General features: G+C 71.7%; 55 protein-coding genes (1 of these 55 running past the window's edge). 28 read left to right on the top strand and 27 right to left on the bottom strand.

The annotated features are described in order from the left end of the window. The 9 genes from ACIRVH_RS00275 to serS form a co-directional block, all read left to right on the top strand. A protein-coding gene (locus ACIRVH_RS00275) for a type II toxin-antitoxin system RatA family toxin (protein ID WP_403946934.1) crosses the window boundary here: on the top strand, positions 1–43 show its end. The gene continues 443 nt to the left of window position 1, outside the view; the window shows 43 of its 486 coding nt (coding positions 444–486); its start codon lies off the left edge, out of view; it ends in the stop codon at positions 41–43. Between the two features lie 18 nt (positions 44–61). Continuing rightward, the gene (locus ACIRVH_RS00270) at positions 62–595 is read left to right on the top strand and encodes a hypothetical protein (RefSeq protein ID WP_386575742.1); all 534 of its coding nucleotides are present in this window, start codon (positions 62–64) and stop codon (positions 593–595) included. After that, the gene (locus tag ACIRVH_RS00265) at positions 592–1,140 is read left to right on the top strand and encodes a flavin reductase family protein (protein WP_403946932.1); all 549 of its coding nucleotides are present in this window, start codon (positions 592–594) and stop codon (positions 1,138–1,140) included. The genes ACIRVH_RS00270 and ACIRVH_RS00265 overlap by 4 nt, the downstream gene beginning before the upstream one ends. Next, positions 1,137–2,117 (top strand): VlmB-like protein, encoded by a 981-nt coding sequence (locus ACIRVH_RS00260; protein WP_403946931.1) that lies wholly within the window; start codon positions 1,137–1,139, stop codon positions 2,115–2,117. The genes ACIRVH_RS00265 and ACIRVH_RS00260 overlap by 4 nt, the downstream gene beginning before the upstream one ends. Further along, positions 2,114–3,121, top strand: a complete 1,008-nt coding sequence (locus ACIRVH_RS00255; protein ID WP_403946929.1) for a beta-ketoacyl-ACP synthase III — start codon at positions 2,114–2,116, stop codon at positions 3,119–3,121. The genes ACIRVH_RS00260 and ACIRVH_RS00255 overlap by 4 nt, the downstream gene beginning before the upstream one ends. A 67-nt stretch (positions 3,122–3,188) precedes the next feature. Then, the gene (locus ACIRVH_RS00250) at positions 3,189–3,419 is read left to right on the top strand and encodes a phosphopantetheine-binding protein (protein ID WP_020942802.1); all 231 of its coding nucleotides are present in this window, start codon (positions 3,189–3,191) and stop codon (positions 3,417–3,419) included. Further along, positions 3,419–4,639, top strand: coding sequence for a beta-ketoacyl-[acyl-carrier-protein] synthase family protein (locus tag ACIRVH_RS00245; RefSeq protein ID WP_403946927.1), 1,221 nt, complete (start codon positions 3,419–3,421; stop codon positions 4,637–4,639). Before ACIRVH_RS00250 ends, ACIRVH_RS00245 begins: the two co-directional genes overlap by 1 nt. Before the next feature lie 171 nt (positions 4,640–4,810). Further along, entirely contained in the window at positions 4,811–6,292 is a 1,482-nt protein-coding gene (locus ACIRVH_RS00240; RefSeq protein ID WP_403946926.1) for an APC family permease, read from the top strand. Continuing rightward, a complete protein-coding gene (serS, locus tag ACIRVH_RS00235; RefSeq protein ID WP_403946924.1) occupies positions 6,285–7,562 on the top strand; it encodes a serine--tRNA ligase in 1,278 nt (425 codons plus the stop codon). The genes ACIRVH_RS00240 and serS overlap by 8 nt, the downstream gene beginning before the upstream one ends. Before the next feature lie 63 nt (positions 7,563–7,625). Here the strand turns inward: serS and fabI are convergent, their stop codons facing one another. The 6 genes from fabI to ACIRVH_RS00205 form a co-directional block, all read right to left on the bottom strand. Beyond that, a complete protein-coding gene (gene fabI, locus ACIRVH_RS00230; protein WP_403946922.1) occupies positions 7,626–8,393 on the bottom strand; it encodes an enoyl-ACP reductase FabI in 768 nt (255 codons plus the stop codon). Continuing rightward, complete coding sequence (fdxA, locus tag ACIRVH_RS00225; protein WP_403946920.1) at positions 8,390–8,719, bottom strand: ferredoxin; 330 nt, start codon at positions 8,717–8,719, stop codon at positions 8,390–8,392. Before fdxA ends, fabI begins: the two co-directional genes overlap by 4 nt. Before the next feature lie 28 nt (positions 8,720–8,747). Beyond that, a complete protein-coding gene (locus ACIRVH_RS00220; protein ID WP_403946919.1) occupies positions 8,748–10,115 on the bottom strand; it encodes an MFS transporter in 1,368 nt (455 codons plus the stop codon). Positions 10,116–10,268: 153 nt separating this feature from the next. After that, positions 10,269–11,384, bottom strand: coding sequence for a fatty acid desaturase family protein (locus ACIRVH_RS00215; protein WP_403946917.1), 1,116 nt, complete (start codon positions 11,382–11,384; stop codon positions 10,269–10,271). Between the two features lie 328 nt (positions 11,385–11,712). Further along, positions 11,713–11,862 carry a hypothetical protein gene (locus ACIRVH_RS00210; protein ID WP_403946915.1) on the bottom strand — a complete coding sequence of 50 codons (150 nt, stop codon included), beginning with the start codon at positions 11,860–11,862 and terminating at the stop codon, positions 11,713–11,715. A 28-nt stretch (positions 11,863–11,890) separates the two neighbouring features. Continuing rightward, positions 11,891–12,898, bottom strand: coding sequence for a DUF2156 domain-containing protein (locus ACIRVH_RS00205; protein ID WP_403946913.1), 1,008 nt, complete (start codon positions 12,896–12,898; stop codon positions 11,891–11,893). A 410-nt stretch (positions 12,899–13,308) separates the two neighbouring features. On the opposite strand from ACIRVH_RS00205, the gene ACIRVH_RS00200 reads away from it, so the two are divergent. From ACIRVH_RS00200 to ACIRVH_RS00185, 4 genes are all read left to right on the top strand, one after another. Beyond that, complete coding sequence (locus ACIRVH_RS00200; protein ID WP_399726187.1) at positions 13,309–14,094, top strand: BTAD domain-containing putative transcriptional regulator; 786 nt, start codon at positions 13,309–13,311, stop codon at positions 14,092–14,094. A 120-nt stretch (positions 14,095–14,214) separates the two neighbouring features. Beyond that, entirely contained in the window at positions 14,215–14,649 is a 435-nt protein-coding gene (locus ACIRVH_RS00195; RefSeq protein WP_403946911.1) for a hypothetical protein, read from the top strand. Positions 14,650–14,681: 32 nt separating this feature from the next. Next, positions 14,682–16,226: an acyl-CoA carboxylase subunit beta gene (locus tag ACIRVH_RS00190; RefSeq protein WP_403946909.1), complete on the top strand. Its 1,545-nt coding sequence runs from the start codon at positions 14,682–14,684 to the stop codon at positions 16,224–16,226. Positions 16,227–16,237: 11 nt separating this feature from the next. Next, entirely contained in the window at positions 16,238–16,429 is a 192-nt protein-coding gene (locus ACIRVH_RS00185) for an acyl-CoA carboxylase epsilon subunit (RefSeq protein ID WP_097251889.1), read from the top strand. A gap of 69 nt (positions 16,430–16,498) precedes the next feature. Here ACIRVH_RS00185 and ACIRVH_RS00180 read toward each other — a convergent pair whose 3' ends face one another. Next, on the bottom strand, positions 16,499–16,924 hold the full coding sequence (locus tag ACIRVH_RS00180) for a DUF6299 family protein (protein WP_403946907.1): 426 nt from the start codon (positions 16,922–16,924) through the stop codon (positions 16,499–16,501). A 235-nt stretch (positions 16,925–17,159) separates the two neighbouring features. Between ACIRVH_RS00180 and ACIRVH_RS00175 the strand changes: the two genes are divergently transcribed. Continuing rightward, positions 17,160–17,354, top strand: coding sequence for a DUF5999 family protein (locus ACIRVH_RS00175; protein WP_403946905.1), 195 nt, complete (start codon positions 17,160–17,162; stop codon positions 17,352–17,354). Between the two features lie 14 nt (positions 17,355–17,368). Here the strand turns inward: ACIRVH_RS00175 and ACIRVH_RS00170 are convergent, their stop codons facing one another. After that, a complete protein-coding gene (locus tag ACIRVH_RS00170; RefSeq protein WP_403946903.1) occupies positions 17,369–17,767 on the bottom strand; it encodes a RidA family protein in 399 nt (132 codons plus the stop codon). Further along, the gene (locus ACIRVH_RS00165) at positions 17,764–18,900 is read right to left on the bottom strand and encodes an acyl-CoA dehydrogenase family protein (protein WP_403946901.1); all 1,137 of its coding nucleotides are present in this window, start codon (positions 18,898–18,900) and stop codon (positions 17,764–17,766) included. Before ACIRVH_RS00165 ends, ACIRVH_RS00170 begins: the two co-directional genes overlap by 4 nt. A gap of 171 nt (positions 18,901–19,071) precedes the next feature. Here ACIRVH_RS00165 and ACIRVH_RS00160 point away from each other — a divergent pair, with 171 nt between their 5' ends. Continuing rightward, positions 19,072–20,664: an AMP-binding protein gene (locus ACIRVH_RS00160; RefSeq protein WP_403946900.1), complete on the top strand. Its 1,593-nt coding sequence runs from the start codon at positions 19,072–19,074 to the stop codon at positions 20,662–20,664. A 15-nt stretch (positions 20,665–20,679) separates the two neighbouring features. Then, positions 20,680–21,495, top strand: a complete 816-nt coding sequence (locus ACIRVH_RS00155; protein WP_403946898.1) for a PaaX family transcriptional regulator C-terminal domain-containing protein — start codon at positions 20,680–20,682, stop codon at positions 21,493–21,495. Between the two features lie 12 nt (positions 21,496–21,507). Here the strand turns inward: ACIRVH_RS00155 and ACIRVH_RS00150 are convergent, their stop codons facing one another. The 4 genes from ACIRVH_RS00150 to ACIRVH_RS00135 form a co-directional block, all read right to left on the bottom strand. Next, entirely contained in the window at positions 21,508–21,912 is a 405-nt protein-coding gene (locus ACIRVH_RS00150) for a hypothetical protein (RefSeq protein ID WP_403946897.1), read from the bottom strand. A gap of 143 nt (positions 21,913–22,055) precedes the next feature. Then, positions 22,056–22,559, bottom strand: coding sequence for a hypothetical protein (locus tag ACIRVH_RS00145; RefSeq protein WP_403946895.1), 504 nt, complete (start codon positions 22,557–22,559; stop codon positions 22,056–22,058). 49 nt (positions 22,560–22,608) lie between these two features. Beyond that, positions 22,609–24,954, bottom strand: a complete 2,346-nt coding sequence (locus ACIRVH_RS00140) for a bifunctional salicylyl-CoA 5-hydroxylase/oxidoreductase (protein ID WP_403947770.1) — start codon at positions 24,952–24,954, stop codon at positions 22,609–22,611. Positions 24,955–24,974: 20 nt separating this feature from the next. After that, positions 24,975–25,802 carry an enoyl-CoA hydratase family protein gene (locus ACIRVH_RS00135; RefSeq protein ID WP_403946894.1) on the bottom strand — a complete coding sequence of 276 codons (828 nt, stop codon included), beginning with the start codon at positions 25,800–25,802 and terminating at the stop codon, positions 24,975–24,977. 295 nt (positions 25,803–26,097) lie between these two features. On the opposite strand from ACIRVH_RS00135, the gene ACIRVH_RS00130 reads away from it, so the two are divergent. Then, positions 26,098–26,550 carry an ATP-binding protein gene (locus ACIRVH_RS00130; protein ID WP_403946892.1) on the top strand — a complete coding sequence of 151 codons (453 nt, stop codon included), beginning with the start codon at positions 26,098–26,100 and terminating at the stop codon, positions 26,548–26,550. Here the strand turns inward: ACIRVH_RS00130 and ACIRVH_RS00125 are convergent. From ACIRVH_RS00125 to ACIRVH_RS00115, 3 genes are all read right to left on the bottom strand, one after another. Beyond that, positions 26,510–27,955, bottom strand: coding sequence for an amino acid permease (locus ACIRVH_RS00125; RefSeq protein ID WP_403946890.1), 1,446 nt, complete (start codon positions 27,953–27,955; stop codon positions 26,510–26,512). The two genes, ACIRVH_RS00130 and ACIRVH_RS00125, sit on opposite strands and share 41 nt — an antisense overlap. Before the next feature lie 112 nt (positions 27,956–28,067). Then, on the bottom strand, positions 28,068–29,096 hold the full coding sequence (gene argF, locus ACIRVH_RS00120; RefSeq protein ID WP_403946888.1) for an ornithine carbamoyltransferase: 1,029 nt from the start codon (positions 29,094–29,096) through the stop codon (positions 28,068–28,070). A 90-nt stretch (positions 29,097–29,186) separates the two neighbouring features. Continuing rightward, the gene (locus ACIRVH_RS00115) at positions 29,187–30,410 is read right to left on the bottom strand and encodes an arginine deiminase (RefSeq protein WP_403946887.1); all 1,224 of its coding nucleotides are present in this window, start codon (positions 30,408–30,410) and stop codon (positions 29,187–29,189) included. A 131-nt stretch (positions 30,411–30,541) separates the two neighbouring features. Between ACIRVH_RS00115 and ACIRVH_RS00110 the strand changes: the two genes are divergently transcribed. Beyond that, a complete protein-coding gene (locus ACIRVH_RS00110) occupies positions 30,542–31,696 on the top strand; it encodes an SPFH domain-containing protein (RefSeq protein ID WP_403946885.1) in 1,155 nt (384 codons plus the stop codon). Beyond that, positions 31,693–32,583, top strand: coding sequence for a hypothetical protein (locus ACIRVH_RS00105; RefSeq protein ID WP_403946883.1), 891 nt, complete (start codon positions 31,693–31,695; stop codon positions 32,581–32,583). The genes ACIRVH_RS00110 and ACIRVH_RS00105 overlap by 4 nt, the downstream gene beginning before the upstream one ends. A 1-nt stretch (position 32,584) precedes the next feature. On the opposite strand, the gene ACIRVH_RS00100 is transcribed toward ACIRVH_RS00105, so the two are convergent. From ACIRVH_RS00100 to ACIRVH_RS00090, 3 genes are all read right to left on the bottom strand, one after another. Further along, complete coding sequence (locus ACIRVH_RS00100) at positions 32,585–35,164, bottom strand: polynucleotide kinase-phosphatase (protein ID WP_403946881.1); 2,580 nt, start codon at positions 35,162–35,164, stop codon at positions 32,585–32,587. After that, positions 35,161–36,639, bottom strand: coding sequence for a 3' terminal RNA ribose 2'-O-methyltransferase Hen1 (locus ACIRVH_RS00095; protein ID WP_403946879.1), 1,479 nt, complete (start codon positions 36,637–36,639; stop codon positions 35,161–35,163). The genes ACIRVH_RS00100 and ACIRVH_RS00095 overlap by 4 nt, the downstream gene beginning before the upstream one ends. 87 nt (positions 36,640–36,726) lie before the next feature. Next, positions 36,727–37,659, bottom strand: coding sequence for a hypothetical protein (locus ACIRVH_RS00090; RefSeq protein ID WP_403946877.1), 933 nt, complete (start codon positions 37,657–37,659; stop codon positions 36,727–36,729). Between the two features lie 187 nt (positions 37,660–37,846). Here ACIRVH_RS00090 and ACIRVH_RS00085 point away from each other — a divergent pair, with 187 nt between their 5' ends. From ACIRVH_RS00085 to ACIRVH_RS00075, 3 genes are all read left to right on the top strand, one after another. Beyond that, a complete protein-coding gene (locus ACIRVH_RS00085) occupies positions 37,847–38,776 on the top strand; it encodes a D-alanyl-D-alanine carboxypeptidase family protein (protein WP_403946875.1) in 930 nt (309 codons plus the stop codon). A 205-nt stretch (positions 38,777–38,981) separates the two neighbouring features. Next, on the top strand, positions 38,982–39,356 hold the full coding sequence (locus tag ACIRVH_RS00080) for a VOC family protein (RefSeq protein WP_403946873.1): 375 nt from the start codon (positions 38,982–38,984) through the stop codon (positions 39,354–39,356). Positions 39,357–39,409: 53 nt separating this feature from the next. Continuing rightward, complete coding sequence (locus ACIRVH_RS00075) at positions 39,410–39,952, top strand: GNAT family N-acetyltransferase (protein WP_403946871.1); 543 nt, start codon at positions 39,410–39,412, stop codon at positions 39,950–39,952. On the opposite strand, the gene ACIRVH_RS00070 is transcribed toward ACIRVH_RS00075, so the two are convergent. Continuing rightward, the gene (locus ACIRVH_RS00070) at positions 39,949–40,473 is read right to left on the bottom strand and encodes a hypothetical protein (protein WP_403946869.1); all 525 of its coding nucleotides are present in this window, start codon (positions 40,471–40,473) and stop codon (positions 39,949–39,951) included. The two genes, ACIRVH_RS00075 and ACIRVH_RS00070, sit on opposite strands and share 4 nt — an antisense overlap. A gap of 137 nt (positions 40,474–40,610) precedes the next feature. Continuing rightward, positions 40,611–41,534 carry an LLM class F420-dependent oxidoreductase gene (locus ACIRVH_RS00065; protein WP_403946867.1) on the bottom strand — a complete coding sequence of 308 codons (924 nt, stop codon included), beginning with the start codon at positions 41,532–41,534 and terminating at the stop codon, positions 40,611–40,613. Between the two features lie 213 nt (positions 41,535–41,747). On the opposite strand from ACIRVH_RS00065, the gene ACIRVH_RS00060 reads away from it, so the two are divergent. Continuing rightward, a complete protein-coding gene (locus ACIRVH_RS00060; protein WP_403946865.1) occupies positions 41,748–41,906 on the top strand; it encodes a hypothetical protein in 159 nt (52 codons plus the stop codon). A 55-nt stretch (positions 41,907–41,961) separates the two neighbouring features. Here the strand turns inward: ACIRVH_RS00060 and ACIRVH_RS00055 are convergent, their stop codons facing one another. From ACIRVH_RS00055 to ACIRVH_RS00040, 4 genes are all read right to left on the bottom strand, one after another. Next, a complete protein-coding gene (locus ACIRVH_RS00055; RefSeq protein WP_403946863.1) occupies positions 41,962–42,447 on the bottom strand; it encodes a DUF6099 family protein in 486 nt (161 codons plus the stop codon). Positions 42,448–42,648: 201 nt separating this feature from the next. After that, the gene (locus ACIRVH_RS00050) at positions 42,649–42,993 is read right to left on the bottom strand and encodes a nucleotide pyrophosphohydrolase (protein ID WP_403946861.1); all 345 of its coding nucleotides are present in this window, start codon (positions 42,991–42,993) and stop codon (positions 42,649–42,651) included. Then, a complete protein-coding gene (locus ACIRVH_RS00045; RefSeq protein WP_403946859.1) occupies positions 42,990–44,279 on the bottom strand; it encodes an ATP-binding protein in 1,290 nt (429 codons plus the stop codon). Before ACIRVH_RS00045 ends, ACIRVH_RS00050 begins: the two co-directional genes overlap by 4 nt. A 128-nt stretch (positions 44,280–44,407) precedes the next feature. Then, complete coding sequence (locus ACIRVH_RS00040; RefSeq protein WP_145884070.1) at positions 44,408–44,827, bottom strand: cell division protein SepF; 420 nt, start codon at positions 44,825–44,827, stop codon at positions 44,408–44,410. Between the two features lie 196 nt (positions 44,828–45,023). Here ACIRVH_RS00040 and ACIRVH_RS00035 point away from each other — a divergent pair, with 196 nt between their 5' ends. Continuing rightward, positions 45,024–46,796 (top strand): hypothetical protein, encoded by a 1,773-nt coding sequence (locus ACIRVH_RS00035; RefSeq protein WP_403946857.1) that lies wholly within the window; start codon positions 45,024–45,026, stop codon positions 46,794–46,796. On the opposite strand, the gene ACIRVH_RS00030 is transcribed toward ACIRVH_RS00035, so the two are convergent. Further along, positions 46,777–47,292 carry a YceI family protein gene (locus ACIRVH_RS00030; protein WP_403946855.1) on the bottom strand — a complete coding sequence of 172 codons (516 nt, stop codon included), beginning with the start codon at positions 47,290–47,292 and terminating at the stop codon, positions 46,777–46,779. The genes ACIRVH_RS00035 and ACIRVH_RS00030 overlap by 20 nt on opposite strands. 97 nt (positions 47,293–47,389) lie before the next feature. Here ACIRVH_RS00030 and ACIRVH_RS00025 point away from each other — a divergent pair, with 97 nt between their 5' ends. The 4 genes from ACIRVH_RS00025 to meaB all read left to right on the top strand — a co-directional run bounded on the left by ACIRVH_RS00025 (position 47,390) and on the right by meaB (position 52,992). Next, positions 47,390–47,893, top strand: a complete 504-nt coding sequence (locus ACIRVH_RS00025; RefSeq protein ID WP_403946853.1) for a MarR family winged helix-turn-helix transcriptional regulator — start codon at positions 47,390–47,392, stop codon at positions 47,891–47,893. Between the two features lie 109 nt (positions 47,894–48,002). Continuing rightward, positions 48,003–49,808: a methylmalonyl-CoA mutase family protein gene (locus ACIRVH_RS00020; protein WP_403946851.1), complete on the top strand. Its 1,806-nt coding sequence runs from the start codon at positions 48,003–48,005 to the stop codon at positions 49,806–49,808. Then, positions 49,808–51,982 (top strand): methylmalonyl-CoA mutase, encoded by a 2,175-nt coding sequence (gene scpA / locus ACIRVH_RS00015; protein ID WP_403946849.1) that lies wholly within the window; start codon positions 49,808–49,810, stop codon positions 51,980–51,982. Before ACIRVH_RS00020 ends, scpA begins: the two co-directional genes overlap by 1 nt. Before the next feature lie 5 nt (positions 51,983–51,987). Further along, a complete protein-coding gene (gene meaB / locus ACIRVH_RS00010; RefSeq protein ID WP_403946847.1) occupies positions 51,988–52,992 on the top strand; it encodes a methylmalonyl Co-A mutase-associated GTPase MeaB in 1,005 nt (334 codons plus the stop codon). Positions 52,993–53,046: 54 nt separating this feature from the next. Here meaB and ACIRVH_RS00005 read toward each other — a convergent pair whose 3' ends face one another. Continuing rightward, positions 53,047–53,865 (bottom strand): SDR family NAD(P)-dependent oxidoreductase, encoded by an 819-nt coding sequence (locus ACIRVH_RS00005; protein WP_403946845.1) that lies wholly within the window; start codon positions 53,863–53,865, stop codon positions 53,047–53,049. Positions 53,866–54,023 lie beyond the last annotated feature (158 nt).

The raw sequence follows: 54,023 nt of genomic DNA, 5'->3' as shown, positions 1-54,023 counted from the left end.
CGGCATCCAGCTCACCGAGCCCGCCGCGGTCGGCGCCAAGTAGTCCGCCGAGGAGCTGACCATGGACCAGGCGAACCCCTTCGAGACACCACGCACGTACTCGCTGCACCGCGCCGAGTATCTGGTGGGCCTCGCCGTCACGACCGGCCTGATCGTCTACCACTTCGGCGACATCCGCTGGCTGCCGGCGCTCGGACTGTTCCTCTACATCGACCTGATCGGCTACATCCCCGGCGCCATCGCGTTCAAGAAGAGCGGCGGCCGGCCGATCCACAAGGCGTACTACGTCCTCTACAACGTCATGCACAGCCTCATCACGCAGGGCGCGGTGGCCGCGCTGTGGTGCTGGCTGGTCAAGCCCGAGTGGGCGCTGCTGGTGCTGCCGTTCCATCTGTTCGGCGACCGCGGTCTGTTCGGCAACTTCATGAAGTCCTTCGCGCTGCCCTTCGAGCCGGTGCGCCAGGAGGGCTATCTGCGGCTGCTGGACGACCTGGGCCTGCCCCACCCGAAGCCGGTCGGGCACGCCATGGACCCGGTGCCGGTCGGTCACGTCCCGGCGCGGCCGGTCGTGCGGGAGACGGAGGCCGTGCGATGACCACCGCGACCGGCGTACGGCGGACGGTCCGGCAGGACCCGGCCGAGCGCCGCCGGGCCCTGTACCACCTGGCGTCCCCGGTGTCGGTGCTGACCACCGGGCCCGAGGACCGGATGCACGGCACCACCGCGAGCACGGTCACCCTGGTCTCGCGCTCGCCCCTGCTGGTCGGTGTGGCGCTGCGGGCGGGCTCGTCCTTCGCCCGGCTGGCCGCCGCCGAAGGCCGGTTCGCGATCAACGTGCTCGGCGGCGACCAGGCCGACGTGGCCCGGCGGTTCGCCGACAGCGGCCGGCCCGACGGCGACGAGGCCTTCGCGGGCCTTGCCTGGACGGCGGACCGGTACGCGCACGCCCCGCTGATCGCGGGCGCGCTCGCGCACTACGTCTGCCGGTTCCACTCCGCCCACGATGCGGGCGACAGCGAGCTGCTGCTCGGGTACGTCGTCCGCGCCACCTCCGACAACGGGCGGCTCCCCCTGTTCAGTTACGCCGGCGGGCTGTTCGCCGGCTCCCTGCGCCCGGCGAAGGAGGCCGCCGCATCATGACCGCACCTGTAGCACCCGAGGCCGACTGGGAGAAGGCACCCGGTCTGCTGGACGGCGCGAAGGAACTCACCCTCGGCCCCGAGGAGTGCGACCTCGCCTACTGGATCACCTCGGTGGCCCAGGGCACGCTGCGCGACCGCGGGGTGACCGGCCACCACGAGAACGCGATCACCCCGGACTTCCTCAAGGCGCCGGGCCCGTTACGCGAGGCGCTGGTCCTGGAGTTCGGCTTCCGGGCACTGGCGGAGGAGCTGGCCACCCGGCTGCTCGGCCACTACGTCTCCGTCGCGCCCGGCATCCCGCAGATGGAGTTCTACGCCACCCAGCTGATCGACGAGGCCCGGCACGCCCGGGTCTTCCGCCAGCACCTGGTGGAGCTGGGCATCCCGGCGACCACGCTGCTCAAGGACATCGACGAGATGGCCCGGGACTACCGCAAGCGGGTCCTGGACCCGGTGGTGGACTTCACCCTGGACATCGTCCGCGACCAGGCCGACTTCCCGGGCGGGGTCGCCGTGTTCGCCATCATCATCGAGGGCGTGCTCGCCCCGGCGGCCGAGCTGAGCGAGCGCAAGTGGACCCCGCTGTCCCCGGCGACCGGCGAGATCTCGCGCGGTACCGCGATCGACGAGATCCGCCACCTCACCGTGGCCAGCACCATCCTGCGCGACCATGTGATCGAGCACCCGGAGTACAAGCCTCGGCTGCTGGAGATCCTGCGGGCGGGCGTGAAGCTGTGGGACGAGATCCCGGACCGGGAGTTCGTCATCCATCGCGAGGAACTGTTCCAGGAGGGCATGTTCCAGCACGCCGACAAGATCGGGGACTACGAGATCTGGCCGGGGGTCCGGCTGCTCGACACCACCGCCGAACAGCGCTACGACATGGCCGAGCAGTGGACCGACGAGATGGCCGAGGTCCGCATGGACTACATGGGCCTGCCCCTCGGCGTCCTCGCCTCGGAGGCCGGCGCATGAGCACCGGGCGGGCCGCGGTCGTCATCGGCATCGGGTCGTACGTCCCGCCCAACGTGGTGACCAACGACGACCTGGCCGCCCGCCTCGACACCTCCGACGCCTGGATCCGGTCGCGCACCGGGATCGCCGAGCGGAACTTCATCTCCCCGGGCACCTCCACCGGCGATCTGGCGGCGGAGGCCGGCCTGAGGGCACTGAAGTCGGCGGGTGACGAGGAGGTGGGGGCGGTGGTGCTGGCCACCACCACCCCGGACCAGCCCTGCCCGGCCACCGCACCGCAGGTGGCCGCGCGGCTGGGGCTCGGGCAGGTGCCCGCCTTCGACGTGGCGGCCGTCTGCTCCGGGTTCCTGTACGGCCTGGCCTCGGCCGCGGGCCTCATCGCGGCCGGGATCGCGGACCGGGTGCTGATGATCGCGGCGGACGCCTTCACCACGATCATCAACCCCGAGGACCGCACCACCGCGGTGATCTTCGCGGACGGCGCGGGAGCGGTGGTGCTGCGCGCGGGCTCGGCCGGTGAACCCGGTGCGATCGGCCCGCTGGTGCTCGGCAGCGACGGCGGGCTGAGCCATCTGATCGAGGTCCCGGCGGGCGGTTCCCGGCAGCGGTCCACCGGCCGGCCGGCCGCCCCGGAGGACCACTACTTCCAGATGCTCGGCCGGGACACCTACCGGCACGCGGTGGAGCACATGACCGCCGCGTCCACGGAGGCGGCCGAGCGGGCCGGCTGGCGGCTGGACGACGTCGACCGCTTCGCGGCGCACCAGGCCAACGCCCGGATCCTGGAGGCCGTTTCGGACCGGCTCGGCATCCCCGCCGAGCGGCAGCTGAGCAACATCGCGCGGGTCGGCAACACCGGCGCCGCCTCGATTCCGCTGCTGCTCGCCGAGGCCACCGCCGAGGGCCGGCTCGCCGCGGGCCACCGGGTGCTGCTCACCGCGTTCGGCGGGGGCCTGTCCTGGGGTGCCGCCACCGTCATCTGGCCGGAGCTGCACACCACCTGACCGAACGTCAGTCATTCATATCGATTCAGCGGTACGCGGGGTGCGTACACCTTCGAAAGGAACCGACATGCTGGAGCAGCTCAAGGAAATCCTGTCCAACAAGCTCAAGGTGTCGCCCGAGTCGATCACTCCGGAGGCCACCCGGGAGGACATCGAGCTGGACTCGCTGGCCGTGGTGGAGCTGTCGCTGCTGCTGAAGTCCGAGCTGGACCTGGACATCAGCGACGACGATCTCCTGGAGGCCGAGACCGTGGGCGACATGGTCCGGCTCATGGAGGAGCGGAGCGCGAAGGTCTGATGGCCGGGATGGACATCGCCGTCACCGGGCTCGGCCTGGTCACCCCTGGCGGTATCGGGGTCGGGCCGAGCTGGGCGGCGGTCTGCGACGGCAGGCCGGCCGCCGCCCTCGATCCGGTGCTGGCGGACAACCCCGTACAGATCTCCTGCCGGGTACCCGACTTCGACCCCGAGACACTGCTGAGTGCACGGCGGGCCCACCGCCTGGACAGGTTCGTGCAGTTCGCGCTGGTCGCCGCGCACGAGGCGGTGGCCGACGCGGGCCTCGACCCGCAGACCTGGGACGGCGCACGCGTGGGCGTGGTGCTGGGCTGCGCCGACGGCGGTCCGGGCACGGTCGAGGAACAGCACCATGTGCTGCGCGAGCACGGCGCCGACCGGGTGTCGCCGCTCCTGCTGCCCATGCAGCTGCCGAACATGCTGGCCGGTCAGACGGCCATCGAGTTCGGGGCGACCGGACCCAACCTGGTGGTGGCCACCGCCTGCGCCTCGGGCGCGACCGCCATCGGGACCGCCCGGGACCTGCTGGCGCTCGGCCGGTGCGACATCGTGCTGGCGGGCGGCAGCGAGGCCATGATCACCCCACTGGTCATGGCCGGGTTCGCACAGATGGGCGCGCTGTCCAAGCGGCACGACGATCCGGCGGCCGCGTCCCGCCCGTTCGACGTGGACCGCGACGGCTTCGTCGCCGGTGAGGGCGCGGGGATCCTCGTGATGGAGCGTGTCGCGGACGCCCGCGCCCGCGGTGCGCACATCCACGGCCGGATCATCGGGTACGGCGCGACCGCCGACGCGCACCACATGACGTCACCGCATCCCGACGGTGCGGGGATCGAGGCCGCGGTGCGGGCGGCTCTCGCCGATGCGGGTGCCGATCCGGACGACGTGCAGCACGTCAACGCCCATGGGACTTCGACCCCGTTGAACGATCTGTCGGAGGCCCGGATGATCCAGCGGACCCTGCGCGGGGATCCGTTGGTCACCTCCACGAAGGGAGTCACCGGTCATCTGCTGGGTGCCGCCGGCGCGGTCGAGGCCGCGTTCGCTGTGCTCAGCGTGGAGCACGAGTTGATTCCGCCGACTGCCAACCTGGTCATGCCCGATCCCCGGATCGAGGTCAAGTTGGCCCAGACCGCCACCGAGATGCCGATCGACCTGGCACTGAGCAACTCGCTCGGATTCGGTGGGCAGAACACTGCGCTCGCCATCGCACCTGCCTAGTTCTGTTGTTCGGCGGGTGCGGGCCGTCGTGGGCTGGTCGCGCCCGCGCGGCGGAGCCGCATGTCGATACGGCTCCGCGCCCCTTTGGGGCGCTTCAACAGCCGTCCGCCGAGAAGTCTCTGCGGGCGGCTGTTCCCCGTCCCCCTCCTCTTCCCTGCTCTGGAGTTCTCCATGTCCACCAGCGGTTCTCCACCCCAGTCCGGTCGGCTCGGTACCGGACACATCCTCTTCCTGATCGTTGCCGCCGCGGCCCCGCTCTCCGCCATGGTCGGCACCGTTCCGCTCGCGTTCGCCTTCGGTGACGGAGCCGGTGTGCCCTCGGCGTTCCTCTTCGCCGGGGTCACCCTGCTGTGCTTCTCGGTCGGCTACGCGGTGAGCGCCCGTCGCACCGGAGGCTCCGGTGGCTTCTACGCCTCCGTGGCCGACGGGCTCGGCCGACCGCCCGCGGTCGCCGCGGGCTATGTCGCCCTGCTCTCCTACAACTGCGCGACCATCGGCCTCGCCGGCGCGCTCGGCTACTTCACCCACCTGGTCTTCGCCGCCCACGGGACGGCGGTGTCCTGGGAGTGGTGCGCGGCCGTCGGGCTGGTGCTGACGGCCTTGCTCGGCTACCGGGAGATCGCGCTCAGCGCCCGGGTGCTGGCCCTGCTGATGCTCGGCGAGATCGGCGTGCTGGCCGCCCTGGACGTGGCGATCCTGGCCCGGCACGGACTGCACGCGCTGCCCACCGCCTCGTTCTCCCCGCACGTCGCGACCGGGCACGGCGTCGGTGTCTCGCTGATGTTCGCGTTCGTCTCCTTCATCGGGTTCGAGTCGGCCGCCCTGTACGGCAAGGAGGCGAAGGACCCGCGGCGCAGCGTGCCCCGGGCCACCTACGCGGCCGTCGTCCTGATCGCCGGTTTCTACGCCCTCACCAGCTGGCTGGCGGTCGGCGCGGTCGGCAGTGACAAGGTGCGCGAGGTCGCGGGCAAGCAGATGGGCGACCTGTTCTTCGTCCTCGGCGACGACTTCCTCGGCAAGGCGGGCAGCACCGGGCTCCAGGTCCTGCTCTGCACCAGCCTGTTCGCGGCGACGCTGGCCCTGCACAGCGCCGCCAACCGCTACGCCCAGGTGCTCGCCGAGGACGGTCTGCTGCCGCGCGGCCTGGCTGCCGAGCACCCGCGGCACCGCTCCCCGCACCGGGCCAGCCTCGCGCAGAGTGCGCTGACCACGCTGGTCGTGGCCGGGTTCGCCGTCGCCGGTCTCGACCCGTACGCCGACCTGACCACCAGCATGCTCGGCCTCGGCACCCTGGGCATCGTCGCCCTGCAGGCACTGGCCGCACTCTCCGTGCTCGGGCTGCGGCTGCGGGGCGGCGGCGGGAACTGGTGGCGGGAACTGCTCGCCCCGCTGCTCGGCTTCGCCGGCCTCGCCGCCTCGGTGTGGCTGGTGGTCGGCAACTTCGACATGCTCACCGGCTCCCCGTCCAAGGTCATCGCCGCGCTGCCCTGGCTGCTGCCGCTGGTCGCCCTGGGCGGCCTCCTGTACGCGGCCCGCCTGCGCTCGGCCCACCCGATCCGCTACCGACTCCTCGGCACCCGGCACACCGCGACCGCCGTTCCGGAGCAGTCCCCCGCAGCCTCCCCCGCCCTGTCTGGAGACCGCCATGCATGATCCCCACGAGCTGATCGAGGCCGGTCCGGACGCCGTACGGCGCCTGGCCCGCCGCCGCTACGCGCTCGATCTGGACGCCCTGAGCACCGCGTTGCACGCCCGCTCGGCCACACAGGCCGAGGTGACCCGGCTGCGCACGGAGCTGAACCGCACCGCCAAGGCCCGCCGCTCCGGCCCGCCCACCGAGGCGGAGAAGGAGGCCGCCCGGGCGCTGCGCGCCGAGGTGCAGCAGGCGGAGGGCGCCGCCCGCACGGCCGCCGGCGAGCTGACTGAGCTGCTGCTGGGCGTCCCCAACCTCCCGCTGGACACGGTCCCGGACGGCGACTCGGAGAAGGAGGCCGTGGAGATACGGCACGGTGGTCCGGCCCCGCGTCCCTCGGCCGGCGCCCGGCACCACGCGGAGATCGGCGAGGCCCTCGGCATCCTCGACTCCCCCGCGGCCGCGGGGCTCTCCGGCGCCCGGTTCAGCGTCTCGCACGGCGCCGGAGCCCGGCTCGAGAGGGCCCTCGGCGACTTCTTCCTCGACCTGCACACGCGCGAGCACGGCTACACCGAGCAGTCGGTGCCGTTCCTGGTCAGCCGCGACACGATGACCGGCACCGGGCAGCTGCCCAAGTTCGAGGAGGACCTGTTCCGCACCCAGGTCGGCGACCGCGAACTGTTCCTGATCCCGACCGCCGAGGTCCCGCTGACCAACCTGGTGGCCGGACAGCTCCTGGACGCCCGGACGCTGCCGTACGCGTTCACCGCCCGCACCCCCTGCTTCCGTGCCGAGGCGGGGGCGTACGGCCGTGACACGCGGGGCGTCCTGCGGCTGCACCAGTTCGAGAAGGTGGAACTGGTGCGCGTCTGCGCCCCGGAGGAGGCCCAGGAGCAACTGGAGCTGATGGTCTCCCAGGCCGAGGAGTGCCTGCGCCGCCTCGAACTCTCCTTCCGTACGGTCCTGTTGCCCGCGGGCGACATCGGCTTCTCGGCCCGGATGACGTACGACATCGAGGTCTGGCTGCCGGGCGGCGGCTCCTACCGGGAGATCTCCTCGGTCTCCGACTGCGACACCTTCCAGGCCCGCCGCGCCGACATCCGGGTCAAGCGCGCCGACGGCCGCAAGACCCCGGCGGCCACCCTGAACGGCTCGGCCCTCCCGATCGGCCGCACGGTCGCCGCGCTGCTGGAGCAGGGCGTCCAGGAGGACGGGTCGGTGGTCCTGCCCGAGGCGCTGGTCCCGTACACCGGCTTCCGGCGCATCCTGCCGGGCGGTGGGACCGAGTAACCGCACAGGAAAGGGGCGGGAGTTGAGGATCCAACCTCAACTCCCGCCCCTTTCCTGTGCGGTTCACGCGCCCATCATGTGCACCCCGCCGTCCACGTGGACGACCTCGCCCGTGGTGCGCGGGAAGAAGTCCGACAGCAGGGCCACGACCGCGCGGGCGGCCGGATCCGGGTCGGCGAGGTCCCAGCCGGCCGGGGCCCGCTCGGTCTCCCAGACGTCGGCCAGCTGCGAGAAGCCGGGGATGGACTTGGCGGCCATGGAGCGCAGCGGGCCGGCCGCGACGAGGTTGCTGCGGATGCCGCGGGGGCCGAGGTCGCGGGCGAGGTAGCGGCTGGTGGACTCCAGGGCGGCCTTGGCCACGCCCATCCAGTCGTAGTGGGGCCAGGCGACCGTCGCGTCGAAGGTGAGGCCCACGACCGAGCCGCCGCGCCGTTCCAGGAGCGGCAGGCAGGCCGTGGTGAGGGACTTCAGGGAGTACGCCGACACGTGCACGGCCGTCGACACGTCGTCCCAGGTGCCGTTCAGGAAGGAGAAGGCGCCCTGGGGGCCGTAGGCGATGGAGTGGACGACGCCGTCCAGGGAGTCGACGTGCTCGCCGATGCGGTCGGCGAGGGTGTCCAGGTGGCCCTGGTCGGTGACGTCCAGCTCGATGACGGGGGCGGGCTTGGGCAGACGGGAGGCGAAGCGCTCGATCAGGGTCAGCCGGCCGAAGCCGGTCAGCAGGACCTCCGCGCCCTCCTCCTGGGCGATCCGGGCCACATGGAAGGCGATGGAGGAGTCCGTGACCACCCCGGTCACCAGGATCCGCTTGCCGGCGAGGATGCCGCTCATGCCACCGACACCCCCTTCGGCAGGGCGCTGACCAGCGGCGAGTCATGCTCCTGGGGGCCGACGGCGCTGCCGCCGCCGGGTTCGCCGAGGCCCTCGAAGAAGGCGGCGTTGGAGGCCGCGTGGTCGTCGCCCCACTCCTCGGGCAGGTCGTCCTCGAAGTAGATGGCGTCGACCGGGCACACCGGTTCGCAGGCGCCGCAGTCCACGCATTCGTCCGGATGGATGTACAGGGCGCGCTGCCCCTCGTAGATGCAGTCCACAGGGCATTCGTCGATGCAGGAGCGGTCCTTGACGTCGACGCAGGGCAGTCCGATGACGTAGGCCATGCTCAACTCCTTCTGAAGAACGATGAGTTCACCGGACAGGGCGGCCGGTGGTGCGCTCGCCGAGGGTCAGGACGGTGCCGGCGAGCACGGCCATGGCGGCGGCGATGACGCCGAACAGGGCGCCCGGGCCGTGCGCCTCCAGGACCGGCAGCAGCGCGAACGGCAGTGCGGCGGCGCTGAGTTTGGACAGCGAGTAGGCGGCTCCGGAGGCGGTGGCCCGGATCGCGGTGGGGTACTGCTCGGACAGGTACACGTGCGAGACGCTGGAGAAGACGTTGCTGCACAGGGTGTAGGCGAAGCCGCAGGCGACGATCAGCTCGGCCGAGTCGGCGTAGGCGAAGCCGAGTCCGGCCAGGACCATCGCGGCCGCCGACAGCGCGATCAGGGTGCGCCGCTCGACGCGGTCCACGACGGGCAGGGCGAGCGCGGAGCCCACCGGGTAGCCGAGGAAGGACAGCGCGGTGAAGCCGAGGCCGGCGACGACGCCGTAGCCCTTGGCGGCGACGATCTGCGGGGCGAGCGTACCGAAGCCGTAGTAGCCGACGACCGACAGCACACAGAACAGCCAGAGGACGAGGGTGCGGCGGAGCATGCCGGAACGGAAGACGTCCCGCAGCCGGGAGTGGTCCACGGCCTCCTCGGGCTCCGGCCCGGGCGGCTCCAGCGGCAGTCCACGGCCCGCCGCCTCCGCCTCCATCCGGGCCACCAGCCGCTCGGCCTCCGCGGTCCGGCCGGTCGCGGCCAGCCAGCGCGGGGACTCGATCAGCTGCCGGCGCAGCACCCACACCACGGCAGAGCCCAGCGCGCCGAGCACGAACAGCCAGCGCCAGCCGGCCACGCCCAGCGGGGTCAGCGGCACCAGCCACAGCGCGGCGAAGCCCACCGCGGGCACTCCGCAGAAGGCGAGCGTGTAGGCCCCGGCGATGAACCGGCCGCGCTTCTTCGCGGGCAGAACGTCGGCCAGGTAGCAGTCGGACAGGGCCTGTTCGGCGCCGATGCCGATCCCCGCGAGGAAGCGGGTGACGATCAGCCAGGTGGCGTTCGGGGAGAAGGCGCCGAGCAGCGAGAACACCGAGTAGATGGCGAGGTTCACGAGGAAGGCCCGGCGCCGGCCGAACCGGTCGGCGATCCGGCCGAGCGTCAGCGAACCGATGAACTGGCCGACGAACACGGAGGCCAGGACGAGTTTGAGCGAGGTGGCGCCGAAGCCGAAGCCGCCCTGCAGCACCTTGCCGATGGTGCCCGACAGGTTGTTCTCGAAGGTGTCGAAGAACAGGCCGACGCCGATGACCGCGGTGAGTCTGCGGTGCAGGGGAGTGATCGGCATACGGTCCAGGCGGACCCCGATCGGGGCGGGAGCGGTGACACCGCCCGCCGCCGCGGTGGTCTGGGACATGGGGCTGGCTCCTTTGCGGACTCCTTGCGAACGCCCCCGTCGCTCCTGGGAAGGAACCGCCCGGGCCACCGGCGGGCCCGGGCGTGCGGCCCGGGGGCCGGAATGTGGGGGGTGTGGGGGAAGTGGCGGTGTGAACAAGGGAGGTGGGGGATGTCAGGCCGCTTCTTCCATGGCCCGGCGCCGGAGCTGCTCCTCCACGTCGCCGCGCCGCACGGGCGCGCTGACCTCGTGCAGATAGGAGGCGACCTCGCGGTACGAGGCCCAGAACCCGACCTCGTGGTACGGCACCCCGCGCTCGGCGCAGTACTCCATGGTCAGCTCCCGGGCGCGGCCGAGGTTCTTCTGCGGCATGGCCGGGAACAGGTGGTGCTCGACCTGGTAGTTGAGGCCGCCGTAGAGGAAGTCGACCAGGCGGTTGGGGCGGATGTTGCGGGAGGTGAGGACCTGGCGCTCCAGCCAGTCCAGGGTCTCCTCCTCGCCGTCGCGGACGTCCATGCCCTTGTGGTTCGGGGCGAAGATCATCCCGAAGTAGACGCCGAGGGCGGCGTGCTGGACGACGATGAAGGCGACCGCGAGACCCGGGGACAGCATGGTGAAGACGAGGCCGAGGTAGACGGCGGCGCGCAGCAGGATCAGGAAGGTCTCCAGGGCGGGCCGCTTGGTCTTGCCCTGGACGATCGAGAGGACCGCGGTCTTCAGCATCTTGAAGCCCTCGAGCACCAGCAGCACGAAGAACAGCACGCTCTGGTAGCGCACGACGAACTTCTGGGTGCCCGTGCGGCTCGGGTACTGCTTGATGTCGAAGATGGCGGTGCGCCGCCCGATGTCCGGGTCCATGTCCAGGTGGTTGGGGTTGCTGTGGTGCCGGTTGTGGTGGTTGACCCACCAGCCGTAGCTCACCCCGTTGACCAGGTTGGCGTGGACGTAGCCGACCGCGGAGGCGGCCTTCTTGCTGCGGAACATCGCCTTGTGGCCGGCGTCGTGCCACATGAACGCCGACTGGCCGCCGCACAGGCCCATCCACAGGGCCGTGAGCAGCTGCCACCAGGAGTCACCCAGCTCGAAGAAGGCGGCGAACCCGATCAGCAGCAGGGTGGTGTTGAGGGCCAGCTTGCCCACGTAGTACCGGGGGTCGAGGTCGAGGAGGCCCTCGGCCTTGACCCGTTTGAGCAGCTCGGCGAAGGTCGCCGAGGCGCCGGTGCGCTGCCCGGCGCCGGCGCCTCCACCGGTGGCGAGTGCCCCGGCTTCTTGTGTGTGCGGACGCTGCATGCGTAGCTCTCCTTGGGAGAAGTGCCCGGATCGGGCGGCGGCGCCGCTGCCCCGCGGACCTGCGGGCGCCGCGAGTCGACAAGGCTCCCGCGTGCGGTCACCGTCGCGGGTCAGGTCCTTCGTCGGACTCCCGTCGTCCGCCCGGAGGGCGCGTCGCACGACAGGCGGGAGTCCGACGACAGGGCCTGAGGCCCGCCCGGCGGACCGAGGAGACGGGAGCACAGTGCGGTGCTCCCGGGCCCGGACCGCCGGGCGAACGTGTGTCCAGCGTTCCGTGGAGCGCTGATGTGGCACTGATGTCCCTCTGATCGGACGTGCCGTGCCGGGTTCAGGCAGCCGCCCCGGTGCTCAGCCGCTCGTCCAGGGCGCGGACGACCGCGTCGGCGGCCTCGGCGACCGCCTGGTCGTCGGGGGCCCCGATGACGGCCATCAGCTGCTCGACCATGGCGTGCTGGAGTTCCTCGGTGGACTGGCTCATGTCGTCGTCTCCTTCGGGTGAGGGTGGGTCAGAAGGCGTTGCAGGCACGGAAGATGTGCGCGAAGCCGGGCAGCGAGGCCTGCGGCCCGTCGAAGGCGACGTACTCGGGAATCAGCACGTCGGGGGCCCACTTCTGCTTGTACGAGAGCTGCGTCTGCGCCGGGTACAGCGCCGCGCCCTCGGCCCACAGGGCGTGCATCAGCCACTGGAAAGCGGGGCTGTGGCCGTCGAGTTCGTGGCCCGCGTCCAGGCCGGTGAACGGCGTGAACCCGAAGTGCAGCCACTCGACGCCCTCGGCCCGGAACACCTCGATGGCGTGCGCGTTGATGGCCTCCATCAGGCCCGGGGAGCCCTCGGGGACGCGGCGGCTGAGGTCGTGCATCCAGCCGGCCCGGCTGCCGTAGACCGGCGAGTACGAGATGTAGGCGACCGGGGCGCCGTCGATGGTGCCGGTGAAGAGCCGCCGGTGCGCCTGGGCCGTGCCGCCGATCTGGCCGACGAGGAACTCCAGTTGCTGGGCGCCGCCCTTGGAGCCGAGCCAGGCCCGGTCGATGGCGGCGATGGCGTCCTGCACGCCGGCCGCGTCGACCTCCTGGATCTGCAGGCCGTTGCGGTGGGCGCGGGAGATCTTGTTGCGCAGCTGCATGAACTTGGTGCCGCGCAGGGTGAACTCGGGGAGGCTCACCGCCCAGGAGGCGCCGACCTGGTTCACGGTGAAGCCGAGCGCGGCGTAGCGCTCGGCGTCGGCGCGCTGGAGCTGGACGCCGACGAGGCTGAGGCCCTCGTCGCGGACGTACTTGCGGAAGGCCTCCAGGAGGGTGCCGTAGTCCTGCTCGGCGGCGAAGGGGCCGCCGAACTGCACGGCGTGGCGGCCGGTGCGGCGGTAGACGACGACACCGTCCGCGTCCGGGACGGTGAAGACACTGTTTCCGCTGTTGAGCGTCAGGAACGAACTCGGGTTCTCGCTTGCCGTGTGGGCGCGTATCGCCTCGAGAATCGGGTTGTCCGTGCTGGTTTCGGTGGTGGTCGCGGTCATTCCCGTACCCCTTTCGGGAGCGTTTTCCATCGAAGGGAGTACAGCACCGAGAGGACGTCCCGGAAAAGGGCCACAAGGAATTCATTGCCGGCGTCAGAAGCGTGTCAGCATTCCGTCAGCGAGTGGTGCCACTGTGGTTCCAGACCGGAATTCAGTACGCGGTGACCACGAATTCACCAGTCGCCGCACGGAACGAACTTTTCCCACCCGGTGCTGCGCCGATGGCGGCTCGGCACCGGTCCCCAAGGACCGCCGGCCGCCCCCCGTCCCGGCGGAGCAACCGCCCCGGCGGGCCGTCCAGGAAGCAGACGCCCGCCGGGGCGCGGCGCGTTCGGTCACCCTGTCTTTCACCGCAGCACGACCCCGTAAAGAAACACCTTCGCCAGGAATTTTCACCCAGGGGGGAAGACATGCTGAGGTTCTCCATTCTCGGGGCACTGCAGATACTCACCGCATTCGGCCCGGCGGACATCTCCGGCGATCTGCAGCGCACCCTCGTGCAGACGCTGCTGGTCAGCGAGGGCCAGCCGGTGTCCGGGGAGAGCCTGGCCGAGGAGATGTGGGGGGACGCCGTCCCCGACAACCAGGCCAACGCGCTCCAGGCCCATGTCAGCCGGTTACGCCGCAGGCTTCGTGATCTGGAGCCGGACCGGCCGGCCTCCCGGGTGACCATGCACCCGTCCGGCTACCGGCTCGGCATCGGGGAGGGCGAGCTGGACGCGGCCGAGTTCATCAGGGCGGTGCGGCTGGCCGAGTCCGCGGCGCCGGACGACGCCGCCCGCACCGCGCGGCTGCTGGGGGACGCGCTCGGGATGTGGCGCGGCCCCGTCTTCGGCGGGTTCGCCGGCGGGACACTGTGCCAGCTGGCCGGCGCCCGCTACGAGGAGTACCGGATGCGGGCCATGGAACTGCGCTTCGACGCCGAGCTGCGGCTGGGCCGGCACGCCGCCGTACTCGCGGAGCTGACCGAGGCGCACACCAACCACCCCTTGCGGGAACGCTTCTGCGAGCAGCTGATGATCGCCCTCTACGGCTCGGGACGGCAGGCCGACGCCCTCGACGTCTTCCGCCGGATGCGCCGCCACCTCGACGACGAACTCGGCATCCAGCCCTCCCCCGCCCTGCGCCGGGTGGAGAGCGCGATCCTCTCCCACGACCCCGCGCTGACCGGCGACCTGCGCCTGCAACCGGCCTGAGGATCGGCCGGTTCGAGGGAGGCGAGCCAGACCGCGTAAGCAGTCCGTCAGCCACCGGTCAGTCCGCCTTGGCACGCTCGACGGGCAAGTGGAATCAGACCCCCTACCTTCGGAGGCCCCATGACCACGAGCCAGACCCCGGCACACGCGGCGACGCATACGCCGACCCGTGTCGCCGCGGCGCGCCCGTTACGGACCTTCCTCGCGCTGGACGCGGCCGTGACCGCCGCCAACGGCCTGATCTATCTGCTCGCCGCCGGCCCGGTGGGCGATCTGCTCGACCTCGACGCCGGGTTCCTGCGGGGCATCGGCGTGTTCCTCACGCTGTACGGCGGCCTCGTGGCACTGCTGGCGAGCCGTCCGGTGCCGAGCACGGCCGCCACCAAGGCGGTCATCGAGGCCAACGCGCTGTGGGCGGTCGCGTCCGTCGCCACCGCGGTGTTCGGCTGGTTCGGCCCGAACACCGTCGGCACGGTGTGGACCGTGCTGCAGGCAGCGGTCGTGGGGGCGTTCGCCGTGCTCCAGTCGAGCGGGCTGCGCCGGCTCGCTAACTGACGTTCCGTCACTTCAGGGAAGCAGGGGGAGACATGAGGTCCCACGTCGAGGAACTGGCCGGCATACGCGAGAGCGTCCTCGCCGGTCCCGGTGAGAAGGCGACCGCCGCCCAGAAGGCCAAGGGCAAGCTCACCGTGCGCGAACGGATCGGCCTGCTCCTCGACGAGGGCTCCTTCCAGGAGGTCGAACCGCTGCGCCGGCACCGGGCGACCGGGTTCGGCCTGGAGGCGAAGAAGCCGTACACCGACGGTGTCGTCACCGGCTGGGGCACGGTCGAGGGCCGGACCGTCTTCGTCTACGCCCATGACTTCCGGATCTTCGGCGGTGCGCTGGGCGAGGCCCACGCCGCCAAGATCCACAAGATCATGGACATGGCCATCTCGGCGGGCGCGCCCCTGGTCTCCCTGAACGACGGCGCGGGCGCCCGCATCCAGGAGGGCGTCACCGCCCTCGCGGGCTACGGCGGCATCTTCCGGCGCAACACGGCGGCGTCCGGTGTCATCCCGCAGATCAGCGTGATGCTCGGCCCGTGCGCCGGAGGTGCCGCCTACAGCCCCGCGCTCACCGACTTCGTGTTCATGGTCCGCGAGACGTCCCAGATGTTCATCACGGGGCCGGACGTGGTCAAGGCGGTCACCGGCGAGGAGATCACCCAGAACGGCCTCGGCGGCGCCGACGTCCACGCGGAGACCAGCGGGGTGTGCCACTTCGCGTACGACGACGAGGAGACCTGCCTGGAGGAGGTCCGCTATCTGCTGTCCCTCCTCCCCCGCAACAACCGCGAGAACCCGCCCGCCGTGCCCTGCGACGACCCGGCCGACCGCCGCTGCGACTCGCTGGCCGACCTGGTGCCGGTCGACGGCAACCGGCCGTACGACATGGCCGAGGTCATCGAGGAGATCGTCGACGACGGCGAGTACCTGGAGGTCCACCAGCGCTGGGCGCGGAACATCATCTGCGCCCTGGCCCGGCTGGACGGCCAGGTCGTCGGGATCGTCGCCAACCAGCCGCAGAGCCTGGCCGGCGTCCTGGACATCGAGGCGTCCGAGAAGGCGGCCCGCTTCGTGCAGCTGTGCGACGCGTTCAGCATCCCGATCGTCACGCTGCTCGACGTGCCCGGCTTCCTGCCGGGCGTCGGCCAGGAGCACGGCGGCATCATCCGCCACGGCGCGAAGCTGCTCTACGCCTACTGCGACGCGACCGTGCCCCGTATCTCCCTGATCCTGCGCAAGGCCTACGGCGGCGCCTACATCGTCATGGACTCCCAGTCGATCGGCGCCGACCTCACCTACGCCTGGCCCACCAACGAGATCGCCGTGATGGGCGCGGAGGGCGCCGCGAACGTCATCTTCCGCCGCCGGATCGCCGAGGCCGACGACCCCGAGGCCAAGCGTGCCGAGCTGGTCAAGGAGTACAAGGCCGAGCTGATGCACCCGTACTACGCGGCCGAGCGCGGCCTGGTGGACGACGTGATCGACCCGGCCGACACCCGCCACGTCCTCATCGGCGCGCTGGCGATGCTGCGCACCAAGCACGCCGAGCGCCCCGCCCGCAAGCACGGCAACCCCCCTCAGTGACGGAGGTCCCCATGTCCGTATCCCCCACAGCCCCCATCCGCGTCGAGAAGGGCGAGGCCACGGAGGAGGAGCTGGCCGCCCTCGCGGTGCTGCTGCTCAGCCGCACCGCCCTGGCCGGGTCCGGCGCCGAGCCCTCGTCCCCGGGCACCACGTCCTGGCGCCCGCACGCCTTCCACGCCCCCCACAGCTGGCAGCGCTCCTGACGACCGCCGCCCCACGCCGAGCGGCCCGGCACACACCAGGTGCGTGTGCCGGGCCGCTCGGCGTGGGCGTCACTCCTGGACGAGGGTGACGTCCTGCTCCTGGACCGCGTGGAAGACGGGCAGCGGTGCGATGCCCGAGGGCCGCAGCTCCATGACGGTGGCCTCCACATGGGCCGCGCCGGGGACGAGCGAGCCGGCCGAGACCTTGCCGGAGTTCTGCCAGGAATGCTCGGCGCCGTCGCACAAGGCGCCGCTGCCGCCGATGCCGTGCTTGAGCCGGGAGTCGCCCTGGCTGACCGAGGAGCTGACGAAGACCGGTCCGGTGTTGCCGGTGCAGCGATAGGTGCCGGAGAGAGTGACGGTGCCGTCGGCGGCGATCCGCCCGGTGGGGGCGACGGTGACACTCTCGCCCGCGTCGGCGGTGGCCGGGCCGACGGCGGCGCACAGCAGCGCGGCCGCACCGAAGGCGGCGGCCAGGGCGGGGCGTACGGGCATGGGGGTACCTCCCGGTTCCGTGGGGTGGGGGCTTCCACTGGTACCGGGCGGCCGTGCCGCCGGGCGTGATCGTCACCCCATCGGTGGCGCGTCATGGAACCGTCCGTGAGTTGTCCGCATGTTGTCACGCTTCACGGCGGCCGGTTCCGGTGCGTTCACGGCGGGAGCATGGTCTGTGCATGGCGGGTGACGGCCGAACCGGCCCGCCCCCTCACATCCGCTGTGGAGGTGCGCCATGTGCTCCTGTGAAACCTCGTGCGCCGCGTCCGGCACCGGCACCCCGCACACCGTGTCCGCCCACCCGGAACAGGGCTGGGCCCTGCTCTGCGACGGCTCGATCCGCTTCGACGACAGCGGGGAGCTGCTCCCGGACGGCAGCGTGGTCCCGCCTCGCCGGGTCCCCACCGACCGGCTCGCCGTGGCGGCCTGATCCGGAAGACACCCCTAGGGCAGCACCGCGAACCCGTCCAGCTCCACCAGCGCCTGCTCGTCCCACAGCCGTACGACCTCCACGACCGCCATCGCCGGATAGTCCCGCCCCGCCAACTGCTGCCAGATGCGGCCCAGTTGGCGGGCGTGGATGCGGTAGTCGGCGACGTCGGTGGCGTAGACGGTGACGCGGGCGAGGTCGGCGGGGGTGCCGCCGGCCGCGCCGAGGGCGGCGAGGAGGTTGGTGAGCGCCTTCTCGAACTGCTCGGGGAGGGTGGCTCCGGTGACCTTGCCGTCGGTGTCGAGGGCGGTCTGGCCGGCCAGGAACACCACGCGGGAGCCGGCGGCGACGACGGCGTGGGAGAAGCCCGTGGGCGGGGACAGCTCGGGCGGGTTGATGCGCTCGGTCGTCACGGACGGTCCTCCCGGGTGGCGGTGGCGTACAACTCCTTGGCGATGATTCCCCGTTGGACCTCGCTCGCGCCCTCGTAGATCCGCGGGGCGCGCACCTCGCGGTAGAGGTGTTCGAGCAGATGGCCCCGCTCCAGCGCCCGGGCCCCGTGCAGTTGGACGGCCGCGTCGACGACGTACTGCGCGGTCTCGGTGGCCAGCAGCTTCGCCATCGCGGCCCGCTTGGGCACGTCCGGGGCGGTCTCGTCGTACGCCGTCGCGGCCGCGTACACCATCAGCCGGGCGGCGTCCGTGCGCAGGGCCATCTCGGCGACCCGGTGGGCGACGGACTGAAGGTCCATCAGCTTGCCGCCGAAGGCGTCCCGTCGGGCGGTGTGGGCGAGCGTCGCGTCGAGGGCCGCCTGGGCCATGCCGACGGCGAAGGCGCCGACGCTCGGCCGGAACAGGTTGAGCGTGCCCATCGCGACCCGGAAACCGCGGTCGACCTCCCCGAGCACGTCGTCCTCGGTCACCGGGACGGCGTCGAAGTCGAGGCTGCCGATGGGGTGCGGGGAGAGCATCTCCAGGGCGGAGCCGGTGAGGCCGGGCCGGTCGGCGGGGACGAGGAAGGCGGTCACGCCACGGGCGCCGGCGTCGGGGGTGGTCCGCGCGAAGACCGTGTAGAAGTCGGCCTCGGGGGCGTTGGAGATCCAGCACTTCTGCCCGGTCAGCCGCCAGCCTCCCGCCCCGTCCGGATCGGCCCGCAGCGCCAGCGCCGCCGCGTCCGACCCCGCTCCCGGCTCGCTGAGCGCGAACGCGGCCACCGCGGTGCCCTCGGTCACGCGGGGCAGCCAGCGCTCCCGCTGGGCGGGGGTGCCGTGGGCGTGGACGGGGTGGGCGCCCAGGCCCTGCAGGGCGAGGGCGGTCTCGGCCTCCGTGCAGGCGTAGGCCAGGGACTCCCGCATCAGGCAGAGGTCGAGGGCGCCGGAGGCGAAGAGCCGGGCCAGCAGGCCCAGCCGGCCGAGTTCCGCTACCAGTGGCCGATCAACCCGGCCCGGCTCGGCCTTCTCGGCGAGCGGGCGCAACCGTTCGGCGGCCAGGGTGCGCAGCTCGGCACACCAGGCGACCTGTTCCGGTCCGAGTGAGAATGCAGGCATCGCCGGTCCCCTCTCCCGTGCAGCCACCCGACCGTATCGCGCTCCATTGACTGTCGTCACCAACACGATACGCTCCTTGTGCTGGGGCCTGTCTGACGATTCCCGCACGGCAGGCGGGAATCGTCAGACAGGCCCCATGGCCACCACGAGCCCACCAGGCAAGGGGGCGCCATGCATCTCTCGGCCCACGTCGACACCTTCGCCCGCGACCACCTCCCGCCGCCGGACGAGTGGCCCGACCTGTGTTTCGAGCTGCCGGAGCTGAGCTACCCCGAACGGCTGAACTGCGCCGTCGAGCTGCTCGAACACGCCGACCCCGCCCGCCCGGTCTTCCACACCCCGGACGGCCCCAGCTGGACCTACGGCGACCTGCGTGCCCGCGTCGACCGCATCGCCCACGTCCTCACCGGCGAGCTCGGCGTCGTACCCGGCAACCGGGTCCTGCTGCGCGGCCCCACCACCCCCTGGCTGGCCGCCTGCTGGCTGGCCGTGCTGAAGGCGGGCGCGGTCGCGGTCACCGTGCTGGCCCAGCAGCGCGCGCACGAGCTGGCCACGGTGTGCGAGATCGCCCAGGTCCGGCACGCGCTGTGCGACATCCGGGCCCTGGACGACCTGGCGAAGGCCGAGATACCGGACCTGCGCATCACCGCGTACGGCGGTGACGCGGACGACGACCTGCTGCACCGCTCGGCGCCCGGCACCCCCTACCCTGCGGTCGACACCGCATCCGACGACGTGGCCCTGATCGCGTTCACCTCAGGCACGACGGGTCGCCCGAAAGGGTGCATGCACTTCCACCGGGATGTGCTGGCCATAGCCGACACCTTCTCCCGACATGTGCTGCGCCCCCACGCGGACGACGTCTTCACCGGCAGTCCCCCGCTCGGCTTCACCTTCGGCCTGGGCGGACTGGTGATCTTCCCGATGCGGGCCGGCGCCAGCTCCCTGCTCCTCGAACAGGCCGGCCCCCGCCAGCTGCTGCCCGCGATCGCCGAGCACCGGGTCTCGGTCCTGTTCACCGCGCCGACCGCCTACCGGGCGATGCTCGACCACCTGGCCGGGTACGACACCTCGTCCCTGCGGCGCTGCGTGTCGGCCGGCGAGAACCTGCCCGCGGCCACCTGGCAGGCCTGGCAGGAGCGCACCGGGCTGCGCATCATCAACGGCATCGGCGCCACCGAACTCCTGCACATCTTCATCTCCGCGGCCGACGAGCGGGTCAGACCCGGCACCACGGGCGTCCCGGTGCCGGGCTGGCAGGCGCGTGTCCAGGACGCCGACGGGGACCCGGTGCCCGACGGCGAGCCGGGCCTGCTCGCGGTCCGCGGCCCGGTCGGCTGCCGCTACCTCTCCGACCCACGGCAGCGGGAGTACGTACGCGGCGGCTGGAACATCACCGGCGACACCTACGTCCGCGAGAGCGACGGATACTTCCGCTACGTGGCCCGCGCCGACGACATGATCATCTCCGCGGGGTACAACATCGCCGGACCGGAGGTGGAGGACGCGTTGCTGCGCCACCCGGACGTGGTCGAGACGGCGGTCGTCGGGCGACCCGACGAGGCGCGCGGCCAGGTCGTGGTCGCCTACACGGTGCTGCGGGACGGAGCGCGGCCGGACCCCGAGTCCCTGCGCACCTTCCTCAAGTCCGAGCTGGCGCCCTACAAGTGCCCGCGCGAGTTCGTCTTCCTCGACGCGCTGCCCCGCACGGCCACCGGCAAGCTGCAGCGGTTCCGGCTGCGCACCGGAGGTGACCAACAGTGATGCCGACGACTTAAAATGATCAACGTGTCAGAGCAGCACGCCCCCAGGTCCCTCATCGTCACGCTCTACGGCGCGTACGGCCGCTTCATGCGCGGCCCCCTGCCCGTCGCCGAGCTGATCCGGCTCCTGGCCGCGGTCGGGGTGGACGCCCCCTCCGTGCGCTCCTCGGTGTCCCGGCTCAAACGCCGCGGCCTGCTGGTGCCGGCCCGCACGGAGGCCGGCGCGGCCGGGTACGGGCTGTCCCCGGAGGCGCGCCAGTTGCTGGAGGACGGCGACCGCCGCATCTACGCGACGGTGCCCCCCGAGGACGAGGGCTGGGTCCTGGCGGTCTTCTCCGTCCCCGAGTCCGAGCGGCAGAAGCGGCATGTCCTGCGCTCCCGGCTGGCCGGCCTGGGCTTCGGCACGGCGGCCCCCGGGGTGTGGATCGCCCCCGCCCGCCTGTACGAGGAGACGCGGCACACCCTGCGCCGGCTCCACCTCGACGCGTACGTCGACTTCTTCCGCGGCGAGCACCTCGGCTTCGCCCCCACCCCCGAGGCCGTCACCCGCTGGTGGGACCTCGCGGCGATCGCCAAGGAACACGAGCGCTTCCTGGACGCCCACGGCCCCGCCCTGCGCGCCTGGGAGCACCGCACGGACACCCCGCCCGAGGAGGCCTACCGCGACTACCTCCTGGCCCTCGACTCCTGGCGCCACCTCCCCTACACCGACCCCGGCCTCCCCACCCACCTCCTCCCCACCGACTGGCCGGGCGTCCGCTCGGCGGAGGTGTTCCGGGGGTTGCACGAGCGGCTGCGGGACGCCGGGGCGGAGTTCGCGGGGGTGGGGTGAGCGGCCGATGGCTCAGAAGCGACGCAGCCGCATCGCGATGCCGTGCCCGACCGCGAGGTAGATCACCGCGGGCAGACCGTAGTTGAGCAGGACCCGGAGGCTCTCCGTGTCCATGGTGAAGATGTCCTGCGACCACCAGGCCAGCGAATCGGCCACGTCCTCGATGAACCCCACGAAGACGTTCGCGTGATTGGCCTCCAGCAGGTACAGCAGGATCCACAGCCCCAAAAACGCCGCCGCGACGTCGGCGATCGTGTGGATGACCAGCGCGGCACGCCGGGTGCCCGAACCGTCCGGACGGCGCTGTCGAGCGGGCGCGACGGGCTGCACCGCGGGTCCCGGGTACGGGGGGCCCGGGTCCGGAGAGGGGCCGTAGCCGTATCCGGGTGGCTCAGGCAACGGCCTGGTGTCAGTCATCTCAGTCTCGATCCCTGTGATTCTTCCGAATGACTCGAAAGAACCTAGGCAGCCGCCGATAACAGGTCGATTCAGGAACCGTGCGAATTACGTGGAAGGCGTGTGACCTTCCGGCCGAGATCCGCTGATGACGCCCGGGACGGTCACACGACGCAGGAGCAGTACATCAGCGCACTCGCCGCCCTGGCCCGACGGGCCATTCCGACGAACATACGGACGCTCTCCTCCGCGTCCAGGTAGTCGGCGAAGCGGATCTCCTCGATGTCGAACCACTGGAGCGCGAGCAGGGACACGGCGTCCTCGACGACCCCGGCGAGCGTGTCCCGCCATCCGTCGGGTAGCTCCTGGAGGATGAGACCGCTGTCCCAGGGGGACTCCGTGCCGGGCGGCGCCTGCCGGCCGTAAGGCCACTCCACCGGGTCGGGCCAGACCAGTTCCGGGTCCACGACGCTGTCGAACGGTATGCCGGCGGCGAAGGAGACCAACTTGCCCAGCACGACATTCGGGTCCAGGCCCTTCACCTCCAGCCGGTCCGCGCACATCGCGTCCAGCGACCCTCCGCGCAGCCAGTCCCCGTCCGGGCCGATCGCCCAGTCGACCGCCGTGGCCCGGTCGGCCGCCCAGAAGTAGTCGTACACCACGCTCATGGTCTCTCCGTCGTCTCGCCGTCTCGCACGCGAGTACAGCAGACAGGCCTCAGCGGCTGAGCGTCAGGCGGGGTTTCGGGACATCGGTCCGGCCGGTCTGGGGGCGGCGGCTGCCCGCCCGGTAGGGCGCGGGCCAGGCGACGCCGGGGCCCTCGTAGCCCTGCTCGGCGGCCGCGTGCAGGGTCCAGTGCGGGTCGTACAGGTGCGGCCGGGCCAGCGCGCACAGGTCCGTGCGCCCGGCCAGGATCAGGGAGTTCACGTCGTCCCAGGAGGAGATCGCGCCGACCGCGATCACCGGGACGCCGGCCTCGTGCCGGATGCGGTCGGCGAACGGCGTCTGGTACGACCGCCCGTACTCCGGGCGCTCCTCGGCCACCACCTGTCCCGTCGACACGTCGATCGCGTCGGCGCCGTGCGCGGCGAAGGCCCGGGCGATCTCGACCGCGTCGTCGGCGGTGGTGCCGCCCTCGGCCCAGTCCGTGGCCGAGATGCGCACGGTCAGGGGCTTCTCTTCCGGCCACACCGCGCGTACGGCGTCGAACACCTCCAGCGGGAACCTCAGCCGCTTCTCCAGCGGGCCGCCGTAGGCGTCGGTGCGCCGGTTGGTGAGCGGGGAGAGGAAGCCGGAGAGCAGGTAGCCGTGGGCACAGTGCAGTTCGAGCAGGTCGAAGCCGGCGCGGGCGGCCCGCCAGGCGGAGGCGGCGAACTGCTCGCGGATGTCGGTGAGCTGGGCCCGGGAGAGCTCGCGCGGGGTCTGGCTGCCCGGCTTGTACGGCAGCGGGGAGGCGGCCGTCAGCGGCCAGTTGCCGTCGGGCAGCGGCTCGTCCATGCCCTCCCACATCAGCTTCGTCGAGCCCTTGCGGCCGGAGTGCCCGAGCTGCACCCCGATCGCCGTACCCGGTGCCTGGGCGTGCACGAAGTCGGTGATCCGCTTCCATGCCTCGGCCTGGCGGCCGGTGTAGAGGCCGGTGCAGCCGGGGGTGATCCGGCCCTCCTCGCTGACGCACACCATCTCGGTCATCACCAGGCCGGCCCCGCCGAGGGCACGGGCGCCGAGGTGGACCAGGTGGAAGTCGCCGGGGACGCCGTCGACCGCGGAGTACATGTCCATCGGGGACACGACGACCCGGTTGCGCAGGGTCAGGCCGCGCAGCCGGAACGGGGTGAACATCGGGGGTGTGCCGGACGGGCACCCGAATTCGCGCTCGACGTCCTCGGTGAAGCGGGCGTCGCGCAGCCGCAGGTTGTCGTGGGTGACGCGGCGGCTGCGGGTGAGGAGGTTGAAGGCGAACTGGCGGGGCGGCTGGTCGAGGTGGCGCCGCACATTCTCGAACCACTCCAGGCTCGCCCGGGCGGCCCGCTGGGTGGAGGCGACGACGGGCTTGCGCTCCTCCTCGTAGGCCGCGAGCGCCCGTGGCACGTCGGGCTGTTCCTCCAGGCAGGCCGCCAGGGCCAGCGCGTCCTCCACGGCGAGCTTGGTGCCGGAGCCGATGGAGAAATGGGCGGTGTGGGCCGCGTCCCCGAGGAGGACGACGTTGCCGTGCGACCAGCGCTCGTTGACCACGGTGCGGAAGGTGGTCCAGGCGGAGTTGTTGGAGCGCAGCGGCCTGCCGCCGAGCGCGTCGGCGAAGATCTTGGCGCAGCGCTCGATGGACTCCTGCGGGGTGGCCTCGTCGAATCCCGCCGCCCGCCAGACCTCCTCGCGCATCTCGACGATCACGGTGGAGGCGCCGGCCGCATATGGATAGCCGTGCAGCTGCATCACGCCGTGCTCGGTCTCGGCGATCTCGAAGCGGAAGGCGTCGAAGGGGAAGTCCGCGGCGAGCCAGATGTAGCGGCAGCGGTGTTCGGTCACCTGGGGACGGAACACATGGGCGTAGGTCTGGCGGGTGCTGCTGTGGACTCCGTCGGCTGCGACGAGGAGGTCGTGGGTCGCCGAGAGGTGGTCGGGGCCGGGGGCCTCGGTGCGGAAGCGGATGTCCACGCCGAGGGTGCGGCAGCGGTCGTGCAGGATTTCGAGGAGGTGTTTCCTGCCCAGTGCCGCGAAGCCGTGTCCTCCGGAGGTTTGGCGGGTGGCTCGGTGGACGATGTCGATGTCGTCCCAGCGGGTGAAATCGCGTTGCAGGGCTTCGTAGACCTCGGGGTCGGCGTGTTCGATGCCGCCCAGGGTTTCGTCGGAGAGGACTACTCCGAAGCCGAAGGTTTCGTCCGGGGCATTGCGTTCCCAGACGGTGATTTCTCGGGTTGGGTCGAGTCGTTTCAGGAGCGCTGCCGCGTACAGGCCGCCGGGCCCTCCGCCAATGATCGCGATGCGTTGGGGGTGGCTAGTCGTCGTGGGCGGCTGCGGGTTGTCTGTGGCTGGTCGCGCAGTTCCCCGCGCCCCTTGGGTCGGCATACTCACGTCGGCTTCCATCGTTACCGTCCCTGCCACTTCGGCGGGCGCTTCTCCGTGAATGCCGCGTGGAATTCCGCGTAGTCCTCGCCGTTCATCAGGAGGGCCTGGGTCGAGGCGTCCAGTTCGATCGATGCCGCCAAGGGCATGTCCAGTTCGGACGTCAGGAGGGCCTTCGTCTGGGCGTACGCCAGGGCGGGGCCGTCGGCCAGGCGGCGGGCCAGGGTGAGGGCCGCCTCGTCCGCGGCGCCCTCCTCGGTCAGTTCGCTGATCAGGCCGATGCGCTCCGCCTCGGGGGCGCGAACGGGCTCGCCCAGCATGAGGAGGCGGGTCGCGTGGCCGAGGCCGACGACTCGGGGCAGCAGGTAGGCCGCGCCCATGTCGCCGCCGGAGAGGCCGACGCGGGTGAAGAGGAAGGCGAAGCGGGCCGAGGGGTCCGCGATGCGGAAGTCGGAGGCGAGGGCCAGGACCGCGCCGGCGCCCGCGGCCACGCCGTGCAGGGCGGCGATCACCGGGAACGGGCATTCGCGGATCGCCCGTACCACCTGCCCGGTCATCCGGTTGAAGTCGAGCAGCTGGGCGGTGTCCATGGAAAGGGTGGCGCCGATGATCTCGTCCACGTCGCCGCCGGAGCAGAAGCCACGCCCCTCGCCGGCCAGGACGAGGGCGCGGACCGACCGCTCCCGGCTCAGCTCGGCGAGCAGATCACGCAGGTCGGCGTAGGCGCCGAAGGTGAGGGCGTTGAGCTTGTCGGGGCGGGCGAGGGTGACGGTGGCGACCCCGTCGGCGAGCTGGACCCGCAGGTGCTCCCAGTCGGAGGTGCGGGCGGCGGAGCCGGTGAAAGGACTCATGACGTGCGGCCTCCTAGGGGGGCGGTGCCTCACGCGGCGCTACCCGACGAAGTTAACACGTGTTTGTGACTGTCGTCACGAGGGCGCGACAGCACGGCCTCGGGATGGCCGGGTCCCGTCACGCGCGTCACCGATCGTCCACAGCGTCGTAACAGTGGGCGCAGCCGGGCGAGGCAGGGCGTTCAGCCGGGTAAGCCGCCGGTACCGGGGCCGAAGGTCCCGAGCGGTGCCCGACGACGGTCTCTGTGGCCGGGCCCGTACCATTCCTACGGTTGAAAGCAGGACAGCCTGCTCCATGAACGGACTCGCCTTGTACGAACGCCCCACCGAACCGGCCTCCTGGCGCATCGCGCTGCCGCACACCGCGGCGGCGGTGCCCGTGGCGCGTGCCCTGGTCCGTACGGCCCTTGCCGAGGTGGAGCACGCAGCCGATCCCGACACCGCCGAGCTGCTCACGGCCGAACTGGTCGCCAACGCGGTGGAGCACACCGACGGGCGTGGCCCGATCGAGCTGGTCGTCGAGCTGCTGCCGACCGGCTGCCAGGTCGAGGTGCACGACCCGGACCCGGCACCGCCCGGCCATCTCACCCGGCCGGTGATCGAGGAGCCCGACCCCTGGCAGGAGGGAGGGCGCGGTCTGCTGCTGATCCGCGCGCTCAGTTCGTCCTGCGGTCACCGCCCGACCCCGTCGGGCAAGGCGGTGTGGTTCAGACTGCCTGTAGTTCCGGGTCAGCGGCGTCCGGCGTGACCTCGGCGGCCGGCCGGGCCAGCGTGGAGTGCCGGCGCCCGTAGGCGACGTAGACGAGCAGTCCGACCACGAGGAACACCGCGAACTGGATCCAGGTCTGCCAGCCGGTCTCGTACATCAGGTACAGGCAGAAGCCGACGCCGAGCAGCGGGCCGACGGGGTAGAGCGGCACCCGGAAGCTGCGGGCGAGGCCCGGCTCGCGGCGGCGCAGGGCGATCACGGCGATGTTGACGACGGCCATGACGGCGAGCGTGCCGATGGTGCACAGGTTCATCACGGCGTCGAGCGAGGCGAAGGCCGCCGGGACCGCGAAGACGACCCCGACGATCAGGGTGCCGGCCACCGGGGTGGAGGTGCGCGGCGACACCTTCTCGAAGACGCGCGGGATCAGGCCGTCCCGGGACATCGACATCAGGATGCGGGTCTGGCCGTACATCACGGCGAGGACGACGGAGGCGATGGCGACGACCGCGCCGAAGGCGACGACACCGCCGCCGACGGTGGAGCCGGTGACCTCGTTGACCACGTAGGACAGGGCGGCGGGGCGGCCGGCGACCTGGTCGCCGCCGATGGCGCCGATCGCGGCGAGCGCGACCGCGCAGTAGAGGAGGGTGACCAGACCCATGCAGACCAGGATCGCGATCGGGATGTCCCGGCGGGGGTTCTTCGCCTCCTCGCCGGCCGTGGTGATCGCGTCGAAGCCGATGTAGGAGAAGAAGGCGGCGGTGGTGCCCGCGCCGATGCCGCCGAGGCCGGACGGGGAGAACGGGGTGAGGTTGCCGTCCTTGAAGGCGCTGTAGCCGATGGCGCAGAAGGCCAGGAGGATGACGAGCTTCACGGCCGCCATGGCGGCGGTGGCCCAGGCGCTCTCGCGCACCCCGCGGACCAGGAGCATGGAGGCCATCGCGATGACGATCACGGCGGGGAGGTTCACGATGCCGCCGTCGCCCGGACCGGCCGAGAGGGCGGCGGGCAGCTGCCGGCCGGTGAGGCTGTGCAGCAGTTCGTTGACGTACTGGCTCCAGCCGACGGCGACCGCCGAGATGGAGATGCCGTACTCCAGCAGCAGGCACCAGCCGACCAGGAAGGCGGTGGACTCGCCGAGGCCCGCGTAGGCGAAGGAGTACGAGGAGCCGGAGACCGGGATGGCGCCGCCCAGCTCGGCGAAGGAGAGGGCCGTGAAGACGCAGGTGATCGCGGCGAGGACGAAGGAGACGACCACGGCGGGGCCGGCCTGGGCGACGGAGTCGGAGAGTCCGACGAAGATGCCGGTGCCGACGATGGCACCGACGCCGAAGCAGATGAGCTGGAAGAGGCCCATCGTGCGCTTGAGGCCGTGGCCTTCACGGTCGGCGCCGGATTCGGCCATGAGCGCGCCAGGGGACTTGATGCGGGGAGCGGGCATGCGGGTGGTGCTCGTTTCTGGTGGTGCGGGCGCGATCACAGATCGATCGCTGCGGCGGCCGTGGCAGGGGTGGCGCCGGGCCGCCGGTCAGGATAAGGCCTGGTGAGGTGGGTCAGGCAAACGTGTGTGACGCGCCCGCCAGGGTGGCCACGAGGACCGCCTTGATCGTGTGCATCCGGTTCTCCGCCTCGTCGAAGACGACGGAGTGCTCGGACTCGAACACCTCGTCGGTGACCTCCAGCTCGGTCAGTCCGTGCCGTTCGTGGATCTCCAGGCCGACAGCGGTGCCGAGGTCGTGGAAGGCCGGCAGGCAGTGCAGGAACTTCACCTGGTCGTTGCCGGTGGCGCGGAGCACGTCCATGGTGACGGCGTACGGGCCGAGCAGCGCGATGCGCTCGTCCCAGACCTCCTTGGGCTCGCCCATCGACACCCAGACGTCGGTGGCGATGAAGTCGGTGCCGCGTACGCCGTCCTTCACGTCGTCGGTGAGGGTGATCCGGGCGCCGGAGGCGGCGGCGAGCTGCCGGGCCACCTGGATGATCGTCTCGTCCGGCCACAGCAGCTTGGGGGCGACGATACGGACGTCCATGCCGAGCAGGGCGCCGGTGACCAGGTAGGAGTTGCCCATGTTGTACCGTGCGTCGCCGAGGTAGGCGAAGGCGATCTCGGCCGGCGGCTTGTCGCTGTGCTCGGTCATGGTGAGCACGTCGGCGAGCATCTGGGTGGGGTGCCACTCGTCGGTGAGCCCGTTGTAGACGGGGACCCCGGCGTAGGTGGCCAGCTCCTCGAGCACGCCCTGGCCGTGTCCGCGGTACTCGATGGCGTCGAACATCCGGCCGAGGACGCGGGCGGTGTCCTTCACGGACTCCTTGTGCCCGATCTGCGAGCCGGACGGGTCGAGGTAGGTGGTGTGGGCGCCCTGGTCGGCGGCGGCGACCTCGAACGCGCAGCGGGTGCGCGTCGAGGTCTTCTCGAAGATCAGTGCGATGTTCTTGCCGCGCAGGTACTGCGTCTCGGCCCCCGCCTTCTTGGCGGCTTTCAGCTCGGCGGCCAGCTCGACCAGACCACGGAACTCCTCCTCGGTGAAGTCCAGCTCCTTGAGGAAGTGGCGGCCGGCGAGGGCGGTCGGGACTGTCGCCATGGGGGCGCTCCAGGGATACGGGTGGACGGACTTTGAAATTCTATACGACAGTTAGCATTTATATACAGCCCGCTTCGTCACACCGACTCGTCACACCGCCTCGCGCTCGACGGGACAGCTCATACAGCGCGGACCACCCCTGCCCCGCCCCAGCTCGCTGCCCGGGATCTCGATCACCTCGATGCCCTGCTTGCGCAGATGGGTGTTGGTGGTGACGTTGCGCTCGTAGGCGACGACGACACCGGGCTCGACCGCGAGCACGTTGCAGCCGTCGTCCCACTGCTCGCGCTCGGCCGCATGCACGTCCTGGGTGGCGGTCAGCACGCGGATCTCGCTGAGCCCGAGGGCGGCGGCGATCGCACGGTGCATGTGCTCCGGCGGGTGGTCCGTGACCTTGAGCTCCTTGTCGGCGGCGCCCGGCTCGATGGTGTACGAGCGGAGCATGCCGAGGCCCGCGTACTGGGTGAAGACATCGCCGTCGACCATGGTCATCACGGTGTCGAGGTGCATCAGGGCACGCTTCTTGGGCATGTCGAGCGCGACGATCGTCTGCGCGGACCCCGCGGCGAACAGCTTGTGCGCGAGCATCTCGACGGCCTGCGGGGTGGTGCGCTCGCTCATGCCGATGAGGACCGCGCCGTTGCCGATGACCAGGACGTCGCCGCCCTCGATGGTGGACGGGTAGTCGGCCTGCCCCTCGGACCAGATGTGGAAAAGCTCGTCACGGAAGAGCGGATGGTGCCGGTAGATCGCCTCGAAGTGCACGGTCTCGCGCTGCCGCGCCGGCCAGCGCATGGCGTTGATGGAGACACCGTCGTAGATCCAGGCCGATGTGTCACGGGTGAAGAGGTGGTTGGGCAGGGGTCTGAGCAGGAAGTCGTCGAGGTCCATGACGTGGAACCGCACGGAGGTCGGCTCCTCGTGCGCCGCCAGGAACTCCCGCTTGGTCATCCCGCCGACGAGAGCCTCGGTCAGCTCACGCGCGGGCAGGGTCTCGAAGGCGGCCCGGAGGTGGTCGGTGGCCAGCGGGCCGTACTCCTTCTCGTCGAAGACCCGGTCCAGGACGAGCGCCCGCGCGGCCGGCACCTCCAGCACCTCCGCGAGCAGGTCGCCGAAGAGATGGACGGCGACCCCGCGGTCGCGCAGGACGTCGGCGAACCCGTCGTGCTCGGCGCGCGCCCGGCGCACCCACAGCACGTCGTCGAACAGCAGGGCGTCCTTGTTACTGGGGGTGAGCCTTTTGAGCTCCAGGTCGGGCCGGTGCAGAATCACGCGGCGCAAGCGCCCGGCCTCGGAGTCGACGTGGTATGCCATGCCCCCATCCTGGCCATTGCTGTCCGTCTTCACGCCCTTCTTGGCCGTTTCCGCCCCTTCCTGTTTTCGTCCCCTTGACGAGAAGCGGACTGAACGATTATCGTCGCCATGACGAAAAGCGAGGGGGACTCATGGCCGACATCACCCGGCGCCTGGGCTGGCGCCATCTGCGCGGCGCGCCCACGGCGCACATTCGGCACCACCGCTCCGGCACGCTGGTCCACGACGGTCCCGGGCTCAGCTTCTGGTTCCGCCCACTGACCGCCGCCCTGTCCGAGGTGCCGGTGGACGACCGGGAACTGGCGATGACCTTCCACGCCCGCACCTCCGACTTCCAGGACGTGGCGGTGCAGGCGACGGTCACCTACCGGATCGCCGACCCGGCCGTCGCCGCCGCCCGCCTGGACTTCTCGATCGACTCCGACACCGGCGCCTGGCGCGGCACCCCGCTGGAACAGCTGGGCACCCTGCTCACCGAGACGGCCCAGCAGCACGCGCTGGACGTCCTCGCCCGTACGCCGCTCGCGGCGGCGCTGGTCGACGGCGTCGCGGCGGTGCGCGAGCAGGTTGCAGCGGGCCTCGGCGCCGAGCCGCGGCTGCCCGCCACCGGCATCGAGGTCGTGGCCGTACGCGTGATGGCGCTGCGGCCGGAACCGGAGGTGGAGCGGGCGCTGCGCACCCCGGCCCGGGAACAGATCCAGCAGGAGGCCGACCGGGCGACCTACGAGCGGCGGGCCGTCGCGGTCGAGCGGGAGCGGACCATCGCCGAGAACGAACTGGCCAGCCGGATCGAACTCGCCCGCCGCGAGGAGCAGTTGGTCGAGCAGCGGGGCACCAACGCGCGCCGCGAGGCCGAGGAGCAGGCGGCCGCGGACGCGGTGCGCGCCCAGGCGGAGGCGGCGCGCTCGGTGAAGCTGGCCGAGGCGGAGGCCGCGCGGTCGGTCAAGCTCGCGGAGGCCGAGGCGACCCGGACCGTGAAGCTCACCGAGGCGGAGGCGGCACGGACCCTGCGGCTCGCCGAGGCCGAGGCCGTGCGGGCCGAGCGGGTCGCCCGCGCGGAGGCCGAGGGCGCACGCGAGGTCGGCGAGGCGCGGGCGCAGGCCCAGGCGGCCTGGCTGCGGGTGCACGCGGAGGCCGGGATCGACGGGACGGCGACCCTGCAGGCGCTCACCGCGACCCGGCTGGCCGAGAACCTGCCGCGCATCGACAGCGTGACGGTGTCCCCGGACGTGCTGACCGGACTGCTCGCGAAGCTGGGCGGCGGCCCGCCCGAGGCGGCGCGGTGAGCCTCGCGCCGCGCGCCGTGCTGGTCCATCGCACCACGGAGTACGAGGAGTTGGTGGCCCGGCACGGCACGCACGGCCAGGCCGCCTTCTTCCTCGCCTCCCGGAGCCGGGACATCGAGGAGGTCGCCGAACGCCACCGCCGGGCCCGCGGCGCCCTGGCCGAGGTGACCTCGGCCGTGCCGCTGACCTGGCGTCAGGCACAGGTGGAGCGGGCCGACCTGGACCGGTTCCTGTTCGCGCCGGAGGACGTGGTCGTGGTGGTCGGCCAGGACGGGCTGGTGGCCAACGTCGCCAAGTACCTGACGGGCCAGCCGGTGATCGGCATCGACACCGACCCGGGCCGCAACCCCGGGGTGCTGGTACGGCACCGCCCACAGGACGCGGCGAAGCTCCTGTCGGCGGCGGCGACCACGGTGGACGAACTCACCATGGTCGAGGCCGTCGCCGACGACACCCAGCGGCTGGTGGCGCTCAACGAGATCTACCTCGGCACAGCGGGCCACCAGACCGCCCGCTACCGCCTGGGCCTCGACGACGACGGGGGTGCCGTCGAGGCCCAGGCCTCCTCCGGTGTGCTGGTCGGGACCGGCACCGGCGCGACCGGCTGGCTGCGCTCGGTGTGGCAGGAGCGGAGCAGCCGGCTCCCGCTCCCCTCCCCCACCGAGGACCGGCTGGTGTGGTTCGTCCGGGAGGCCTGGCCGTCACCCGCCACCGGTACGACCCTGGTGGCGGGCGAGCTGGCGGCCTCGGCGTCCCTGACGGTCACCGTGGAGTCCGACCGGCTCATCGCCTTCGGCGACGGCATCGAGACCGACGCGCTCCAGCTCACCTGGGGGCAGACGGTCCGGGTCGGGGTGTGCGCGCAGCGGCTGCGGCTGGCCGGCTAGTTCACAGGCGCGGGTCGACCGGCTCGGACTCCAGGGCCAGCACCCCGAACACCGCCTCGTGCACCCGCCACAGCGGCTCCCCGTCCGCGAGCCGGTCCAGGGCCTCCAGGCCCAGGGCGTACTCACGGATCGCCAGCGAGCGCTTGTGGTTCAGGAACCGCTGCCGCAGCTTGGCGAGGTTGTCCGGCCGGGTGTACTCGGGACCGTAGATGATCCGCAGGTACTCACGGCCCCGGCACTTGATGCCGGGCTGGACCAGCCGCCCCTCCGGGCTGCGGACCACCGCGCCGACCGGCTTCACGACCATGCCCTCGCCGCCCCGGCCGGTCATCTCCAGCCACCAGTCGACGCCGGCGCGGACCGATTCGGGGTCGCCCGTGTCGACGTACAGCCGCCGGGTGGTCTGCAGCAGTCCGGTGCCGTCGTGCTCCACCAGCCGGTCGATCAGGGCCAGCTGCTCGTCGTGCGGCAGCGCGGCCAGGCTGCGCCCACGGACGGCCAGGATCTGGAAGGGGGCCAGGCGGACCCCGTCCAGGCCGTCGGTCGTCCAGCAGTAACGGCGGTAGGCGTCGGTGAACGCGGCCGCGGCCGCGGCGCGGTCACGCTGCCGGTCCAGCAGCCCGCCGACGTCGGTGCCACGGTCCGCGGCGGCCTCCAGTGCGGCGAGCGCACCCGGGAACACCGCTCCGGAGGCGGCGCCCACGGCCGCGTACTGGCTGCGCAGCAGACCCGAGGCCTTCAGCGACCACGGCATCAGCTCGGCGTCCAGCAGGAGCCAGTCGGTGTCCAGCTCATCCCACAGGCCCGCGTCCCCGACCGCCGAGCGCAGCCGACCGAGGATCTCCTCGGTCACCTGCTCGTCGTCGAAGAACGGCCGCCCGGTACGCGTGTACAGGGACCCCGTGGGGCCTCCCCCACTCTCGGCTTCGCTCGAGCGGGAGGTACCCCCACCCCCGAACCGCTCCCGTGCCGCGTCCGCGTCCCGGCAGACCAGGGCCACCGCCCGCGAGCCCATGTGCTTCTCCTCGCACACGACCCGCGTGACCCCGTCGGCCGCGTACTGCGCGAAGGCCTCCACCGGGTGCTCCAGGTAGCCGTCAACCTGCGAGGTCGCCGTCGGTGCCATCGTCGGCGGCAGGTACGGCAGCAGGCGCGGGTCGACCGCGAAGCGGCTCATGACCTCCAGGGCCGCGGCCGCGTTCTCCTCGCGGATCGCGACCCGGCCCGCGTGCCGGGTCTCCACGGCCCTGCGGCCGTGCACGTCCGCCAGGTCCAGCGGCCGCCCGTCGTGCCCGCCGGGCGCCTCGCTGCGCAGCGGCTTCGTCGGCTCGTACCAGACCCGCTCCGCCGGTACGTCCACCAGCTCGCGCTCCGGCCAGCGCAGCGCGGTCAGCTTGCCGCCGAAGACGGCGCCGGTGTCCAGGCAGATGGTGTTGTTCAGCCAGGTGGCCTCCGGGACCGGGGTGTGCCCGTAGACCACGGCCGCGCGGCCCCGGTAGTCCTCCGCCCACGGGTAGCGCACGGGCAGCCCGAACTCGTCGGTCTCGCCGGTGGTGTCGCCGTACAGGGCGTGCGAGCGCACCCGGCCGGAGGTGCGGCCGTGGTACTTCTCGGGCAGGCCCGCGTGGCAGACGACCAGCTTGCCGCCGTCGAGGACGTAGTGGCTGACCAGCCCCTCCAGGAAGCGGCGCACCTCGGCCTTGAACTCCTCGCTCTCGCCCTCCATCTGCGCGATGGTCTCGGCGAGCCCGTGGGTGTGCTGGACCTTGCGGCCCTTGAGGTAACGGCCGTACTTGTTCTCGTGGTTGCCGGGCACGCACAGCGCGTTCCCGGACCCGACCATCGACATCACCCGGCGCAGCACGCCGGGGCTGTCCGGGCCGCGGTCGACCAGGTCGCCGACGAAGACGGCGGTACGGCCGTCCGGGTGCACGCCGTCGGCATAGCCCAACCGGGCCAGCAGGGACTCCAGTTCGGAAGCGCAGCCGTGGATGTCGCCGATGATGTCGAAGGGGCCGGTGAGGTGGGTCAGGTCGTTGAAGCGCTTCTCGGTGACGACGGTGGCGCCGTCGATCTCCTCGACCCCGCGCAGGACGTGCACCTTGCGGAAGCCTTCGCGCTCCAGGTGCCGGAGGGAGCGGCGGAGTTCGCGGATGTGCCGCTGGATGACCCGGCGCGGCATTTCGGCGCGGTCGGTGCGGGCCGCGTTGCGCTCCGCGCACACCTCTTCGGGCACGTCCAGCACGATGGCGATGGGCAGCACGTCGTACTTCTTGGCCAGCTCGACGAGCTGGCGCCTGCTGTCCTGCTGCACGCTGGTGGCGTCGACGACGGTACGGCGGCCGGCGGCCAGCCGCTTGCCCGCGATGTAGTGCAGGACGTCGAAGGCGTCGCTGCTCGCGCTCTGGTCGTTCTCGTCGTCGGCGACGAGACCGCGGCAGAAGTCGGAGGAGATCACCTCGGTGGGCTTGAAGTGCCTTCGGGCGAAGGTGGACTTGCCCGAGCCGGAGGCGCCGACGAGGACGACGAGGGAGAGGTCGGTGACGGGAAGGACCCGTCCCTTGTTCTGCGTCTCGGTCATGCTGCCTTCGCCTCCTTCGGAGTGTCGTTACGGATCTCGTCGCGGTGGAACACGGCCATCTGGGTGGGCGGCCCCACCTCGGGGTCGTCCGGCCCGACGGGCTGGAACCCGACCTCGTAGCCGTGCCGTTCGGCCACGGCGGCCGCCCAGGTGCGGAACTGCTCGCGGGTCCACTCGAAGCGGTGGTCGCCGTGCCGGACGTGTCCGGCGGGCAGGGTCTCCCAGCGGACGTTGTACTCGACGTTCGGGGTGGTCACGAGGACCGTGCGCGGGCGCGCGTGTCCGAACACGGCGTACTCCAGGGCGGGCAGCCGGGGCAGGTCGAGGTGCTCGATCACCTCGCTGAGCACGGCGGCGTCGTAGCCCTTGAGCCGCTTGTCGGTGTAGGCGAGCGAGCCCTGGAAGAGCTTGACGCGGGCCGCCTGCCGCTCCCCCATCCGGTCGAGCTTCAGCCGCCGCGAGGCGATGGTGAGGGCCCGCACGGACACGTCGACGCCGACGACCTCGCTGAACCGCACGTCCTTGAGCAGTTCCTGCACCAACTGGCCCTGCCCGCAGCCCAGGTCGAGCACTCGGGCGGCGCCGGACGCGTGCAGGGCGGCGAGGATCGCCTCCCGCCGCTGCACGGCGAGCGGGGTCGGCTTCTCCTCGGCCTCCGACTCCTCCTCCACGGCGTTGTCGATCGACTCGACCTCGCTGTCGTCGGCCTCGGCCAGGCGCACCAGCTCCAGCCGCTCCATCGCCTGCCGGGTCAGCGACCAGCGACGGGACAGGTACCTGCTGGTGATCAGCTTCTGCTCCGGGTGCGTGGGCAGCCAGCCCTCGCCGGCCCGCAGCAGCTTGTCGACCTCGTCGGAGGAGACCCAGTAGTGCTTGGCGTCGTCGAGGACGGGCAGCAGCACGTACAGGTGGCGCAGTGCCTCGGCCAGGGTCAGCTTCTCCGACTCCAGGACGAGGCGGACGTAGCGCGAATCGCCCCACTCCGGGAACTCGGTGTCGAGGGCGACGGGCTCGGCCGTCACCGCCCAGCCGAGCGGTTCGAAGAGCCGTCGTACGAGCTCGGGGCCGCCGCGGGCGGGCAGTGCGGGCACCTCGATGCGCAGGGGCAGGGGATCGGCGGCCCGCTCCGGGCGGGCGTTGCAGACGCCCCGAAGGGCGCTCGAGAACACGCCGCTGAGCGCGACCGCGAGCAGCGAGGAGGCCGCGTAGGGGCGGTCGTTGACGTACTGCGCGAGTGCCGCGTCGGGTGCTCCGCCACGGCCCTTGCCCTTGCCCCGCCGGACCAGCGCGACCGTGTCGACCTCGAGCAACAGCGCGGCCGTGCAGCGCTCGGCGTCCGCCTCGGGGTAGAAGACGTGCGCGGTGCCGTAGGAGGTCGAGAACTTCTGCGCCTTGTCGGGGTGCTTGTGCAGCAGGAACCCGAGGTCGGTGGCGGGGAGGGCGGCGGTGCCGCTCGTGGATATCGTCAGGAACACGCGTCCGAGTCTCCCGCGTACGGCGCGCGCTGACCATCGGTTTTAGAGCGGCGCCGCCGCCCGCCGGTGCCGTCGGCGGGCGCCGTCCTACGCCTTCTCGACGATCGTCCGGGCGTTCCCGACCGCTCGCTCGTTCGCCGCGCGCATGGCCTCCAGAACCTTCTCGTGCTCGCCGATGACCTTCTTCTGGACGCGGGACTCGAGGGAGTGCACGGTGTCGATGTAGTCGGTGTCGAGCTTGCACCGGGCGTCCGCGGACGCCGTCTTCTTCTCCTTGCCCGACGGCTTCTCGGTCCGGTACCAGGCCGTGTCGACCGATGCCTCGTCCGGGTCGGGGTAGTGGAAGCCCTTCTCCTTCATGCAGCCCGACCACGCGCGGTCGGCCTTCTTCCAGGCCGGGTCCTTCCGCGCCTTCTTGTGGGACTCGTACCAGAGTTCGAGGGGCAGAGAGAAGTAGCCGGTGAGCTTCAGGCCTCCCACCTTCGTCGTCTTGGGCGCCGGGCCGTAGATCCGCCGCGTCGCCTGCCCCAGACACCCGCCCTCGGGGACGGGGTTCCCGTGGGCACGGTGACTGTCGCCGGAGTCGAACGTGCCGGTGAGGGCGACGTACTGGTCGGCCGGCCACTCCTGGGGCTGGGACGACTCCTCCGGGTCCTGAGAGCGGTTGTGGTAGCCGTGCTCGGCGGCCAGGTCGGGGTCGTCGACCCCGTAGGGGCTGTCGTCACCGGCCGTGCTGCGGCTCGCCAGGGTTCCCTGCCGGACCGGGTACGTCGACTCCACGGCCTTGGTGTTGAGCGCCGCGAAGCCGGAGAAGCCGAGCCGGACCATGCACTTCTTCGCGAGGATCCACTGCGCCTTGCCGATGACCTTTCCCCCGTCGGACGACGGGTCCGGCAGGTAGGCGTGCAGCGGGAACGCCTCCATGGTGTTGAGGCGGTGGGCGTCGCCGACGGGGTCGTCGTGGCCGGCGAATTGACAGGCCGACAGGGCCAGTAGGCCGGTGGCTGCGAGAGGGAGCACTTTACGCACCCGGTCATCCGATCAGGCCCGGATCATGAGCGCCGTGACGGAGCCCACAGTTCCGGCACAGGGAGTCCACACCGTGACCACATCGCACCACTTCCTGTGATCTTCGCCATGGCCCGCCGGGGGGCGACCTGGTGAAGTGAGTGTCCGTCAACTGACCACTGACAGAACGGGGATGGCCATGACCATCAACTCAGGCGCACCCATGCGCAGACGGACCGCGATCGCGGCGGCGGCCGCCGTCGTGCTCTCCACGGGGGTACTCGCGGCCGCTCCCGCCCAGGCCGCTCCGTCGGCTCCGCCGGCGCCCACCGTGTCGGCCCAGGGGGCGTACGCGATGAACGCGGCCACCGGGAAGACGCTGTTCGGGAAGGCGGCGGACACCGAGCTGCGGACCGGCTCCACGACGAAGATCATGACGGCGCTCGTGGTGCTGTCGCAGCGGAACGTGGACCTCGGCCGCAAGGTGAAGATCAAGAAGGAGTACACGGACTACGTCATCGACCCGAAGACCGGCGCCCCGCGGTACTCCAGCGCCAAGCTGATCCTGGGCGACTCGATGAGCGTGGGGGACCTGCTGTACGGGCTCATGCTGCCGTCCGGGTGCGACGCGGCGTACGCGCTCGCGGACACCTACGGGTCGGGCTCGACGACGGCCCAGCGGACCACGTCGTTCATCGCCAAGATGAACAGCAAGGCGCGTGAACTGGGCCTGACGCACACCCACTTCGACTCCTTCGACGGGGTGTCCAACGGCAAGAACCACGCGTCCCCCCGTGACCTGGCCAAGCTGGCCGGGGTCGCGTTGCAGAACAAGACGTTCAAGAAGGTCGTCGGCACCAAGGTGTACGACGACATGAAGTCGTACCGTCCCGGTGGCGGAACGCACGCGATGGCGCCGTGGGAGAACACGAACAAGCTCCTGGACACCTACCGGGGCGCGATCGGTGTGAAGACCGGCTCCGGCCCCGAGGCGAAGTTCTGCCTCGTCTTCGCGGCGACCCGCAACGGCAAGACGGTCGTGGGCACCGTGCTCGCGGACACGTCGGTGGACGAGCGGCTCAACGACGCGAAGAAGATCCTCGACTACGGCTTCGCGCAGCGCGGCTGAGTGAGGGACGGTGGGGGCCGGGCAGACAACGGTCCGCCCGGCCCCCGCCGGCACCCAGGCCCTCTCGGACGAGGTCCGAGCAGGCCAGGTGGGTGCCGCAGGCCCGACAGCGGAACAGGTGCGCGCATGCCCGCCGCCGCGGCGGGTACGACCCCTCCCGTACGGGGGCGTCGCGGAAGCGGCCGAAGAGCGAGGGGTGTCGGAAGTGATTCGAAAGCTGCAGGCGGTCGCGCTGGACTGCGCCGATCCGGTACGGCTCGCGGAGTTCTACGCGGAGCTGCTGGGCGGGCGGGTGGTCGCGGATCCGGAGGATCCCGACTGGGTCGAGGTGCACGGGTTCGAGGGGACGCCGCTGGCCTGCCAGCGGGTGGACGGCTACCGAGCGCCCGAATGGCCCGGCCAGGAGCGGCCGCAGCAGCTCCATCTGGACTTCGACGTGGACGACCTCGACGGCGAGGAGAAGCGGGCGCTCGCCCTCGGCGCGACCGTGCTGCAGCGAACGGACCAGCTCCGCCCGGAGGCCAACTGGCGGATCTACGCGGACCCGGCCGGCCATCCGTTCTGCCTCTGCCTCCACTGAGCCGGCCTTCTATTCGTTTGCCGCTGGCCGGGCCGGTCGGATAGGAAGCTTCTATGCTGAGGGGCAACAAGGTCGGGCTGCGGGCCCGGCACGAGGACGACATACCGGTCCTGCTGGTCGAGCTCTACAACGACGTGGTCAACGCCTCCCGGGCCGAAGGCGGGCCGTGGCGACCGATCACGCCCGGCACGAAGGATCCGCGGCTCGTGGTGGACGACAAGGAGCAGGGGCACGTCCCGTTCTCCGTGGTGGAGCTGGACGGCGGCACGCTGGTCGGCACCGCGACGCTGTGGGGCATCGACAACCACAACCGGTCCGCGCACGTCGGGTTGGGGCTGCTGCCGTCCTGCCGAGGCAAGGGCTACGGCACCGACGTGGTCGCGGTGCTGTGCCACTACGGTTTCGTCGTGCGCGGCCTGCAGCGGCTGCAGATCGAGACGCTGTCGGACAACGCCGCGATGCTGCGCTCCGCCGAGCGCAACGGGTTCGTCCGCGAGGGCGTGCTGCGCTCCTCGGCCTGGGTGATGGGCGAGTTCCTGGACCAGGTGCTGCTCGGGCTCCTTGCCCAGGACTGGAAACCGGACTCGAAGGGCTAGGGCTCGTCCGGCTTCCGGGAGCGGACCGGAGTGCCGGACAGGCCCTGGGCCGCCGCCCGGCGTTCGGCGGCGTACCCGTTCGCCACGACCAGCGCGATCGAGGACAGGGCCAGCACCGCGACCGCCGTGTTGATCCAGAAGTAGGCGGGGCTGCTCGGGTAGGTGCCGCCGTCGTCCAGGACGCAGTCGAAGCGCAGCGGCAGATAGGAGGCCGTCTGCCCGACGAGGTGGGCGGCCCGGTGGTCGTCGCGGCACTCCTGGGCCGGCGTGGAGTCCGCGCCGGACGAGGACTCGTGCACGGCGAGCCCGACCGCCCCGGCCCCGAGCACATAGAGGATCACCGCGCCCCAACCCGCCATCCACGCGGACCAGCGCAGCAGATCCCGCCGCCAGTCCGGGCGCCGGCCGGGCGCCGCCACGGAGATGAGTTTGACGGCGACCACGATCACCCAGACCGGAACCGCGAGGACGGCGGGGATGCTCAGCAGAGAGAAGAAGGAGCCCAGCCCGGATTCACCCATCGGACGAGATCATCAGGGCGGCACCGATCCGGCTGTGACGGAGGCCATAGTTCCCGTCACAGGGTCGTCACAGGACACAGGTCACAGGTCACCCGGCCCCTCCGGCCTCGGGCCGAGAGGGGCCGGTACGGGGCGTGTTACGACAGCTGCGACTGGACCTGACCGGAGATCAGCTCCAGGTGGTCGAGGTCGGCCAGGTCGAGGACCTGGAGGTAGATCCGCCGGGAGCCGATCTCGGCGTAACGGCCGATCTTGTCGACCACCTCGGCGGGCGACCCGGCCAGACCGTTGGCCTTCAGCTCGTCCACCTCGCGGCCGATCGCCGCGGCCCGCCGGGCGACCTCCTGCTCGTCCCTGCCGACGCACACCACGAGCGCGTTGGAGTACGTCAGGTCGTCCGCCCTGCGGCCCGTCTCCTCGGCGGCGGCGCGCACCCGGCCGAACTGCCGCTCGCTGTCCTCGACGGAGGCGAAGGGGATGTTGAACTCGTCGGCGTACCGGGCCGCGAGGCGCGGGGTACGGGTCGCGCCGTGCCCGCCGATGAGCACCGGGATCTTCTCCTGGGCCGGCTTGGGCAGCGCGGGCGAGTCGGTGAGGTCGTAGTACCTGCCGTGGAAGTCGAAGGTCGCGCCGAGCTTGGTCGCCCACAGCCCGGTGACGATCTCCAGCTGCTCCTCCAGTCGCGCGAACTTGTCCTTCGGGAACGGGATGCCGTACGCCTTGTGCTCCTCCTCGAACCAGCCCGCGCCCAGGCCGAGTTCCACGCGGCCGCCGGACATCTGGTCGACCTGGGCCACCTGGACGGCGAGTACGCCGGGCAGCCGGAAGGTGGCGGCCGTCATCAGGGTGCCGAGGCGGATGCGCTTGGTCTCGCGGGCCAGGCCGGCCAGGGTGATCCAGGCGTCCGTGGGGCCGGGCAGGCCGTCCACGTTGCCCATTCGCACGTAGTGGTCACTGCGGAAAAACGCGTCGAATCCGAGGTCTTCGGTGGCCTTGGCCACGGTGCGCAAGGTGTCGTACGTCGCCCCCTGCTGGGGCTCGGTGAAGATTCGAAGGTCCATACATCCATCCTGCACGCCACCAGCCCCGTCAACCTCACTGGTACCGCCGGGCGCGGCCGTCCCCGGTCGAGTGAAAATCGTCCCATGTGCGCGCGGCGTGAGGCCTGGGCCAGTGACCGGCCCCGGTGGTGATCGTTGGCCCGTCGGTGCCGGACCGTCCGGCACCCGCGCCGGACGGTCCTCGGCGTCGCGTGTCGGGCCGAGGAGGCCGTCATGTCAGAAGAGCCCATTCCCTCTCGGAGTGGCTCCGCCGGTCAGCCGAAGGGACTGCTGGAGCAGATGGAGGAGCTGATGGCGGCGTTGAACGCGGATCTGTCGGCCCTGGACGCGGATCTGCAGCGGACGTCGGCCACAGAGGGCGAGCCGGCCTGACGCACCGCGCTGGGGGCCGCCGCCCCCGGACCGACCGCTTCGCCTGCCGTTCGTCTCACACACCGGACGGGCTGTCCTTCGCCTCCTCCGGTAACACCTCCTCCCGCGCCGCCAGTTTGCGCAGCATCTCCAGGACCCGATCCCGGGACTCGTCCGCGGCGTCGATGGCCTCCATGCACTGCCAGTAGGTCGCCTCGTCGGCCGCGGAACTGGCCATGCCGACCAGTGCGATGCCGACCTCGCCGAGCAGCCCGCCGAGGAAGAGAAGGGTCTGCCGGGCGTCGTCCAGCTCGGTGAGCTGGGCGGCGCGCAGGTCGCCCGGGTCGAGTTCGGGAGGGTCAAGCACACCGCAGCCCCGGCCCGCCAGCTCGGTCAGACCCAGCGCCTCGCCTCGCAGCTCCGGGGGGCCGGACACCGCGAGGCGACTGCCGATCGCCTGGGCCAGGGCCTGCGCCTGCCACACCTCGGCCATGATCTCGGGTATGTCGGCGCCTCCCGCCAGAGCCCGCCTGCTCGTCACAATGAGCCGCACCGCATCCATGCGCTGCCCCCGTCCCACTTGTCGTGCGTCCTCGCACGTCCGCTTGAACTCCCTTATCCACTACCCAGCGTGAAACCCCCTAGGGCGAAAAGCCAGAGGTCGTCCGAATTCTGTGGACAACAATTCGGATTCGGCAGGAGATTTGACTGCGCAGAGTGATAACGGAGCCCTGCAGTCCGGGAGTCGGGGCCGCCGTCGACGTCAGAGGGTGTCGTCCCTACCGGGGGCCGGAAAGCGCCCTTCGTTGCGGTCGATCTTGGCCGCCAGGGCGGCCAGCGGGTCGATGCCGAGCACCTCGCAGAGCTGGAGGAGATAGGCGAGCACGTCGGCGACCTCGTCCGTGACCCGGTGCGCGGTGTCGGGGTCGTCCATCACACGGGCCGACTCCTCCGGGGTCAACCACTGGAAGATCTCGACCAGTTCGGACGCCTCCACGCTGAGGGCGGCCACGAGGTTCTTGGGGGTGTGGTAGGGCTGCCAGTTGCGCGCGGCGGCGAACTCGGCGAGCCTGCGCTGCAGTCCGGCCAGGTCAGGGTGTTCCGTCACGGGTGCAGGTGTACCACTGTGACGCCCTCGGTCCCGGCCGCCCACGAGGCGTCGCTCACCGCGCCGACGCAGCGGATGTGGCCGCGCTCGCCCATCCGGGCCGCCGTCCCCAGCAGTGCGCGGCGCTGGCCGGGGTCGAGGCCGCGGTCGAAGCCGTCGACGAGCACGGTGAGGGTCCGCAGGGCGTCGGGCACCTCGCCCGGTGTGTCCATGTCCAGGACGCCGGGTCCGGTCAGCAGTACCAGCGCCAGCGCGACATAGCGCAGTTCGCCGTCGCCGAGCCGGGCCAGTTCGGTGCGGAAGCCGTCGCCGCGGTCGAGCAGCGCCCGGACCGTGCCGTCGGCGAGCGGCTCGGCGACCAGATCGGCCACCGGCCCGGCGCAGCCCGCGCGCAGCGCCTCGACCAGCGCGGAGTGCCGGCGGCCGCACTCGGACCGGGTGCGCCACAGGACGTCGGCGAGGTTGTCGCAGCCGGGCATGAGCCGTCCCGTGCCGGTCGGCACCGGGGTGCGCATGCACGCGGGGCGCGGGTCGCAGGCGAAGACGGAGCGCAGGGCGACGACCATCTGCTCGGCGGCGGCCAGCACATGCCGCTGCCCGTCCGTCTTGCCGGCCACCCGCAGCGGAAGCAGGGCGGTGCCGAGGCGGTCGTCGGGCAGCGGGGCACGGGTCACCGGGGCGGAGCCGGCGGTGTGCCAGGCGGCCTGCACGGTCCGGCGGCCGGGGTCGCGCAGGGCCGTCTCCAGCAGGACCACGCCCCGCGCCGTCAGCCGCTCGCCCACGATCCGCAGCTCCGGCTCGGCCTGTACGGCGACGTCGAGCCGGACCGGGCCCTCGGCACCGTCGGCCGTGCACCCGATCCGGAACCCCCGCCGCCCCTCGACATCGGGTCGCGCCCGCTCCGGCACACAGGCGACCGGATCCGGGAACACCTCGGCGAGCCGGACCCCTCCCCCGAGCCGCGCCAGCGCCTCGTACGCCCCGAACGCGGTCGACTTCCCCGCACCACTGGGCCCGGCGAACAGGGTGACGGCGTCCAGCGGAAACACGGCCCGCCGATGCCCGGCGAAGGCGGACAGCCGCAACTCGGTGATCCGGGCACGTACGTCGACGGCAGCGGGTCCGGCGGAAGCCGGGTCCACCGGGACGGACTCCGGACCACGGGCCGACTGTGCCGGCACGACAGGCTCGGGGGACGCCGAGAGGTCGGGGGCTGCGGAGGACCCGGACGACTCGGAGGACCCGGACGACTCGGCGGACGCGGCGGACGCGGAAGGCACGGCCATATCCGGACGGTAGGCCTCCACTGCCACGGCGAACCGTTTCACCGACGGCACCTTCCTACGATCGGGGGACCGCCCGACGGGAAACCGGCCGGACGGCTCGCCGAGCGCCCGCCCGAAGCCCCCGCGCCTCAGCCCCCGGACATCCCCGCCCCCTCCATCAACCCGCTGACCTCCGTGCCCGGCGGGGTGAGGAGGAACACGTTGCGGTCGACCCGGTGCATTCCGCTGCCGAGGCCGAAGACGACGCCAGTGCTGAAGTCGAGGACGCGCTTGGCGACCTCACCCTCCGCGTTGGAGAGGTCGAGCAGCACCGGCACCCCGGCCATCAGTGTCTCGGCGACCTCGCGGGCGTCCGCGAAGACGTTGACCCGCAGGACGACGAAACGGCGTCGCGTCTCGGTCTCCGCGTCGGGCAGCGAGCGGTGGTTCACCGCCGACGGCCAGGCGTCCCTGCCACGCAGCGGCACGACCTGGGCGAGCCCTTCCCACTGTTCATCGGTGACGTCGTAACGGCTCACCGGCTCCCCCCGACCTGACTCGCACTCCATGCCTGCACCAGCCAATTCTTACGCCAAGTCACCCGTTCAGCCCAACAACGACACGAAGCGCGACAGGTCCGTCCGCCTCTTCTCCCGCCCGGCACGAGGCACATGTACGAATACGCCCTGTTTCTTACCGCCCTCACACCGGACTCTTCACCTGCCACGACGCCCCGCTCACCGGCTGCCACTAGCGTCCCGTGCCGTGCACTTGGCAGAAACACAGCAGGTGACACCCGGCCGGCGGACGCAGTCGGCGGTGTCCGCCGCTCCGGGGGGTCGCACGGAAGACCTCGACAGCCCCGCGCAGTGGCATCGCGTCCTGACACTGCTCGCCGACGCGAGCCTCTTCATCGGCACCCGCTCGGTCTGGAACCAGGCGGCCAGCCACCGGCTGGCCCTCGCGGCGGTCATCTCCGTCTGCTACGCCTCGATCCTGATCAGCGGCGTGCTCACGCTGACGGTCCGCCGGGCGCGCTCGCTGGCCCGGCTGGACCTGGTGGTGCTGCTGACCGCGATCACGCTCACCCTGTGCACCTGGGCGCTGAACCACGCCGGCGGCGACGAGGCGGTCCTCACCACCCAGGCCGCGCGGGAGATGGTGGCCGGACACCCGATCTACGGGCAGGCGTGGCCCTGGCTGTTCCACACCAAGGGCGTCGCGCTGACGGCGACGATAGACGGCGGTTACGACTTCACGTACGGCTATCCCCCGCTCACCCCGCTGCTGACCGCGCCCCTGCTGTGGCTGGGCCACGGCGGCGCTCCGGCGACGGTGATGGCGACACTCGCGCTGATCGCGGCCGCGGTGGTGCTGTGGCGGATGCTGCCGATGCCGTGGCGCTCGACGGCGACGATGCTCTGTCTGGGCTTCAGTTTCCTGCCGACGTACGCCCGCCAGGGCTACCCGGCGATCGTCGCCCTGGCCCTGCTGGTGCCGGTGGTGGTGCGCTGGCCGCGGATCGGCGCCGGCGGAAGGCTCGGCGCGGCGGGGATCGCGCGGGCCGTCTGTCTCGGGGCCGCGTGCGCGGCGCAACAACTGCCCTGGTTCGTGACACCGTTCCTGCTGGCCGGCATCTACGCCGTACGCCGGGGGGAACTGGGCGGGCGCGCGGCCCGGCTGATCGTGCTGCGGATCCTGGGGGTCGCCGCGACGACCTGGCTGCTCATCAACACGTACTTCATCGTGCACGAGCCGGGCCCCTGGCTCGGCGGGATCGCCCTGCCGCTGACGCAGGGCGCGGTGCTGCACGGCCAGGGCCTGGTGGACATCTCCCTGTACTTCACGCACGGCAGCGACCGGCTCGACTGGTACGGCCACGCGAGCGTGCTGCTGGCCGCCGCCCTGCTGGCGTTGTTCGTGCTGTTCGTGCGGCGGCTGGGTCCGGCGGCGACCGTGCTGCCCTGGTGCGCCTTCTACCTGGCGACGCGCTCCCAGGACGGCTACTACCTGATGATGACCCCGCTGTGGCTCGCGGCGGCGATCACCGTGCCGCTGTCGGACTTCGCCCGGGCCTGGCAGCCGCGCCCCCGGTGGCTGACGGGTCCGCGCCGCCGCCCGGCGCTGGTGAGCGCGGTGGTCCTGCTGGTGCTGCCCGCGTTGGTGAGCGCGACCCTCGCGGTGACGGGCCGGCCGCCGCTGCGGATGGCCATCGCGTCGACGCGGCAGGCCACGGGGCAGTCACTGGCCGCACTGACCCTGCGGGTGACCAACACCGGGAGCGGCCCGCTCACCCCGCACTACATGCTGACGACCGGCCAGGGCATGAGCAGGTACTGGTCCCTGGTGCGCGGCCCGGCCACGATCCCGGGGCACGCCACGGCGACCGTCGAACTGCGGGCGCCCTCCGGCCGGTTCCCGCTGCCGGACAAGAAGAGCGCCCACATCCGGCTGCGCGCCTTCACCGGGAACCCGCAGACGCTCTCCACCCGGGACCTACGGCCGGCCGAGCTGGGCGTCAGGCCGCGGCGCGGCTGAACCTGAGAGCGGCCGTCACCGTGGTCAGGCCGCGCATCATGCCGAGCTGGTTCCAGGTCACGCCGAACTGCTCGCGGTCCACGGTGAACTCGGTCTCCAGGGTGAGCGCCTCGGCCGTCGCCGAGGTCAGGCGTGCGGTGAGGTCCAGCGGCCTGCTGATGCCCCGCACGGTCAGCTGACCCGTCACCCGGACACTGTCGCCGTCGAGGCGGTCCGCGCCGCGGACCGCGAGGGTGATCTCCGGGTGGTTACCGGCGTCCAGGAGGTCGGCCGAGCGCAGGTGCTCGTCCCGCTTGGCGTTCTTGGTGTCCAGGGAGGCCACGTCCAGCGTCACGGTGCCGGTGGCCGAGCCGTCGGGACGGACCTCGCCCCGGCCGGTGACGGCGGCGAAGGTGCCCTTGACGTTGACCAGGCCCCAGAAGGTCTTGTGCCGCAGTCCCACGGTGGACGCGGTCGGGTCGAGCTGCCAGGTGCCTGTTTCCACGGCGACGGTCATGGCCGTCCTCCCTTGTCGTTGACATATGGTCGTTCAAATTTGGATGACCTCACGCTAGCCTAATATCCAAATTTGAACAACAGGTAGACTCGAGGACATGGCCGCCCCCGACGAACACCCCGCCGACCAGCCCCCTTGCTTCTCAGCCGCGGGCGGCGGGCTGCTCCCCGGCGAGCTGCGCGCCTGGATGCTCCTGCTGGCCGCGACGGGAGCGGTGGAGCAGCGGCTGCGGTCGGTCGTCAAGAAGACCCTCGACGTCTCGCACGACGAGTTCCTCATCCTGTGCCTGCTGGCCGAGCAGCCGCGGGGCGGCCTGCGCATGACCCGGATCGCCGACCTCCTCGGCCGCCCCAAGACCCGGCTCACCTACCAGATCGCCTGCCTCCAGCGGGCCGGCCTGGTCACCCGCGAGTCCGTGTGCGGCGACAAGCGCGGCATCGAGGTCGCCCTCACCGACAAGGCCCGGCGCCTGCTGCGGGAGGCGTCCGGCGCCCTCGCCGAGACGGTCCGCGAGGCGCTCTCCCAGTTCGTCGGCCCCGAGCAGCGCGAGGCGGTGTGCGCGCTGGTGCCGGACCTCGCCGAGGAGCCGGACCAACCGTAGGAAAAGGGGCCTCCACGCCCCCGAGGGGCGCAGGTCACAGCCGTAACGAGGGAAAGGTCACAGGCCCACGCTCTGCAGTCACTTGAGCGCCCTGACCTAACATCCGAGCATGACGGTCCTGCCTGACGACGGGCTCTCACTGGCCGCCGAGTTCCCTGACGCGACACACGAGCAGTGGCAACGCCTTGTCGAGGGTGTGCTGCGCAAGTCGGGCAAGGAAGTCTCGGGCGCGGCAGCTGAGGACGCTCTGTCCACCATGCTCGAGGACGGGCTGCGCACCCGGCCGCTGTACACCGCGCGCGACGGCGCGCCCGACCCCGGCCTGCCCGGCTTCGCGCCGTTCGTGCGCGGCGGCCGCCCCGAGGGCAACACCGCGGGCGGCTGGGACGTACGGCAACGGCACGCGACGCTCGCCGACGGCGCGGTCCTGGCGGACCTGGAGAACGGCGTCACCTCGCTCTGGCTGGTCGTGGGACAGGGCGGCATGCCCGTGTCCGCGCTCCCTCGCGCCCTCGACGGGGTCTACCTCGACCTGGCCCCGGTGGTTCTGGACGCCGGCCGTGACGTGGCGGCCGCCGCGGCCGAGCTGCTGCGGCTGTACGAGGAGCGGGGCGTCGACCCGAAGACCGTGCGCGGCAACCTCGGCGGCGACCCGCTGGGGTACGAGGCCCGCACCGGCGAGGCCCAGGACTTCGCTCCGCTCGCCGCGCTGGCCCGGCGGACCGCCGGGCAGTACCCGGGCCTGCGCACGCTCACCGTGGACGCGCTGCCGTACCACGAGGCGGGCGGCTCGGCCGCGCAGGAGCTGGGCGCCTCCCTGGCCACCGGCGTGGCCTACCTGCGGGAGCTGACCGCGGCCGGCCTCACGGTCGAAGCGGCCTGCGCGCAGCTGGAGTTCCGGTACGCGGCCACCGCCGACCAGTTCCTGACCGTCGCCAAGCTGCGCGCGGCGCGCCGGCTGTGGGCGCGGGTCGCCGAGGTGTCCGGGGCGCCCGGCGCGGGCGCGCAGGTGCAGCACGCGGTGTCCTCGCCGGTGATGATGAGCCGCCGCGACCCGTGGGTGAACATGCTCCGCACGACGATCGCGACGCTGGCCGCGGGGGTGGGCGGCGCCGACTCCGTCACCGTTCTGCCCTTCGACCACGCGCTCGGCCTGCCGGACGCGTTCGCCCGCCGTGTCGCGCGCAACACCTCCACGATCCTGGTCGAGGAGTCCCATCTGGCCCGGGTCATCGACCCGGCGGGCGGCTCCTGGTACGTCGAGCAGCTCACCGACGAACTCGCCCACGCCGCCTGGGAGTTCTTCCGGTCGATCGAGCGGGACGGCGGCCAGGCGGCCGTACTGCGTTCGGGCCGGATCCGCACGGACCTGGCGACGACCTGGGCGGAGCGCTCCAAGAAGCTCGCCAAGCGGCGCGAACCCATCACCGGCGTCAGCGAGTTCCCGCTCCTGTCCGAGAAGCCGCTGGAGCGCGAGCCCGCGCCCGAGCCGCCGTCCGGCGGGCTGCCCCGGGTGCGCCGGGACGAGGCGTACGAGGCCCTGCGCGCCCGCTCCGACGCCCACCTGGCGGCGACCGGCGCCCGCCCCCGGATCTACCTGGCCACGCTCGGCACGGCCGCCGAGTACACCGCGCGCTCGACCTTCGTCGCCAACCTCTTCCAGGCGGGCGGCATCGAGCCGGTGACCGAGGGCCGCTTCGAGGACAGCGGCGCCACCGAGGCCGCGCTGTGCTCCAGCGACGCGCAGTACGCCGAACAGGCCGAGCGGACGGCCGAGTCGCTGAAGGCGGCCGGGGCCCGGCACGTGGTCCTCGCGGGCCGGGGCGACTACGCCGGCATCGACTCGTACGTCTTCGCGGGCTGCGACGCAGTGGACGTACTGTCCGCGACCCTCGACCGCATGGGAGTGTCCTGATGGGAATCCCCGACTTCTCCGGCATCGAGCTGGGGACCCCCGGCGCCGAGGGCGGTGACGCGGAATGGCGCACGGCCGTCAAGCACGCCACCGGCAGCGAGGCACCGGTGTGGGAGACCCCGGAGGGCATCGGGGTCAAGCCGCTGTACACCGGCCGTGACCTGGAGGGCCTGGACTTCCTCGGCACCTACCCGGGCATGACGCCATACCTGCGCGGCCCCTACCCGACGATGTACGTCAACCAGCCCTGGACGATCCGCCAGTACGCGGGCTTCTCCACCGCGGAGGAGTCCAACGCGTTCTACCGGCGCAACCTGGCGGCCGGTCAGAAGGGCCTGTCGGTCGCCTTCGACCTGCCCACGCACCGGGGTTACGACAGCGACCACCCGCGCGTGACCGGCGACGTCGGCATGGCGGGCGTGGCCATCGACTCGATCTACGACATGCGGCAGCTGTTCGACGGGATTCCGCTGGACAGGATGACCGTGTCGATGACGATGAACGGCGCCGTGCTGCCCGTGCTGGCGCTGTACATCGTGGCGGCTGAGGAACAGGGCGTACCGCCCGAGAAGCTGGCCGGAACCATTCAGAACGACATTCTGAAGGAGTTCATGGTCCGCAACACCTACATCTATCCGCCGAAGCCGTCGATGCGGATCATCTCCGACATCTTCGCGTACACCTCGCAGCGGATGCCCCGCTACAACTCCATCTCCATCTCCGGCTACCACATCCAGGAGGCCGGTGCCACGGCCGACCTGGAGCTGGCGTACACGCTCGCGGACGGCGTGGAGTACCTCCGGGCGGGCCGCGAGGCGGGCCTGGACGTGGACGCGTTCGCGCCCCGGCTCTCCTTCTTCTGGGCGATCGGCATGAACTTCTTCATGGAGATCGCCAAGCTGCGGGCGGCCCGGCTGCTGTGGGCCAAGCTGGTCTCCCAGTTCGAGCCGAAGAACACCAAGTCCTTGTCCCTGCGCACCCATTCGCAGACCTCCGGCTGGTCGCTGACCGCGCAGGACGTGTTCAACAACGTCACGCGTACGGCCGTGGAGGCGATGGCGGCGACCCAGGGCCACACCCAGTCGCTGCACACCAACGCCCTGGACGAGGCGCTCGCCCTGCCGACCGACTTCTCGGCGCGCATCGCCCGCAACACCCAGCTGCTCATCCAGCAGGAGTCCGGCACCACCCGGGTCATCGACCCGTGGGGCGGCAGCGCGTACGTAGAGAAACTGACGTACGACCTCGCCCGCAAGGCCTGGGCGCACATCCAGGAGGTCGAGCAGGCGGGCGGCATGGCGCAGGCCATCGACGCCGGCATTCCCAAGCTGCGCGTGGAGGAGGCGGCGGCCCGCACCCAGGCCCGGATCGACTCCGGCCGGCAGCCGGTGATCGGCGTCAACAAGTACCGGGTGGAGAACGACGAGGCGATCGAGGTCCTCAAGGTCGACAACTCCTCCGTGCGCGCCCAGCAGATCGAGAAGCTGCGGCGGCTGCGCGCGGAGCGGGACGAGACCGTCTGCCGGGACGCGCTGGACGCACTCACCCGGGCCGCCGACGGCGACGGCAACCTGCTGGAGCTGGCCGTGCACGCGGCCCGCGCCAAGGCCACCGTCGGCGAGATCTCGGACGCCCTGGAGAAGGTGTACGGCCGCCACCAGAGCCAGATCCGTACGATCTCCGGCGTGTACCGCAACGAAACAGGGGCATCTCCGTCCGTGGACCGCACCCGTGCCCTGGTGGACGCCTTCGACGAGGCCGAGGGGCGCCGGCCGCGCATCCTGGTCGCCAAGATGGGCCAGGACGGCCACGACCGCGGCCAGAAGGTGATCGCCACCGGCTTCGCCGACCTCGGCTTCGACGTCGACGTCGGCCCGCTGTTCCAGACCCCGGAGGAGGTCGCCCGCCAGGCCGTCGAGGCGGACGTCCACGTGGTCGGCGTGTCCTCGCTGGCCGCCGGTCACCTCACCCTCGTCCCGGCGCTGCGCGAGGCGCTCGCCGAGGAGGGCCGGGAGGACATCATGATCGTGGTCGGCGGAGTGATCCCGCCGCAGGACGTGCCGACCCTGCTGGAGATGGGCGCCACGGCCGTGTTTCCGCCCGGGACGGTGATCCCGGACGCGGCGTACGACCTGGTGAAGCGGCTGTCGGCCGACCTCGGTCACGACCTCTGATCAGCATGGCAGCGATCGATCTCGACACGTATGTGAAGGGTGTGCTCGACGGGAAGCGGGCCCTGGTGGCCCGCGCCATCACGCTCGTCGAGTCCACCCGCCCCCAGCACCGGGCGCTGGCGCAGGAGTTGCTCACCGAGCTGCTCCCGCACAGCGGCCGGGCGCGGCGGATCGGCATCAGCGGGGTGCCGGGCGTGGGCAAGTCGACGTTCATCGACGCGTTCGGCACGCTGCTGACCTCGCTGGGCCACCGGGTGGCCGTACTCGCCGTGGACCCGTCCTCCACCCGGACCGGCGGCTCGATCCTCGGCGACAAGACCCGCATGGAACGCCTGGCGGTGGACCCGAACGCCTTCGTACGCCCCTCCCCCAGCGCGGGCACGCTGGGCGGGGTCGCGAAGGCGACGCGCGAGTCGATGGTGGTCATGGAGGCCGCGGGCTACGACGTGATCCTCGTCGAGACCGTCGGCGTCGGCCAGTCCGAGACCGCGGTCGCCGACATGGTCGACTCCTTCCTGCTGCTCACGCTGGCCCGCACCGGCGACCAGCTCCAGGGCATCAAGAAGGGCGTCCTGGAGCTGGCCGACGTCATCGCCGTCAACAAGGCGGACGGCCCGCACGAGCGTGACGCGCGTGCGGCGGCACGGGAGTTGGCGGGCGCGCTCAGGCTGATGCACGGCAAGGACGCGTTCTGGACCCCGCCGGTGCTGAGCTGCAGCGCCCGTGAGTCCGCCGGCCTGGACGTGGTGTGGGAGCGGCTGGAACAGCACCGCACGCTCCTCGACGCCACCGGACGACTCACCGCCAAGCGACGGGACCAGCAGGTCGACTGGAGCTGGTCGATGGTCCGCGACGAACTCCTGGGCCGCCTGCACGCGCACCCCGCGGTACGCGCGGCCGCCCCCGCCCTCGAACAGCAGGTCAGGGACGGCACGTTGACGGCGACCCTGGCGGCGGAGCGCATTCTTGCCGCGTTCGAGGAAGGGCCGGACTCCGCGGCCGACGCGTGAGCCGCCCCTGCGGTCCGGCCACCGGATCGCAGGGTTCGGCCCACGCGTGAAGGCTCACTGACGCGGAGCGCGTGGTGCGATCCGGAAGTCGAAGGCGGGTGTCCCGGGGTCGAGGGCCGTCGCGCCGCCGTCGACGGTGAGCACGGCGCCGTTGACGTACGACGCGGACGGGGACAGCAGCCAGCCGATGGCCTCCGCGATCTCCCGCGGCTCACCCGGCCGTCCCATGGGGAGCAGCCTGGTCGCCTCCTCGTAGGCGGCCTCCAGGCCCCCGTCTCCCAGGTCCGCCTCCTCGGCGAAGCGCGCCATGCGCCGGTCGGCCATCTCGGTCCGTACCCAGCTGGGGCACACGATGTTGGCACGCACCCCCTGCCGCCCGTAGTCGACGGCGACGGAACGGCAGAGCTGGAGCAGGGCCGCCTTGGAGGTGGCGTACGGGGCGTTGCTCGTGCCGTTGCGCAGTGCGGAGACCGAGGCGACGCCGACCACGGCCCCCTTGCTCTCCAGCAGGTGCGGGATCGCGGCACGCAGAAGGAGCAGCGGCCCGGTGACGTTGGTACGCATCACCTCGTCCCAGTCCGCCAGGGACAGGTCGCCCACGGCTCCGCCGCGCCCGATGCCCGCGTTGAGCACCAGCCCGTCGAGCCGTCCGTACGCCTCCAGGGCCGCCCGGACGAGGCTCTCGGCCGCTTCGGGATCCCCGGCGTCGGAGGGGTGTGCGAGGGCCCCGGTCTCCCGCTCGACGCGCCGCAGGGGTTCGGTCCGCCGACCGGAGACGACCACCTGGTGGCCCTGCTCGCACAGCAGCCGTGCCGTGGCCTCCCCGATGCCCGTACCTCCGCCGGTCACGATGACAACGCGCTTGTCCGACAACGCAGTTCAGTCCCTTCGTCGAGATCATCAACCGCGTCGAGCCTAGGGCCCGTCCGGCGGATCGGCGCTTTCTAGGGGTCATTGCAACAGGTGGTTGTGTTGATCAGGCCGCGAGCAGTTTATGCAGGCGCTCGGCTGGGGTTTCCCAGCCGAGCGTT

It is taken from the genome of Streptomyces sp. NPDC101165 (genome assembly GCF_044768135.1).
Lineage (GTDB): Bacteria > Actinomycetota > Actinomycetes > Streptomycetales > Streptomycetaceae > Streptomyces.
Note: the sequence above shows the minus strand (reverse complement) of the source record. Positions and strands in the feature narration are given on the sequence as shown.

What these genes read in the sequence shown, in the direction of transcription:
- ACIRVH_RS00270 (WP_386575742.1), top strand. Translation starts at nt 62, where the DNA reads ATGGACCAGGCGAACCCCTTCGAGACACCACGCACGTACTCGCTGCAC.
- ACIRVH_RS00265 (WP_403946932.1), top strand. Translation starts at nt 592, where the DNA reads ATGACCACCGCGACCGGCGTACGGCGGACGGTCCGGCAGGACCCGGCC.
- ACIRVH_RS00260 (WP_403946931.1), top strand. Translation starts at nt 1,137, where the DNA reads ATGACCGCACCTGTAGCACCCGAGGCCGACTGGGAGAAGGCACCCGGT.
- ACIRVH_RS00255 (WP_403946929.1), top strand. Translation starts at nt 2,114, where the DNA reads ATGAGCACCGGGCGGGCCGCGGTCGTCATCGGCATCGGGTCGTACGTC.
- ACIRVH_RS00250 (WP_020942802.1), top strand. Translation starts at nt 3,189, where the DNA reads ATGCTGGAGCAGCTCAAGGAAATCCTGTCCAACAAGCTCAAGGTGTCG.
- ACIRVH_RS00245 (WP_403946927.1), top strand. Translation starts at nt 3,419, where the DNA reads ATGGCCGGGATGGACATCGCCGTCACCGGGCTCGGCCTGGTCACCCCT.
- ACIRVH_RS00240 (WP_403946926.1), top strand. Translation starts at nt 4,811, where the DNA reads ATGTCCACCAGCGGTTCTCCACCCCAGTCCGGTCGGCTCGGTACCGGA.
- serS (WP_403946924.1), top strand. Translation starts at nt 6,285, where the DNA reads ATGCATGATCCCCACGAGCTGATCGAGGCCGGTCCGGACGCCGTACGG.
- fabI (WP_403946922.1), bottom strand. Translation starts at nt 8,393, where the DNA reads ATGAGCGGCATCCTCGCCGGCAAGCGGATCCTGGTGACCGGGGTGGTC.
- fdxA (WP_403946920.1), bottom strand. Translation starts at nt 8,719, where the DNA reads ATGGCCTACGTCATCGGACTGCCCTGCGTCGACGTCAAGGACCGCTCC.
- ACIRVH_RS00220 (WP_403946919.1), bottom strand. Translation starts at nt 10,115, where the DNA reads ATGTCCCAGACCACCGCGGCGGCGGGCGGTGTCACCGCTCCCGCCCCG.
- ACIRVH_RS00215 (WP_403946917.1), bottom strand. Translation starts at nt 11,384, where the DNA reads ATGCAGCGTCCGCACACACAAGAAGCCGGGGCACTCGCCACCGGTGGA.
- ACIRVH_RS00210 (WP_403946915.1), bottom strand. Translation starts at nt 11,862, where the DNA reads ATGAGCCAGTCCACCGAGGAACTCCAGCACGCCATGGTCGAGCAGCTG.
- ACIRVH_RS00205 (WP_403946913.1), bottom strand. Translation starts at nt 12,898, where the DNA reads ATGACCGCGACCACCACCGAAACCAGCACGGACAACCCGATTCTCGAG.
- ACIRVH_RS00200 (WP_399726187.1), top strand. Translation starts at nt 13,309, where the DNA reads ATGCTGAGGTTCTCCATTCTCGGGGCACTGCAGATACTCACCGCATTC.
- ACIRVH_RS00195 (WP_403946911.1), top strand. Translation starts at nt 14,215, where the DNA reads ATGACCACGAGCCAGACCCCGGCACACGCGGCGACGCATACGCCGACC.
- ACIRVH_RS00190 (WP_403946909.1), top strand. Translation starts at nt 14,682, where the DNA reads ATGAGGTCCCACGTCGAGGAACTGGCCGGCATACGCGAGAGCGTCCTC.
- ACIRVH_RS00185 (WP_097251889.1), top strand. Translation starts at nt 16,238, where the DNA reads ATGTCCGTATCCCCCACAGCCCCCATCCGCGTCGAGAAGGGCGAGGCC.
- ACIRVH_RS00180 (WP_403946907.1), bottom strand. Translation starts at nt 16,924, where the DNA reads ATGCCCGTACGCCCCGCCCTGGCCGCCGCCTTCGGTGCGGCCGCGCTG.
- ACIRVH_RS00175 (WP_403946905.1), top strand. Translation starts at nt 17,160, where the DNA reads ATGTGCTCCTGTGAAACCTCGTGCGCCGCGTCCGGCACCGGCACCCCG.
- ACIRVH_RS00165 (WP_403946901.1), bottom strand. Translation starts at nt 18,900, where the DNA reads ATGCCTGCATTCTCACTCGGACCGGAACAGGTCGCCTGGTGTGCCGAG.
- ACIRVH_RS00160 (WP_403946900.1), top strand. Translation starts at nt 19,072, where the DNA reads ATGCATCTCTCGGCCCACGTCGACACCTTCGCCCGCGACCACCTCCCG.
- ACIRVH_RS00155 (WP_403946898.1), top strand. Translation starts at nt 20,680, where the DNA reads ATGATCAACGTGTCAGAGCAGCACGCCCCCAGGTCCCTCATCGTCACG.
- ACIRVH_RS00150 (WP_403946897.1), bottom strand. Translation starts at nt 21,912, where the DNA reads ATGACTGACACCAGGCCGTTGCCTGAGCCACCCGGATACGGCTACGGC.
- ACIRVH_RS00145 (WP_403946895.1), bottom strand. Translation starts at nt 22,559, where the DNA reads ATGAGCGTGGTGTACGACTACTTCTGGGCGGCCGACCGGGCCACGGCG.
- ACIRVH_RS00140 (WP_403947770.1), bottom strand. Translation starts at nt 24,954, where the DNA reads ATGCCGACCCAAGGGGCGCGGGGAACTGCGCGACCAGCCACAGACAAC.
- ACIRVH_RS00135 (WP_403946894.1), bottom strand. Translation starts at nt 25,802, where the DNA reads ATGAGTCCTTTCACCGGCTCCGCCGCCCGCACCTCCGACTGGGAGCAC.
- ACIRVH_RS00130 (WP_403946892.1), top strand. Translation starts at nt 26,098, where the DNA reads ATGAACGGACTCGCCTTGTACGAACGCCCCACCGAACCGGCCTCCTGG.
- ACIRVH_RS00125 (WP_403946890.1), bottom strand. Translation starts at nt 27,955, where the DNA reads ATGCCCGCTCCCCGCATCAAGTCCCCTGGCGCGCTCATGGCCGAATCC.
- argF (WP_403946888.1), bottom strand. Translation starts at nt 29,096, where the DNA reads ATGGCGACAGTCCCGACCGCCCTCGCCGGCCGCCACTTCCTCAAGGAG.
- ACIRVH_RS00115 (WP_403946887.1), bottom strand. Translation starts at nt 30,410, where the DNA reads ATGGCATACCACGTCGACTCCGAGGCCGGGCGCTTGCGCCGCGTGATT.
- ACIRVH_RS00110 (WP_403946885.1), top strand. Translation starts at nt 30,542, where the DNA reads ATGGCCGACATCACCCGGCGCCTGGGCTGGCGCCATCTGCGCGGCGCG.
- ACIRVH_RS00100 (WP_403946881.1), bottom strand. Translation starts at nt 35,164, where the DNA reads ATGACCGAGACGCAGAACAAGGGACGGGTCCTTCCCGTCACCGACCTC.
- ACIRVH_RS00085 (WP_403946875.1), top strand. Translation starts at nt 37,847, where the DNA reads ATGACCATCAACTCAGGCGCACCCATGCGCAGACGGACCGCGATCGCG.
- ACIRVH_RS00075 (WP_403946871.1), top strand. Translation starts at nt 39,410, where the DNA reads ATGCTGAGGGGCAACAAGGTCGGGCTGCGGGCCCGGCACGAGGACGAC.
- ACIRVH_RS00070 (WP_403946869.1), bottom strand. Translation starts at nt 40,473, where the DNA reads ATGGGTGAATCCGGGCTGGGCTCCTTCTTCTCTCTGCTGAGCATCCCC.
- ACIRVH_RS00065 (WP_403946867.1), bottom strand. Translation starts at nt 41,534, where the DNA reads ATGGACCTTCGAATCTTCACCGAGCCCCAGCAGGGGGCGACGTACGAC.
- ACIRVH_RS00060 (WP_403946865.1), top strand. Translation starts at nt 41,748, where the DNA reads ATGTCAGAAGAGCCCATTCCCTCTCGGAGTGGCTCCGCCGGTCAGCCG.
- ACIRVH_RS00055 (WP_403946863.1), bottom strand. Translation starts at nt 42,447, where the DNA reads ATGGATGCGGTGCGGCTCATTGTGACGAGCAGGCGGGCTCTGGCGGGA.
- ACIRVH_RS00045 (WP_403946859.1), bottom strand. Translation starts at nt 44,279, where the DNA reads ATGGCCGTGCCTTCCGCGTCCGCCGCGTCCGCCGAGTCGTCCGGGTCC.
- ACIRVH_RS00040 (WP_145884070.1), bottom strand. Translation starts at nt 44,827, where the DNA reads ATGGAGTGCGAGTCAGGTCGGGGGGAGCCGGTGAGCCGTTACGACGTC.
- ACIRVH_RS00030 (WP_403946855.1), bottom strand. Translation starts at nt 47,292, where the DNA reads ATGACCGTCGCCGTGGAAACAGGCACCTGGCAGCTCGACCCGACCGCG.
- ACIRVH_RS00025 (WP_403946853.1), top strand. Translation starts at nt 47,390, where the DNA reads ATGGCCGCCCCCGACGAACACCCCGCCGACCAGCCCCCTTGCTTCTCA.
- ACIRVH_RS00020 (WP_403946851.1), top strand. Translation starts at nt 48,003, where the DNA reads ATGACGGTCCTGCCTGACGACGGGCTCTCACTGGCCGCCGAGTTCCCT.
- scpA (WP_403946849.1), top strand. Translation starts at nt 49,808, where the DNA reads ATGGGAATCCCCGACTTCTCCGGCATCGAGCTGGGGACCCCCGGCGCC.
- meaB (WP_403946847.1), top strand. Translation starts at nt 51,988, where the DNA reads ATGGCAGCGATCGATCTCGACACGTATGTGAAGGGTGTGCTCGACGGG.